The organism is Sediminibacillus albus, assembly GCF_900101125.1.
Classification (GTDB): Bacteria; Bacillota; Bacilli; order Bacillales; family Amphibacillaceae; genus Sediminibacillus; species Sediminibacillus albus.
The window spans coordinates 57,672-115,342 of sequence record NZ_FNFL01000004.1 but is presented as its reverse complement, the minus strand read 5'-3'; the positions used below and the strand labels follow the sequence as shown (position 1 = coordinate 115,342).

The 57,671-nt window shown below is 41.7% G+C and carries 60 protein-coding genes (2 of these 60 cut by a window edge); 22 read left to right on the top strand and 38 right to left on the bottom strand.

Going from position 1 to position 57,671, the window contains the following annotated elements; genetic code table 11:
* Positions 1-1,132: the 5' portion of a zinc-dependent alcohol dehydrogenase gene (locus BLR93_RS12245; protein WP_093214973.1), read on the bottom strand. 2 nt of this gene lie to the left of the window's left edge; only the first 1,132 of its 1,134 coding nucleotides appear in the window; the start codon lies at positions 1,130-1,132; its stop codon straddles the left edge of the window (only 1 of its three bases is visible, at position 1).
* Between the two features lie 190 nt (positions 1,133-1,322).
* On the opposite strand from BLR93_RS12245, the gene BLR93_RS12240 reads away from it, so the two are divergent.
* On the top strand, positions 1,323-2,123 hold the full coding sequence (locus BLR93_RS12240; protein WP_093214971.1) for an SDR family NAD(P)-dependent oxidoreductase: 801 nt from the start codon (positions 1,323-1,325) through the stop codon (positions 2,121-2,123).
* A gap of 212 nt (positions 2,124-2,335) precedes the next feature.
* On the opposite strand, the gene BLR93_RS12235 is transcribed toward BLR93_RS12240, so the two are convergent.
* From BLR93_RS12235 to BLR93_RS12215, 5 genes are all read right to left on the bottom strand, one after another.
* Complete coding sequence (locus BLR93_RS12235; RefSeq protein ID WP_093214969.1) at positions 2,336-2,620, bottom strand: DUF3784 domain-containing protein; 285 nt, start codon at positions 2,618-2,620, stop codon at positions 2,336-2,338.
* Between the two features lie 386 nt (positions 2,621-3,006).
* Positions 3,007-3,939: a nucleoside hydrolase gene (locus tag BLR93_RS12230; protein WP_093214967.1), complete on the bottom strand. Its 933-nt coding sequence runs from the start codon at positions 3,937-3,939 to the stop codon at positions 3,007-3,009.
* A gap of 377 nt (positions 3,940-4,316) precedes the next feature.
* Positions 4,317-5,009 carry a lysozyme family protein gene (locus tag BLR93_RS12225; protein WP_245690140.1) on the bottom strand — a complete coding sequence of 231 codons (693 nt, stop codon included), beginning with the start codon at positions 5,007-5,009 and terminating at the stop codon, positions 4,317-4,319.
* Positions 5,010-5,133: 124 nt separating this feature from the next.
* On the bottom strand, positions 5,134-5,394 hold the full coding sequence (locus BLR93_RS12220) for a hypothetical protein (protein WP_093214966.1): 261 nt from the start codon (positions 5,392-5,394) through the stop codon (positions 5,134-5,136).
* Between the two features lie 21 nt (positions 5,395-5,415).
* Positions 5,416-5,976: a hypothetical protein gene (locus tag BLR93_RS12215; protein WP_093214963.1), complete on the bottom strand. Its 561-nt coding sequence runs from the start codon at positions 5,974-5,976 to the stop codon at positions 5,416-5,418.
* Between the two features lie 226 nt (positions 5,977-6,202).
* Between BLR93_RS12215 and BLR93_RS12210 the strand changes: the two genes are divergently transcribed.
* Positions 6,203-6,616 carry a M67 family metallopeptidase gene (locus tag BLR93_RS12210; RefSeq protein ID WP_093214961.1) on the top strand — a complete coding sequence of 138 codons (414 nt, stop codon included), beginning with the start codon at positions 6,203-6,205 and terminating at the stop codon, positions 6,614-6,616.
* Between the two features lie 45 nt (positions 6,617-6,661).
* A complete protein-coding gene (locus BLR93_RS18080; protein WP_175559345.1) occupies positions 6,662-6,808 on the top strand; it encodes a hypothetical protein in 147 nt (48 codons plus the stop codon).
* 404 nt (positions 6,809-7,212) lie between these two features.
* Here BLR93_RS18080 and BLR93_RS12205 read toward each other — a convergent pair whose 3' ends face one another.
* The 4 genes from BLR93_RS12205 to BLR93_RS12190 all read right to left on the bottom strand — a co-directional run bounded on the left by BLR93_RS12205 (position 7,213) and on the right by BLR93_RS12190 (position 9,476).
* Positions 7,213-7,575, bottom strand: coding sequence for a DUF1360 domain-containing protein (locus BLR93_RS12205; protein ID WP_093214958.1), 363 nt, complete (start codon positions 7,573-7,575; stop codon positions 7,213-7,215).
* A 153-nt stretch (positions 7,576-7,728) separates the two neighbouring features.
* Positions 7,729-7,938 carry a hypothetical protein gene (locus BLR93_RS12200; RefSeq protein ID WP_139184422.1) on the bottom strand — a complete coding sequence of 70 codons (210 nt, stop codon included), beginning with the start codon at positions 7,936-7,938 and terminating at the stop codon, positions 7,729-7,731.
* Between the two features lie 51 nt (positions 7,939-7,989).
* Positions 7,990-8,463, bottom strand: coding sequence for a GNAT family N-acetyltransferase (locus BLR93_RS12195; RefSeq protein WP_093214950.1), 474 nt, complete (start codon positions 8,461-8,463; stop codon positions 7,990-7,992).
* Between the two features lie 32 nt (positions 8,464-8,495).
* The gene (locus tag BLR93_RS12190) at positions 8,496-9,476 is read right to left on the bottom strand and encodes a sodium:calcium antiporter (RefSeq protein WP_093214948.1); all 981 of its coding nucleotides are present in this window, start codon (positions 9,474-9,476) and stop codon (positions 8,496-8,498) included.
* A gap of 156 nt (positions 9,477-9,632) precedes the next feature.
* On the opposite strand from BLR93_RS12190, the gene BLR93_RS12185 reads away from it, so the two are divergent.
* From BLR93_RS12185 to BLR93_RS12175, 3 genes are all read left to right on the top strand, one after another.
* Entirely contained in the window at positions 9,633-9,977 is a 345-nt protein-coding gene (locus tag BLR93_RS12185; RefSeq protein ID WP_093214947.1) for a hypothetical protein, read from the top strand.
* Positions 9,978-10,573: 596 nt separating this feature from the next.
* On the top strand, positions 10,574-12,031 hold the full coding sequence (gene katA / locus BLR93_RS12180) for a catalase KatA (protein ID WP_093214944.1): 1,458 nt from the start codon (positions 10,574-10,576) through the stop codon (positions 12,029-12,031).
* 168 nt (positions 12,032-12,199) lie between these two features.
* On the top strand, positions 12,200-12,808 hold the full coding sequence (locus tag BLR93_RS12175) for a DNA-3-methyladenine glycosylase (protein ID WP_093214940.1): 609 nt from the start codon (positions 12,200-12,202) through the stop codon (positions 12,806-12,808).
* A 43-nt stretch (positions 12,809-12,851) separates the two neighbouring features.
* On the opposite strand, the gene BLR93_RS12170 is transcribed toward BLR93_RS12175, so the two are convergent.
* Complete coding sequence (locus BLR93_RS12170) at positions 12,852-13,304, bottom strand: DUF2188 domain-containing protein (protein WP_093214937.1); 453 nt, start codon at positions 13,302-13,304, stop codon at positions 12,852-12,854.
* A 439-nt stretch (positions 13,305-13,743) separates the two neighbouring features.
* On the opposite strand from BLR93_RS12170, the gene ectA reads away from it, so the two are divergent.
* From ectA to BLR93_RS12155, 3 genes are all read left to right on the top strand, one after another.
* A complete protein-coding gene (gene ectA / locus BLR93_RS12165) occupies positions 13,744-14,220 on the top strand; it encodes a diaminobutyrate acetyltransferase (RefSeq protein ID WP_425440946.1) in 477 nt (158 codons plus the stop codon).
* Positions 14,221-14,272: 52 nt separating this feature from the next.
* On the top strand, positions 14,273-15,541 hold the full coding sequence (gene ectB / locus BLR93_RS12160; RefSeq protein ID WP_093214932.1) for a diaminobutyrate--2-oxoglutarate transaminase: 1,269 nt from the start codon (positions 14,273-14,275) through the stop codon (positions 15,539-15,541).
* Positions 15,542-15,623: 82 nt separating this feature from the next.
* Entirely contained in the window at positions 15,624-16,010 is a 387-nt protein-coding gene (locus BLR93_RS12155) for an ectoine synthase (RefSeq protein ID WP_093214928.1), read from the top strand.
* Positions 16,011-16,094: 84 nt separating this feature from the next.
* Here BLR93_RS12155 and BLR93_RS12150 read toward each other — a convergent pair whose 3' ends face one another.
* On the bottom strand, positions 16,095-16,715 hold the full coding sequence (locus BLR93_RS12150; protein WP_093214926.1) for a flavodoxin family protein: 621 nt from the start codon (positions 16,713-16,715) through the stop codon (positions 16,095-16,097).
* A gap of 177 nt (positions 16,716-16,892) precedes the next feature.
* On the opposite strand from BLR93_RS12150, the gene BLR93_RS12145 reads away from it, so the two are divergent.
* From BLR93_RS12145 to BLR93_RS12140, 3 genes are all read left to right on the top strand, one after another.
* Complete coding sequence (locus tag BLR93_RS12145; RefSeq protein WP_093214924.1) at positions 16,893-17,303, top strand: CBS domain-containing protein; 411 nt, start codon at positions 16,893-16,895, stop codon at positions 17,301-17,303.
* Positions 17,304-17,332: 29 nt separating this feature from the next.
* Complete coding sequence (locus BLR93_RS18075) at positions 17,333-17,494, top strand: hypothetical protein (RefSeq protein WP_175559344.1); 162 nt, start codon at positions 17,333-17,335, stop codon at positions 17,492-17,494.
* 234 nt (positions 17,495-17,728) lie between these two features.
* Positions 17,729-17,878, top strand: a complete 150-nt coding sequence (locus BLR93_RS12140; RefSeq protein WP_245690139.1) for a YfhD family protein — start codon at positions 17,729-17,731, stop codon at positions 17,876-17,878.
* Positions 17,879-17,960: 82 nt separating this feature from the next.
* Here the strand turns inward: BLR93_RS12140 and mscL are convergent, their stop codons facing one another.
* Positions 17,961-18,458, bottom strand: a complete 498-nt coding sequence (gene mscL, locus BLR93_RS12135; RefSeq protein WP_093214919.1) for a large conductance mechanosensitive channel protein MscL — start codon at positions 18,456-18,458, stop codon at positions 17,961-17,963.
* 168 nt (positions 18,459-18,626) lie between these two features.
* On the opposite strand from mscL, the gene BLR93_RS12130 reads away from it, so the two are divergent.
* The gene (locus BLR93_RS12130; protein WP_093214916.1) at positions 18,627-19,088 is read left to right on the top strand and encodes a YueI family protein; all 462 of its coding nucleotides are present in this window, start codon (positions 18,627-18,629) and stop codon (positions 19,086-19,088) included.
* A 129-nt stretch (positions 19,089-19,217) separates the two neighbouring features.
* On the top strand, positions 19,218-19,400 hold the full coding sequence (locus tag BLR93_RS12125) for a YjzC family protein (protein WP_093214914.1): 183 nt from the start codon (positions 19,218-19,220) through the stop codon (positions 19,398-19,400).
* A 360-nt stretch (positions 19,401-19,760) separates the two neighbouring features.
* Here BLR93_RS12125 and BLR93_RS12120 read toward each other — a convergent pair whose 3' ends face one another.
* The 7 genes from BLR93_RS12120 to BLR93_RS12090 form a co-directional block, all read right to left on the bottom strand.
* Positions 19,761-20,648, bottom strand: a complete 888-nt coding sequence (locus BLR93_RS12120) for a TetR/AcrR family transcriptional regulator (protein WP_175559343.1) — start codon at positions 20,646-20,648, stop codon at positions 19,761-19,763.
* A 187-nt stretch (positions 20,649-20,835) separates the two neighbouring features.
* Positions 20,836-21,582: an amino acid ABC transporter ATP-binding protein gene (locus BLR93_RS12115; protein WP_093214908.1), complete on the bottom strand. Its 747-nt coding sequence runs from the start codon at positions 21,580-21,582 to the stop codon at positions 20,836-20,838.
* A 12-nt stretch (positions 21,583-21,594) separates the two neighbouring features.
* On the bottom strand, positions 21,595-22,299 hold the full coding sequence (locus BLR93_RS12110) for an amino acid ABC transporter permease (protein WP_093214906.1): 705 nt from the start codon (positions 22,297-22,299) through the stop codon (positions 21,595-21,597).
* Positions 22,283-23,119 (bottom strand): amino acid ABC transporter substrate-binding protein, encoded by an 837-nt coding sequence (locus tag BLR93_RS12105; protein WP_093214904.1) that lies wholly within the window; start codon positions 23,117-23,119, stop codon positions 22,283-22,285. Before BLR93_RS12105 ends, BLR93_RS12110 begins: the two co-directional genes overlap by 17 nt.
* Positions 23,120-23,529: 410 nt before the next feature.
* Positions 23,530-24,141, bottom strand: coding sequence for a sigma-70 family RNA polymerase sigma factor (locus BLR93_RS12100; RefSeq protein ID WP_175559342.1), 612 nt, complete (start codon positions 24,139-24,141; stop codon positions 23,530-23,532).
* Between the two features lie 35 nt (positions 24,142-24,176).
* A complete protein-coding gene (locus tag BLR93_RS12095) occupies positions 24,177-24,338 on the bottom strand; it encodes a YvrJ family protein (protein WP_093214900.1) in 162 nt (53 codons plus the stop codon).
* A 29-nt stretch (positions 24,339-24,367) separates the two neighbouring features.
* Entirely contained in the window at positions 24,368-24,613 is a 246-nt protein-coding gene (locus BLR93_RS12090; protein WP_093214897.1) for a helix-turn-helix domain-containing protein, read from the bottom strand.
* 353 nt (positions 24,614-24,966) lie between these two features.
* On the opposite strand from BLR93_RS12090, the gene BLR93_RS12085 reads away from it, so the two are divergent.
* On the top strand, positions 24,967-26,079 hold the full coding sequence (locus BLR93_RS12085) for an NAD(P)/FAD-dependent oxidoreductase (RefSeq protein WP_093214895.1): 1,113 nt from the start codon (positions 24,967-24,969) through the stop codon (positions 26,077-26,079).
* A 54-nt stretch (positions 26,080-26,133) separates the two neighbouring features.
* On the opposite strand, the gene BLR93_RS12080 is transcribed toward BLR93_RS12085, so the two are convergent.
* From BLR93_RS12080 to BLR93_RS12070, 3 genes are all read right to left on the bottom strand, one after another.
* Complete coding sequence (locus tag BLR93_RS12080) at positions 26,134-29,559, bottom strand: hypothetical protein (RefSeq protein WP_093214892.1); 3,426 nt, start codon at positions 29,557-29,559, stop codon at positions 26,134-26,136.
* A gap of 132 nt (positions 29,560-29,691) precedes the next feature.
* The gene (locus tag BLR93_RS12075; protein ID WP_093214890.1) at positions 29,692-30,870 is read right to left on the bottom strand and encodes an aminotransferase; all 1,179 of its coding nucleotides are present in this window, start codon (positions 30,868-30,870) and stop codon (positions 29,692-29,694) included.
* On the bottom strand, positions 30,867-31,361 hold the full coding sequence (locus BLR93_RS12070) for an Lrp/AsnC family transcriptional regulator (RefSeq protein ID WP_093214887.1): 495 nt from the start codon (positions 31,359-31,361) through the stop codon (positions 30,867-30,869). The genes BLR93_RS12075 and BLR93_RS12070 overlap by 4 nt, the downstream gene beginning before the upstream one ends.
* Before the next feature lie 327 nt (positions 31,362-31,688).
* Here BLR93_RS12070 and BLR93_RS12065 point away from each other — a divergent pair, with 327 nt between their 5' ends.
* Positions 31,689-33,290 (top strand): amidohydrolase, encoded by a 1,602-nt coding sequence (locus tag BLR93_RS12065; protein ID WP_093214883.1) that lies wholly within the window; start codon positions 31,689-31,691, stop codon positions 33,288-33,290.
* 53 nt (positions 33,291-33,343) lie between these two features.
* On the opposite strand, the gene BLR93_RS12060 is transcribed toward BLR93_RS12065, so the two are convergent.
* From BLR93_RS12060 to ilvD, 4 genes are all read right to left on the bottom strand, one after another.
* A complete protein-coding gene (locus tag BLR93_RS12060; protein ID WP_093214880.1) occupies positions 33,344-33,913 on the bottom strand; it encodes a GNAT family N-acetyltransferase in 570 nt (189 codons plus the stop codon).
* A gap of 197 nt (positions 33,914-34,110) precedes the next feature.
* Positions 34,111-34,950, bottom strand: a complete 840-nt coding sequence (locus BLR93_RS12055) for an ABC transporter permease (RefSeq protein ID WP_093214877.1) — start codon at positions 34,948-34,950, stop codon at positions 34,111-34,113.
* Positions 34,947-35,948 (bottom strand): ATP-binding cassette domain-containing protein, encoded by a 1,002-nt coding sequence (locus BLR93_RS12050; protein WP_175559341.1) that lies wholly within the window; start codon positions 35,946-35,948, stop codon positions 34,947-34,949. The genes BLR93_RS12055 and BLR93_RS12050 overlap by 4 nt, the downstream gene beginning before the upstream one ends.
* 264 nt (positions 35,949-36,212) lie before the next feature.
* Positions 36,213-37,895: a dihydroxy-acid dehydratase gene (ilvD, locus tag BLR93_RS12045; protein WP_093214875.1), complete on the bottom strand. Its 1,683-nt coding sequence runs from the start codon at positions 37,893-37,895 to the stop codon at positions 36,213-36,215.
* Between the two features lie 847 nt (positions 37,896-38,742).
* On the opposite strand from ilvD, the gene BLR93_RS18530 reads away from it, so the two are divergent.
* Complete coding sequence (locus BLR93_RS18530) at positions 38,743-38,880, top strand: PspC domain-containing protein (RefSeq protein WP_245690137.1); 138 nt, start codon at positions 38,743-38,745, stop codon at positions 38,878-38,880.
* Between the two features lie 488 nt (positions 38,881-39,368).
* Here BLR93_RS18530 and BLR93_RS12040 read toward each other — a convergent pair whose 3' ends face one another.
* Positions 39,369-40,145, bottom strand: coding sequence for a glucose 1-dehydrogenase (locus BLR93_RS12040; protein WP_093214871.1), 777 nt, complete (start codon positions 40,143-40,145; stop codon positions 39,369-39,371).
* 307 nt (positions 40,146-40,452) lie between these two features.
* On the opposite strand from BLR93_RS12040, the gene BLR93_RS12035 reads away from it, so the two are divergent.
* Positions 40,453-40,929, top strand: coding sequence for a M15 family metallopeptidase (locus tag BLR93_RS12035; RefSeq protein WP_281241712.1), 477 nt, complete (start codon positions 40,453-40,455; stop codon positions 40,927-40,929).
* A gap of 501 nt (positions 40,930-41,430) precedes the next feature.
* Here BLR93_RS12035 and BLR93_RS12030 read toward each other — a convergent pair.
* Genes BLR93_RS12030 through BLR93_RS12015 form a run of 4 tightly spaced genes read right to left on the bottom strand, consistent with a single transcriptional unit; the run spans position 41,431 to position 45,512 of the window.
* Positions 41,431-42,435 carry an NAD(P)/FAD-dependent oxidoreductase gene (locus BLR93_RS12030; protein WP_093214866.1) on the bottom strand — a complete coding sequence of 335 codons (1,005 nt, stop codon included), beginning with the start codon at positions 42,433-42,435 and terminating at the stop codon, positions 41,431-41,433.
* A 36-nt stretch (positions 42,436-42,471) separates the two neighbouring features.
* On the bottom strand, positions 42,472-43,434 hold the full coding sequence (locus BLR93_RS12025; protein WP_093214864.1) for an ABC transporter substrate-binding protein: 963 nt from the start codon (positions 43,432-43,434) through the stop codon (positions 42,472-42,474).
* Between the two features lie 12 nt (positions 43,435-43,446).
* Positions 43,447-44,463: a FecCD family ABC transporter permease gene (locus BLR93_RS12020; protein WP_245690136.1), complete on the bottom strand. Its 1,017-nt coding sequence runs from the start codon at positions 44,461-44,463 to the stop codon at positions 43,447-43,449.
* Complete coding sequence (locus BLR93_RS12015; protein ID WP_093214862.1) at positions 44,460-45,512, bottom strand: FecCD family ABC transporter permease; 1,053 nt, start codon at positions 45,510-45,512, stop codon at positions 44,460-44,462. Before BLR93_RS12015 ends, BLR93_RS12020 begins: the two co-directional genes overlap by 4 nt.
* Positions 45,513-45,833: 321 nt before the next feature.
* Between BLR93_RS12015 and BLR93_RS12010 the strand changes: the two genes are divergently transcribed.
* Positions 45,834-46,523 (top strand): type 1 glutamine amidotransferase domain-containing protein, encoded by a 690-nt coding sequence (locus tag BLR93_RS12010; protein ID WP_093214860.1) that lies wholly within the window; start codon positions 45,834-45,836, stop codon positions 46,521-46,523.
* A 631-nt stretch (positions 46,524-47,154) separates the two neighbouring features.
* On the opposite strand, the gene BLR93_RS12005 is transcribed toward BLR93_RS12010, so the two are convergent.
* Positions 47,155-48,636, bottom strand: coding sequence for a flavin monoamine oxidase family protein (locus tag BLR93_RS12005; protein WP_093215292.1), 1,482 nt, complete (start codon positions 48,634-48,636; stop codon positions 47,155-47,157).
* 220 nt (positions 48,637-48,856) lie between these two features.
* Between BLR93_RS12005 and mnmH the strand changes: the two genes are divergently transcribed.
* Positions 48,857-49,900 (top strand): tRNA 2-selenouridine(34) synthase MnmH, encoded by a 1,044-nt coding sequence (gene mnmH / locus BLR93_RS12000; RefSeq protein ID WP_093214857.1) that lies wholly within the window; start codon positions 48,857-48,859, stop codon positions 49,898-49,900.
* Positions 49,901-49,935: 35 nt separating this feature from the next.
* On the opposite strand, the gene BLR93_RS11995 is transcribed toward mnmH, so the two are convergent.
* Positions 49,936-51,492 carry a glycosyl hydrolase family 28-related protein gene (locus BLR93_RS11995; RefSeq protein WP_245690135.1) on the bottom strand — a complete coding sequence of 519 codons (1,557 nt, stop codon included), beginning with the start codon at positions 51,490-51,492 and terminating at the stop codon, positions 49,936-49,938.
* A 150-nt stretch (positions 51,493-51,642) separates the two neighbouring features.
* On the opposite strand from BLR93_RS11995, the gene BLR93_RS11990 reads away from it, so the two are divergent.
* Together BLR93_RS11990 and BLR93_RS11985 are read left to right on the top strand one after the other, a co-directional pair.
* Positions 51,643-52,686, top strand: a complete 1,044-nt coding sequence (locus BLR93_RS11990; RefSeq protein ID WP_093214852.1) for an ArsR/SmtB family transcription factor — start codon at positions 51,643-51,645, stop codon at positions 52,684-52,686.
* A 19-nt stretch (positions 52,687-52,705) separates the two neighbouring features.
* Complete coding sequence (locus BLR93_RS11985; RefSeq protein WP_093214849.1) at positions 52,706-53,944, top strand: MFS transporter; 1,239 nt, start codon at positions 52,706-52,708, stop codon at positions 53,942-53,944.
* Between the two features lie 17 nt (positions 53,945-53,961).
* Here the strand turns inward: BLR93_RS11985 and BLR93_RS11980 are convergent, their stop codons facing one another.
* The 4 genes from BLR93_RS11980 to BLR93_RS11965 form a co-directional block, all read right to left on the bottom strand.
* Positions 53,962-54,435, bottom strand: a complete 474-nt coding sequence (locus tag BLR93_RS11980) for a metal-dependent hydrolase (protein WP_093214846.1) — start codon at positions 54,433-54,435, stop codon at positions 53,962-53,964.
* 78 nt (positions 54,436-54,513) lie between these two features.
* Positions 54,514-55,359, bottom strand: coding sequence for a sulfurtransferase (locus BLR93_RS11975; RefSeq protein WP_093214843.1), 846 nt, complete (start codon positions 55,357-55,359; stop codon positions 54,514-54,516).
* Between the two features lie 41 nt (positions 55,360-55,400).
* Positions 55,401-56,633 (bottom strand): peptidase T, encoded by a 1,233-nt coding sequence (gene pepT, locus BLR93_RS11970; protein ID WP_093214841.1) that lies wholly within the window; start codon positions 56,631-56,633, stop codon positions 55,401-55,403.
* Between the two features lie 109 nt (positions 56,634-56,742).
* On the bottom strand, positions 56,743-57,671 hold the end of the coding sequence (locus tag BLR93_RS11965) for a DUF5689 domain-containing protein (protein WP_093214839.1). The gene runs 1,996 nt beyond the window's last position; only the last 929 of its 2,925 coding nucleotides appear in the window; the start codon falls outside the window, past its right edge — the gene reads right to left on this strand; it ends in the stop codon at positions 56,743-56,745.

Sequence of the window (57,671 nt, the reverse complement as noted above, 5' to 3'; positions counted from 1 at the left end):
ATGGTTTTAAGATTGCTTTGATATTACCGTCAGATTTTTCATCAAAAATCCGGTAGGCATCTGACGCCTCACTTAGATCCATCCGGTGGGTAATGATATCAGTAGGGTCGATATAGCCGTTCTCTACCATATTGTATAACTCTGGCATCAAGTGAATGACAGGCGCTTGTCCCATTTTCAACGAGACATTACGCGAGAAAAAATCTCCTAGAGGGAAATTGTTGGCATCTGTCCCATATACTCCGGTCAATTGTACTGTACCAAACTTCCTCACTGCTTGTGAGGCAGTAATGATTGGGCGGATAGTGCCAATTTGGTTGTCATGTTCAGAACCGAAAGTCTCTCCTTCCGGCACAGTACCATCCATCCCCACACAATCTATAACAACATCAGCACCGCCTCGTGTTTTTTCATTAATTAGTGCACCAAGCTCACTATTATTACTGAAGTCATACGTTTCAACATTATTTGTACGTTTAGCATGTTCTAGCCGATGTGGTACTTGGTCTACTGCGATTACCCGGTCAGCACCTTTCAACTTGGCAAATTTTTGGGTCATCAATCCGATAGGGCCGCAGCCTAAAACCACAACCGTATCCCCTGACTTCACCCCGCTATGCTCTACGCTCCAGTAAGAAGTTGGGATAACGTCTGATAGAAACAAGACGCTTTCGTCATCTAGCTCACTGTTATCCGGCACTTTAAATGAAGTGAAATCAGCATAAGGCACTCTTAAGTATTCCGCCTGTCCACCCGGATAATCTCCGAATTGCTTAGAATAGCCAAATAAGGCTCCAGCATCGCTATGTGGATTCGAGTTATCGCACTGGCTTTCCATCTGGTTCTTACAATAAAAGCACTCACCACAGCCAATATTGAAAGGGATGACCACTCGATCCCCTTTTTTCAAGTTCTTTACGTCAGCTCCTACTTCTTCCACAATGCCCATTGGTTCATGGCCGATAACATAATCATCTTCTAAGGGGATACCACCCTTCATCAGGTGTATATCTGAACCACAAATCCCTGTGGCAGTTATCCTAACAATAATATCTGTTTTTTCTTCGATTGTCGGATCTTCCACATTTTTTACTTGAATATTATCTTTTCCCTGGAAGGTTACTGCTTGCATCTCTTTGAACACTCCCTTTCCATATTTATACTTCTAATTGCCTGGCAGGAGTTGCTCTAAACCTTTAATTGTTTATTTCTCTCTTAGAACCTCTACCCACAAAAGATGACTTGGTTTCTGGAGCAGATGGATTAACCCTTTTCCTGGGAGGGTATAAACGACTAGCAGCAAAAAGGAAAGGATGGATGGTATGGGTGTATTTTCAGCAGAAACGTTAAAAGGGGAACACGCATTGATTACCGGGGCAACTGGAGGAATTGGCCATGAAACTGCTTTAACCCTCGCAGAAATGGGGGCGGATATAACAATCACCGGTAGAAATGAACAAAAGCTGGAAAAACTTAAGGAAACTATTTCCTCCCGCTGCCCGGATGTCAAAGTGTTGGCTCAGCGTGCGGATATTGGCAATAGCCAGGAGCGCACAAGTCTAGTGGAATCAGCTGAAAGAGAGAATGGCTTTATTTCACTGCTAGTTAATTCAGCCGGAATCAGTGGCGGAGGGCCCGTGGAACACTTAGAGCAGGAGGAAATGGAAAAAATCATGCATATTAATTATACTGTACCTGTGTTGTTATCCCAGCTTATATATAGGCAAATGAAGGAAAACCGAAAAGGAGCAATTGTTAATGTGTCTTCCCTTTCCGGCTTACGGGGTACCCATGGAAATACCGCTTATTCTGCTTCCAAATTTGCTTTAATTGGATTTACCCACTCCTTCTCTGTAGAGGCTATCGAATATGGAATTCGGGTGAATGCAGTATGTCCTGGCTATGTGGATACAACTATGGGAAGGAACGCAATCAAACGGAAAGGGGAAAAACAGAACCGCTCTTTCGAAGAGCAGCTAAAGATTGCCGAAGAAGGCCTTCCCTCCGGCCGCATCACCAAACCGGAAGAAGTTGCCAACACTATATGCTTTCTGCTGACGGATGCGGCACAAAATATTATTGGTGAATCAGTTAAAATTTCCGCCGGCAGTGTCAAGCGATGATGCTTACGGCAAAAAACGCTCCTGTCTGGTAAGTAGTCTTATACTGTGGAGAAATTGTTAAATAAACGTTTAATTTTGATCCTTAATCGAAGTAATTTTAATAGCACCACACAACAATAAAAACAATATACAAATACGCTTGGATTTGAAATCCAAGCGTTCTGTTTTTTATTATCTTGTGAAACTAAAACTACCCGTTAGTTCAGTTATTGTTAGTCAAGTAATTTTCGATTGATAAACAAGTACACACTTACCAATAAAATTAACATGATAATTACAAGAACGGTTTTTTGATAGGAATATTCAATTAAACTACTTATAACTACTACCAAGCCTAACGGGAGGAAAAAAAATCCACCCACTACTTTACCTAATAACTCCTTATTTTTAATCATTTTTTCATTGAATCCGGCTAATAACCACGTTTGTTTTTTCACTGCTACTAAATATGAAACCAGTAAAAGAGCTACACCAATAAACAATAAACCGTAATCCATCTTCACACCTCCCACACCGGTATTTATTTCCAATACTACATTTACGATTCTGTATTAAAAAGGTTTCTTTTATTTAACAATCCTCCCAGTTACTTTAAGAACAATCCTTCAAAAAACTTATATCAATTAACATTAATTAACAATCACCTCTTACATTTATCAAGTTAACTTAGCAGCCAGCCCTCTATTCACTTAGTAACCGGCATGTGGTCAAGGGTCTCCCCCACGTACTTAGCAGCAAAATTCTATACGAATCCATTCATCAAAATCCGAAATTTTAGACAAAGAGAGTACTAAAAACAGACCAAATCGTATACGATTTGGTCTGTTAACATTCGTAAGCTATTTCTTATGTTACTCCGCTAACAAGAATCTACTTTTTCTGCTCACTTTTTAGCCAGCTCGGCAATATAAGTAAAAAATTGTTCAGCCGCCACATCATAAACCAATCGGACTGAACGGCCTTGCTCATCTTCCGACGTTCTTCCTTGTTTAGGAAACTCTGTATGTACTTTACTATTAACGGTTTTTGCTTTGACAAGCCCTGGATTACCGACCGAAGCTGTTGTCAGAACGTCCCACAAATAGTAAGTTGAATTTGTTTCCGTATGAACCAGAGGGGGAACAGCTGCATAAGCTTGTCCAAGAAAATCAACACCTTCATATTTTCGCATTGAAGCCCAGTTATTTTTAACTTCAGGAGTTAACGGAACTTGCTTTGTACTCTCTAAGGCAACCATTTCAATCTGCAGTCCACTTTCCCATACTCTGGCTACTGCATCTGGATCCCAAAAAGCATTCCATTCAGCAGTACCATCATGTTCAGGGTCTTCTACATTGCCGGTAGCTTGGAAGGTCCCTCCCATCCAGACCAGCTTTTCAATTTTATCTTCAATATCCGGTGCTTCGTCCAGCGCTCTTGCCAAATCAGTCAATGGACCTGTGAACAGTAAGGTTGTCCTGCCTTCATTTGACCGGATTTTTTCTATCATATGCTGATGGGCAGGCATGTAACTGACAGGAGCCTTCATAACTCCGCCTTCATTTAGTATCGGAAGAGAATCTACATGAAATGTATGCAAACGCCATTCCTTAGGAAAAGGATTTACTCCCCGGGAGTTAGATTTAGCCACCTGGATGAAATCTTTTCCAAACCTGTCAATGATTTTTCTGCTGGCGCTGACGCCTGCCTCTAAATATCCATCCGCAGGAATAACTGATACACCAAGTAATTCGACTTCCTCCATTTTTAGCAGTAAGAATAAAGAAACAAGATCATCCACACCTGCATCATGATTAAAATATACTTTTTCAGCCATTATAAAACCCCTTCCTGTTACTAATTGTCAGCTATAGTCTTACTTAATATTGAGCGACTACATCCCTCCTATTCATTTTCAGGAGAAGGTTGCCTTTTTTCGAGACCCTCGCTTGGTAGAAAGTATACATTCCCATTACTGCCAGCGCAATGAATGCACATAAAATATAAAGCTTTTGGAACCCCATGTAAGTAACTAGTATGCCCAGCAAACACTGATAAAACTTCTAGTCCAAATCGGCTGTCGTAAATCTTTCAACCTTTCTCACTCACTCTCTAAAACCAAGAATTTATAATTCCCTTATTAGCATTTCTTCTAATTTCGAGCACAAAATAATAAAGCCACCCGTATGGATGGCATCCTTTTAATCATCATATTTAGCTTTCATTCATCGCAATCAGCACCTTGTCTCCATCTGTTACTGTCTTGGCATCTTCATAATAAGCAAGCACTGCGTCAACATACTTAATATCGCCATAACAAGCGTTTAATTCCTTTGATTCTTCACGGATACAGCGAAATTCAATCGACGATTTTAACTTCTCATACATTTTTGCAGAATAATCAACCGCCAGTTCTTCTGTGTACTTGCCGCCCCGTTCATTCACATAACGAATAAAGCCCGGGCCAAAGTTATAGGACTGTAGCGCAAGCCTCACATCACCATCCGCTTGTCCCAAGACGTGAGCGAAATGAGCAACCCCTTGCTTAACCGACAACTCGGGGTCATCGATACAGCCAATTGCCCCGCAATAACTTTCTGAAGATTGCATAGGGTCTGTTCCCCTGCCGCCTGATTCCTGCATCATAAGAGCTAATAATATACCTGTATAATCCTCTAATCCGTGTTTTTTTAAATATTTTTGAAGAAGGGGTTGATAATCCAGCACCTGTTGTGACAATTGCTTATCTCCTGTTCGATCCCTGTTATCGCTGACTTGATACTGATAAGCGGTAAACAAAACAACAAAGCAGGTGATTACCCCAATGATTACAGCCAGGGTTTTCATTCCACTTTTCACGATCCGGTGTCTCATTGAAGACTTGGGAAACATTTTATATTTAGGCATTTCATCGCACCTTATTATTTAATTAATCTACTATCTATTATATCAAAGTTTTATCATTCAGGAAGTATTCTGATTATCGGGTGCGCTTCATTAGAATTTCCAGCCTTGCTTTTCTTACAGGTTACTAACTTAATAGATCGATAGTCCTTGTAAAGTCGCTTTTACTTTTGCTAATTGCCTGGTCTATGTCTTCCATTAATGCAGAGCAGGTCTCTTCGCCAACCGTAAACTGCTCTTCCGACAATCGATTACTCTTCAAGGCAATAAGCAGTTGGAGAATAGAAAGATTAATGACTTCCTCATCCTGTAAATTATTCTCTGCACTTGCTATATACCGGCTAATCACATTACCTAAAGCCGACCATAGCTCTTCGTTATTCGACATTTACACTGCCCCTCCTATAAGTTAAATTTCCCCACTGACATTAATCTGGTTTAAGGATGGTATTCCGTCTTTCTCAAGACTGCAATAGACAAACCCTTCAATAGAAATAGCATAATTATCGTCTGCTCTCCATTTCAGCTGAAAATTCGGAAAAGCTATCGTGTCTGCCGGCTCCAATATTCCATCGTCTATCTTTTTAAACCAGTAATCTTCTTCGCTTTCCTGCTCCACCCTTTCCCATACACTCGGAAAAGAATTCTTATTAAGGTTGGAATTTTTCAAGTGGTATTTACCGGAAAAATCGAAGCGAGTAGTTGCTTGGATGCGTAAACATATATTTAAATCACGGACTGCTTCCATTCCATTATTTTTGATGTAAAAGTCGCCTAACAAAACATTTTCCTGTTTTTTATGGTGAACAGCATGCATGGAAGAAGTGAAATAGCCGGTTAGCCGGGATGACGTCTGATATTGGGTTTCTTCTTGTTTTTTATTTATTAATTGTTCAATTTGCGCCAAGTAATCGCTGGTTTGTTTATTCCATTGATCAAGCTTTCTTTTTAACTCATGATAGGAAGACATTCTTATACACCTCCAGCAAGAAATTCCGATTCTGTTCATCCTATGCTGTTAAAACGCAATTTATTAGTAAAGATCGCTTAGGAGCTAAGAGCGGAATTTATGTGGAAATACGTTATATGCCCGTGCAAATAACCGTTTACTTACATATAAAAGAATGAGGTATTAACCATTTATTAAAGGAGCTTGGCAATAATGATATTCATCTTATACAAGGAAGTTCCCCTCGATGGGGAGAAAAACTGACGCGATTTATCTTCCTAAATATATAGAAGAGAAGATGATTTTACACACTCGCGAGGCTCTTCCTTTTGATACTTGCGGATTATTAAGCGGTACAAATAATGTAGTGGATTCGATTTGGGAGTTAGAAAGTGAAATACAGCATCGATTCAGATATTTCGTAGACAAAAAAACGGTAGAAAAAACAGTAGCCGCTATTAGTGCCAAAAATGAAGAAGTCTTGATTATATATCTTTCTCACCCAACAGCAGCTCCTGCGCCCTCCCGTACCGATGTTCTCTATCATCCAGACTCGCACGTCCCCATGCTGATTGTCTCACTGAAAGACGCTATTCCTGCATGGAAATGCTATAGCCTGGAGAACAATAATTATTTTTCTCATCAAGTGGTTGTCCTTTAAGGACTTATCCCATCTTCGAAATAACTTATAAAAGGAGTAATCGAAATGAAGATTAAATATTTGAATACCAAAAAAGTCCCTTCTGTAAAAGCTGTACCAGCTGAACAAATTGCCTCAGGCAATTATGTCGCTAAAAAGACAGGTGGATGTGGGTGTAACCAGTATTCAGGGAAGAAAAAGTATTACCGTTAATCCAACAAAAAAACGTAAAACCGTGATGTCTGCCCTCTCCTCACACTTTTACCATGCATATACAATAGGTAAGCCTTTCTTTTTTATCCAAATAGTAATTTGTAAACACCTGGCTTACTTAGATTTTCCTAGCAGATATAACTTTTCTTTTAATTTAGCGAAGGAGTGATGGAATTGGATGGAAATACAAATTCAGAGCAAAAAGTAGCTACCAAAAGGACGCCAAGAGCGAAAAGAATAAGGGCAGGCAGAAAGAAATGCGGATGCGGCCGAAATGTCAGAAAGTCTTTAAACCAATAACTGATTCTTATAATTCAGATAAATAATTTTCCAAGTGATAACCCTGGCTTTTAAACCGAAGCCAGGGTTTATTTTAGTAATATAAGCTTGAGCAAAGCCGCTCGCTAACTCTCCGTTCTGTGTATCAGAAAACTAACAATCACTTCAATGATGGAGGCAAAAGCTGCTATTGCTAATATAGCAATAATTGGAAGGAAAATCCAAGGCCACAATAAGTAACCGATATACAGGCAAGACGCTGACCAGATTCCTGTACACCACTGACAGCTCAACAACTCTCCGATGAACCTTCTAATCCCTTTCCCTTTAATATAAAGCACTACTTCTACCGTACCGTCTTCTACTATTTCCTCTTTCTCCTCGTGAAATGGGGCTCTAATAAACCGAAAAATATCGTCATAGACGAACAAACGAGTTAATCGGAACGCAGCTAATCCAAGCAGTACCAGGGTTAACCAAGTGTACATATTTGTCACCTCTGTTTGTTGTTCTCCTTTATCCTATTCAACAACCAGAAGCCAATATACTTCTTTTGCAGGGAAGAGCATAAAAAGGGCTTTTATCCTTGGCTGTAGCCCCCCTTTTCAAAATCTAACCGGTCGTTTCCGCTTTTGATTCGGCTAGCTCCTACTCCCAGCGACTCGCGAACTTCCTCCGCCTTCGTACGATAAGTCAACATCGTCACGTTGTTCCGTGTTTCCTTTATCTCCTCCGTCGGACTCCACTTCTTTCGTCGCTAACCGGTCGTTTCCGCTTTTGATTCGGCTAGCTCCTACTCCCAGCGACTCGCGAACTTCCTCCGCCTTCGTACGATAAGTCAACATCGTCACACTGTTCCGTGTTTCCTTTATCTCCTCCGTCGGACTCCACTTCTTTCGTCGCTAACCGGTCGTTTCCGCTTTTGATTTATGATATTCAAATTGGGTGAGCTGGATTCCTGGGGGGACTGTTATTTGCTTTTTTTCTTTAAACCCCCATTTCTGGTAAAGCTGCTTTGCGGGCAAATTAGCGGTACCTGTAGTTACTTTCACACGCACTTCTCCACTGATGCCGTCAAGTAAGGAATTGAGCAATGTCCCAGCTATTCCCTGCCGAAAATGACTGGGAACGACAAATAAACGGGATACTGTAATATCAGCTTTATTATTTTCATACGCAAGTACACCGATTAGTTCATCTTCTTGCATGTATCCCAAAAAAATTTCTTTACTATTCATAATAGTTTCCACGGTATCCTTCAGCGGCGGTATAACTTCAGCATCTATTAATTTTGCTTCCTCTTGATAAGCAGGTAACTGTGTAGCTAATATTTTTTCAGCTGTGTCTCGTTTATAGTGCTGTAAATTAATGATCATATTTTCCTGCTGTCCTCCTATGCCTTTTTCTTTTAATAAATAATAATTAATATAAAAGTAATATAGCAGAATATCGCCGCCAGGGAAGGAAGAATGTATGTGAATGAATTTCTCGTTCGATCCCTTTTTAACAGCAGCATGACGCCAAGCGTCAGCAATAAGCCGCATAAAGCTGTCCAAATGTTCCTTTCACCTGCATCCGCCCAAACGCTCCCGTTCCGATAAAAAATGTCCGCAATAGTTACTACAAATATGTTAAAAAGATTGCTTCCTAAAATCGCTCCGATCGCTAAATTGATATTAGCAACCCTTAATGCTATAAACACACCTACTGCATCAGGAAGGGACGTGGCCGCAGCGATCAGCAAACTTCCTACCGCTGTTGCTGATATACCTGTAGCATCCACCATCCAATCCCCAGAAACGCTCATTAGACTTCCGGAAACAAAGATAATGAAAGCGAAAACGATAAATGAAATGGCTATTTTGGTTATTCGCTCCCCAGCCTGGCTGTTTGAAACCGGATTCTCCTCTGCCTGCTTTTCCTTGTTTTGTTTTATCGAAATCAGCCAGATACCGACAAAATACACGCCAGCAATCACCATACTCGTAAAACCTACTCCTAAGAAAGTAATCGAAGGCTGGTAATACAGTGATCCTGCTGCAATACAGCATAAGATCAGTGCTAGTAAACCAGTATGGAAGTGATTATCTGATACTAATAAGAACAGTCGCCTTTTTCTGAAGAAGATATCCAATATAAATAAAACCAAAAAGTTAAAAATAATACTTCCTAATCCATTGCCTACTGCAATATCTGCATTACCGATGACAGCAGCAGATCCAGTGGCAGTCAATTCTGGAAGAGAAGTGGCAACCGCCAACAGTAATGTACCTGCCAGCATGCCGCCCAACTTTGTTTGTTTACTAATGATATCTGCATATGTTGACAGTTTTATTGCTGCATAGACGGAAATAGCCGCCGAAAGTAAAAATACCAAAATAGATAACAAACCTAATGCTCCTTTGTCGTGTTACTGAATTTACTTGTTTCCCTCTCCCCGCACGCCGCAAACAATGGAATATTATGGCGAAAGGTTTTGATTTACAATTTGGCAGCCTTGTTATAATATTTGAATTTACAAAGTCTTAGATAAGGAGGTTGGAAAATGCTGAAAAGAATCCAATACTTGTCTTGCTTCATTATTCTTTTTTCGACGTTCTCCTTATCCCTTGCTTCTCATCATACAATCCACCCTTCCAAAGGCTTCATTGAGGAAACAACTCCTGTCTTCATCCAAATTACTGCCACTCCAGACAATGAAAAAAAATTAAAGGATAGCATCAACACTTCCTTTCTAGAGTCAACCTGTATTTCTATTGGTTTTGCAGCGTTGGCCTGTTTCCTGGCCAATTTTTTCCAGTCAATCAGGCAATGGTATCGTCATTTAGTTACCGTTTTTTATCAATCGTCCTACTTCCGTTTTGTCCGTTTTAACCTCAAACCATTTTAACAAGGGAGGTTGGACAATAATGTTTACAATAGTCCGGTTGATATTAATTGGCGTTTTTTCTTTTTCCGCGATTTGCTTGTTTGCCTATCAGGGGATAGAGATCTTTCACTCTATTCGCGCTCACTTTATAAATAAAGGATAGCGGAGTTTACAAGAAAAAAAGCAAAATAATTAAATTAATAGTTGATAATGATTGTCATTATCATTTATAATTTATTTGTAGTACACTTTCCTATATCAAGTTATACGCTTAACGGCATCGCTCTTTTTTAACATGATTTTTGTTGTTACCCCCCATACTGATAACATATCCATATGGTGCCTTAAGCGATTGTCAGGACTGCTCAGTTGCAGTCCTTTTTTTTGTGGACTTCCCTTTTTTTTCTAACCGAACCTATATGAAACAATTTCCATTTATCAATTCTACAGAGAAGCTATTTTCATTTCCTTAACTAAATCTGCATAAAATAAAGCTTTTCATCGTATCAATAATTAACGATTCGTACTTTATTTAAAATAATTATAATTAAATATTGATTTTTAGCAGATTTATATTATAATTATAAATGTAATAAGTTAAGGAGAGGTGTTATCATATGACAAATGAAAAAAGGTACTTAACAAACAGTTCTGGCGCCCCTGTTGGGGATAATCAGAACTCAATGACTGCTGGACACCGCGGTCCAACATTAATCCAAGATGTACACCTGCTAGAAAAACTGGCTCATTTCAACAGAGAAAGAGTTCCGGAACGCGTAGTGCATGCCAAAGGTGCCGGAGCACATGGCTACTTTGAAGTGACTAACGATTTATCGAAATATACAAAAGCGGATTTTCTATCGGAAACAGGAAAGAAAACGCCATTATTTATCCGTTTTTCAACAGTTGCCGGGGAATTAGGTTCAGCTGATACCGTTCGTGACCCACGCGGTTTTGCTGTGAAGTTTTATACAGAGGAAGGAAACTATGACTTAGTAGGAAATAACACTCCTGTCTTTTTCATTCGCGATGCCATCAAATTCCCTGACTTCATTCATACACAAAAAAGAAATCCGGCTACTCATTTAAAAGATCCGAATGCCGTCTGGGACTTCTGGTCCTTGTCTCCTGAATCTTTGCATCAGGTAACCATCCTTCATTCTGATCGGGGTATACCAGCTACTTACCGCCACATGGATGGGTTTGGCAGCCATACTTTTAAATGGACGAATGCTGCTGGGGAATCTGTATGGGTAAAATACCATTTCAAAACAAACCAAGGCATCAAAAACCTTGATCCAGAACTCGCTGCGAAATTGGCGGGAGAAAATCCCGACTACCATATCCAGGATTTGTATAATTCTATCGATAATGGGGAATATCCAGAGTGGACCGTCTATGTACAAATTATGCCTATAGAAGATGCTAACACTTATCGATTTGACCCATTTGATGTTACAAAAGTATGGTCTCACAAAGACTATCCGCTTATCGAGCTTGGAAAAATGGTTCTGAATAAAAATCCTGAAAATTACTTTGCTGAAGTCGAGCAAGCAACATTCTCTCCAGGAACCCTAGTGCCTGGTATTGAGCCTTCTCCAGATAAGATGCTGCAAGGCCGCTTATTTGCTTACTCTGATGCCCATCGTTACCGTGTAGGGGCCAATCACCAAGCATTGCCGATCAACCGTTCACACGCTGAGGTCAATAATTATCAACGCGACGGGCAAATGCGCTTTGATGAAAATGGCGGTGGTTCAGTGAACTACGAGCCAAATAGCTTTGGCGGACCTGGAGAGGTACCAGAAAGTAAAACAGCGGCTTATGAGGTTTCTGGATTTGCTGACAGCGTTGGTTATGACCACCATGATCATTATACTCAAGCTGGAGACCTTTACCGGTTGATGAGCGAAGAAGAACGGACTCGCCTGGTAAACAATATCGTAGAAGGGATGAAGCCCGTAGAGAAAGATGAGATAAAAATGCGGCAAATCGAACACTTCTACAAAGCTGACCCTGAATACGGCACACGGGTAGCTGAAGGACTCGGTTTACCAGTTCCTGTAAAAGCATAATATAAATTATAAATCTAATCCATTCCACTATATACGGAACTGCTCCAACCCAGAGCAGTTCCTTTTTTATATCATTTTTGTTTTAATAAGGAAGTCAATGGGGGTATTATCTTTAATAGTAGTTCATTATAATGAAGGATATTAATGAATAGAACAGGAGGCGAAGCTATGAAATCTGATAACTCCTTTACCCCGTTGCCGTTGGACTTCTATGAGCGGCCAACCTTGGAGTTGGCTCCTGCTCTATTAGGGTGTTTATTAGTAAAAGAAACACCAGAGGGACAGGCATCAGGTATGATCGTGGAGACGGAAGCATATAAGGGGCCACTAGATCAGGCTGCCCATAGTTATAAAAACCGCAGGACTAAAAGAACCGAGATAATGTTCGGCCCCTCCGGCTACGCATATACATATGTCATGCATACCCACTGCTTATTTAATGTTGTTAGCAGCGTCGAAGATGTTCCCGAGGCTATTTTGGTTAGAGCAGTAGAGCCCTATACAGGAAAAGATTTAATGAGGAAAAGAAGGCCAAAAATCAAAAGCGAACCACAGCTTACCAATGGACCAGGCAAGCTTTGCAAAGCACTCGGTATCCATATGGGGGATTACGGCCACCGTCTGGATCAACCCCCGCTTTATATAGCAGCCGGGCCTGCGCACCAAGAGTTTTCCATAAAGCAAGGGGCGCGCATCGGGATTGACAACTCAGGGGAAGCTAGATTTTTCCCTTGGCGCTATTGGGTTAGCAATAACAATTTTCTTTCCAGAAAGTAAAAACAAAAGCTATAGAAAACATTCTATAGCTTTAATCTCTTGATTAAGAATAGGAGTATCTCTTTTCAATATCTCCATTTTCCTTATGGACAACCGCCTCTGTTCCTTTATTTTCGGCAATTTCTTTGGCACGCTCGACTGCATCACTTTTATTGTCGAATACCTTGGATGGTTTCTTGGCATCTTTTGCTTGCACGGCCCATCCTTCGTCATGGGATACGACATGTTCCCCTTTATCCATTAGTTCTGGGCGGTTATCATATTCCTTCCCTTCTTCCGATCGACTTTGCGGGTCGCCTTCCGCTTGATATTCTTCTATCTCTTTTTTGGAAGCATTGTCATACCATTCTTTGGCCTGATCCGTAGCAATAGGGATAGCTCTTCCCTCATCATAGCCTTCATCAAGCATTGCATTGGCTATGTCGATTGCCTTTTTTCGGATAACTGGCTTAAAGTTTTTTAAAGATGCTGGGTAATCATCCATTGTCCAAGCCATTTCTCCACTCCTTTCCTATAATAATTAGTAGAACTTTATTTTATAGTTCCCGCTTCCCTTTTGATTAAACCTTGCAATGGCGCCCATCAAGGCTTCGAGTAGCCTGAATGGCGCTGGATATTTTTAAATAAATTTCCTTATCGCCATAACCCCTTCTATGAAAGGATTTAAGAAGAGGAAAAAATTAAAATTGTTAGAAAAATTAACAATACCAGAGCATTTTTTAGCTTTTGACTATCTGTTTGCCTTTAAACAAGACTAAGCATTGCTAATGCTTGTTAATCAAGCTCAATCTCGTTTGTGTAAAATTACCATCTTTCCTATGATTAATAATGTACTTTGAATACACACGGAAAAAATTAAAATAAACATTGTCAAAAAGGAGGCACTTGCTATTAATAGTTCAAGCGTAACTGCGACTGCAGATACAGCTGACAAGTTGGTGTTCGATAAACCAGCTGTTGAGGATGGCGCAGCAATGTGGGAATTGGTGAACAATTCGACGCTCGACCAAAACTCTGTATACAAATATATAATGATGAGTGAGTTTTTCTCAGAAACGTGCGTAATAGCCAAAGAGAATAATAAATTAGTTGGCTTCGTCACTGCATTTATCCCTCCTGAGCGTCAAGATGTGGTATTTGTGTGGCAAATCGGGGTTGCTTCTGATCAGAGAGGAAAAGGAATAGCTTCCAAACTTTTAGAAGAGCTTATCGACCGAGATGCCTGCCGTGATGTTCGCTTTGTTGAAGCGACCGTTACCCCTTCCAATGACGCATCTCAAACTTTATTCCGGCGCCTGGCAAGGAAATACGAAACAGAATGCGAAGTTACGGAATTCTTTTCAGAAGACTTATTTCCTATGGATGACCATGAAGGGGAGCTCAGCTTCCGTATTGGTCCTATTAACAAATAGCAGCATAGGCAAGGTAAATAATCGATGGAACAATTACAAGGAGGAAATGCAAATGAGCCAAACAGATTTAACTATTTTTGATAAGTTGGAATCCGAAGTAAGGAGTTATGTACGAAGCTTTCCTGCCGTATTTAATAAGGCCAAAGGAGAGAAAATCTGGGACGAGGATGGAAACGAATACTTAGATTTCTTCTCGGGAGCAGGAGCGCTTAATTATGGTCATAATGACGATAAAATGAAAGCCAAGCTTATCGAATACATTATGGATGACGGAATCACCCATTCACTTGATAAAGCATCCACAGCAAAAGCTGGGTTTTTAACGAAGTTTAACGAAGTGATTTTAAAACCTCGCCAACTGGATTATAAAGTAATGTTTCCTGGGCCGACTGGTACAAACACTGTAGAAAGTGCCCTTAAACTAGCAAGAAAGGTTACCGGCCGGACTGATGTAATCAGCTTTACAAATGGTTTTCACGGGATGACTATTGGTTCTCTCTCTGTTACAGGAAATTCCTTTAAACGGAAAGGTGCAGGTGTACCACTTCAAAATGTAGTCACCATGCCTTACGATAATTTCGTCAACGACGATTTAGATTACTTAGAGAGGTTCCTGGAAGAGGCTGGAAGCGGCGTTGCTATTCCTGCAGCTATGATCCTGGAAACCGTCCAAGGTGAAGGCGGAATTAACACCGCACGCTTTGAATGGTTAAAACGTGTGGAAGATATTTGTAAGCGCTGGGACATCCTGCTTATTATCGATGATGTTCAGGCAGGCGTTGGCAGAACGGGAACCTTTTTCAGCTTTGAACCTGCTGGCATTAAACCTGATATCGTATGTCTATCCAAATCGCTAAGCGGTTACGGCCTTCCATTCGCGATCACACTCATTCGCCCTGAACTGGACATTTGGGAGCCTGGTGAACACAATGGTACTTTCCGGGGCAACAACCATGCGTTCATCACTGCGACAGCAGCTTTAGAATATTGGGAGGACCCAGACTTCGAGAAGAATATCCAGGTTAAATCGGAAATGGTTCATAACTTCCTTGAGAAAATGGTGAAAACTTATCCAGAGATGAAAGGCGAAGTACGTGGCCGCGGCTTAATGGCTGGCATAGCCTCTGATGTAGATGGCTTCTCTAATAAAGTAGCAGCCAAAGCCTTCGAAAATGGAATGATTATGGAAACTTCTGGTCCAAAAGACGAAGTGTTCAAGTTGTTTCCACCTCTAAATATTAAAGAAAAAAACTTGGAAAAAGGCTTTGAAATCATCGAAGAAAGCATCAAGAGCCTTGTCAAAGAGCCCGTTACCAATTAATTCAGATTCTTAATTGTATGCTGGGTTTGAAAGATTACGCAGCTGATTGACTGTACACTAAACTCTAGGAGGATATTTGATTATGAAAGTTATAGCATTAGACGATGTACTCGGCAGTGAACACGAGGTTGACGGAGGTAATTGGGTCAGCAGGCGCTTAATTATGAAAAAAGATGGCATGGGCTACTCAGTAAATGACACAATTATCAAGGCTGGTACAGAAACGCATATTTGGTATCAAAACCACCTTGAGGCCGTTTACTGTATCGAAGGTGAAGGGGAAGTAGTAACTTTGAAAGACAATAAAGTTTGGCCGATTAAAAAAGATATGCTCTATGCACTTGATGAGCATGATGAGCATTTACTACGCGCTAGAACCGACATGCGGATGGTTTGCGTCTTTAATCCAGCACTTTCCGGTAAAGAAGTTCATGATGAGAACGGCGTTTATCCAGTAGATGATGAATAAAATAATTAGAAGCAGGGATTTTTCTTCCCTGCTTCTTTTTTATTGAAAGAGTTTCTTTTCTGTTCCGTATAACCTTTTAAAAGATTAGGATGCATTACCCTCTGTCGGGATAGGATGCTGTTTAAATATTCTTGCCAGATGGACTAAATTATGCCCAGCCATTTGCACATTTGATTGAGTAAATTCATTATCTGCTCCTGCTTCAATGTAAGAAGGACCAGGACCTGCTTCTCCTACCCAGTAGGCAATTGGGTTTGGAGGAATCGCATAACCTATTTGGGAAAGACCAAAGATTAGATCACCAGCTGCATTTTTTGCTCCATCTTCATTACCTGTTACCACTGCACCGGCAACTTTGTTATAGAATACCGGCTGTCCCTTTTCATTCTTGACAGTAGAAGATCCATTAAACCGTTCCAGAACCTTTTTCGATATACTACTTTTCTCTCCTAGCCATACTGGCGTTCCCATGACTAAAATATCCGCCTCTTTGATTTTTTCAAATAGCTCTGGCCATTCATCACCCTCACCCATATCTTCCGCTATTCCATATGCAACATTATAATCAATAACGCGAAGTACTTCTGATTCTACTTGATTCCCATCAAAAATTTTAACAAACTCGTTTAACAAAGCGTCAGTATTTGAAGTTTCGTTTGATTTTTTTAACGAACAATTTAGAAGTAAAGCTTTCAACTTTTGCAAGTTTACATCCTCCTTAACATTGAATCTACTACCCCTATTCCCGGATTAAAATAAATTACTCACAATAATCCATATCTTTTACCTCTTATCAAGCCAAGAAGTAAAATGTTTTGTCATCCATAATAATGGTTATGCAATAAATATAAGCCAGTTTCATCAATAAAGGAGGATTAGCTTATGACAACCGTTCAAGAAGTAATGACAGACAATGTAACAGAAGCTAAGCCTAGTGATAGTTTAGAATCGTTAGCCCGTGAAATGGATGAACATGATGTAGGCTTTTTACCAATAGCAGAGGAAGACAAGCTTGTTGGAGTAGTGACGGATAGAGATATTGTGCGCAGAGGACTGGCTAAGGATTTCAAATCCAATGGTGTTGCGGCAGAACAAATAATGACAGAAAAGGTAATTACTGCACTGCCGGATATGAAAGTGGAAGAAGCCTCCCGGTTAATGCAGGACCATCAAATCAAGCGACTGCTTGTTGCTGAAGACAGAAAAATAAAAGGTGTCGTATCACTTGGCGATTTAGCTATTTCCAATAATGAACAATCTGCTGAAAATGCTTTAGGAGAAATTAAAAAATAAAAAGTACAAATTTAGAAGAGGTGAAGGTTATGGCTGAGAATAAGGAAGAACTATTTAGCAACAAAGGTAATAATTCGCCAGAACAAGAACAAAAACGAAAGGATCCCAATAAAGACCCCGATCCTCAACGTGAAGTTGACAGTAATGAGAAGGAAAATGCAGAGAAAAATCCGGATGATTTTGAAAAATAAGGATATAGAAGAGACTGGAGAATGCCAAGTCTCTAGGGCTGTCGAGACTTTCTCGCCAGTCCTGTTTTTTGTTCAGTTTTCCAAATTACGTGTTTTTCGTTTGAAATGATTTGTTTATCTAAAAGCTTAGAGACAGTAATATCGGTCTCTTTTTCTTTCCAATGAATACTTCTCCTATGGTTATTCCATATTAACTATGGAAGAAGGATACATTGTGCAGAAAGGATGCTTATTATGGATAAAAAACCGGAGAAAGCCTTAGAAAACATAGAGAAAACGGAAGAAGTAGAATTTTCTTATGAACTCGCTGATTCAGAAGACATGGAAGCAATGGAACGGATGAAAAAAGCCAATAAACGCCAACAGGGCAATAACAAGAAGTAGTGATTAGACGAGTGCCGGCTCACCTGGGCACTCGTCTTTGTCATGACTTAAACATCCCATCGGCAGAGGAGTCACCCTATACTTATTTAACCTTCACTATAATCCTTTGTCTTTCATCTCGGCTTCCTGCTTCTTTGTGCCCCTCAACCAAATCTGAACTGCAATGCGGACATCTTATTGCCTGGCAAGGAATCGACATTCTGCAATAATCACACTCTTTTTTTGCCATTGACATCACCGGGTGCTGATCCGGTTTTTTCCATCGATTCATTTGCCTAATAATCAGGAAAATGGCAAAGAATATAATTAAAAAGCGAACAAGTGACGTAATAAACAAACCATAGTTAATCGTCGCCGCGCCCGCTTCCTGTGCTTCAGCCAATGAAGTATAACCCCTGCTTCCCAGAACAATATACAAATTGGAAAAATTCATTTCTGACATTAGCAATCCGATCGGCGGGAGCAGGACATCAGTTACTAAGGAATCGATAATACTGCTGAAAGCCGTTCCCAGAACCATTCCTATCCCCATATCTGCCGCACTTCCTTTAAGGATAAACTGACGAAATTCTTTAACAATTGCCGTCTTCCTCGCCCCCTTTTCTGCTTTATTAAATTTATGCCGCAGTCAGACAGGCTATGATGGCTTATAGGAAGAATAGAATCAAAATACTTTGATGGCAGTTTAAATGAAAATATAATAGTGACAGAAAATAATTCGCATCTATATATGCAAAGGAGCGTACCGATGAGCAAACGGAAACTTGATGATTATATCGAAGAGGGTATATACGGTGCCAAGCAAACTAATCCGGCGGAGCGCAAGCATTATTTAGGGACCCTGAGAGAAAGAGTGATCATTGCCCTAAAAAAGTCTCAAGTTATGCAGCAACAGGGCCTTGCTGAATTAGAAGCAGAAATGAAAAACCACTCTGAGGCCAAACTTTTATTTAATGGAAATATTAGCTCCCGCTTTCTTAAAAAATATAAGAAACTATCTGCTAAATACCGGATACAATACACATCTGTAACCAATAAAGAAGCAGAAACTGATATAGGGGCAATCTTAACTAGTAACGATGCAATCGAACGAGAAGCAATATTTATTGAATCTAATAACGAAGAAAAAACAGTGGATGAATCAGAGGAAAAAACTAAAGGTTTTAAACATGCAATAAAGAAAATATTCGGTCTAACTTCCTCCAAATAAACCAGCACTTTGATTATACTTTCTTAACAATGAGCATTACACAGTTTATCTTGTCTATAACGGTGAAATAGAATAGTGAAGCGAAAAGTAAACTACTACTTTTCAATATTACTTCTGGAGGTGTAGTGAATGGCTGAAAATCGCTTGAAGACTGGTGAAAATGTACCAGAGACAGGAACGTATAAAGTGGATGGATTTGTGAATGAAGAAGACTCATCACAACAGGATGATACGGAAATAAAAGTAGAAAAAGGCGAACAGTTTCCACCTTCACCTACAAGCCACAAAGCAGTATATTGGAAAAAGTCCTAAGAAAAGCGTAAGCTCCCGATTTGCAACGTACTGGATGGACGGCTCCGCCGGAGATAAAGGAAACACACTGAGCGAAGCGAAGGGATGTTGACTTATCGGACAAAGGAGCAGGAAGCCAGCTAGTTGCTGGGAGTTGTAGCTGGACAAAGAAAAGCGTAAGCTCCCGGTTTGCAACGTACTGGATGGACGGCTCCGCCGGAGATAAAGGAAACACACTGAGCGAAGCGAAGGGATGTTGACTTATCGGACAAAGGAGCAGGAAGCCAGCTAGTTGCTGGGAGTTGTAGCTGGACAAAGAAAAGCGTAAGCTCCCGGTTTGCAACGTACTGGATGGACTCGTATCTCCATCCAGTCTTTTTTTTATATTAATGGAATATCGAGTAGCCCAGCAATGTCTTCCCGCTGTTTCTCCAGCGAACTGATATCCTTGAAGTTAGCGAGCAGTCCCTGGATTAAAAATTTTCTAGGCTCTGCTTTTTTTATCTCAGCTAGCAATAAGTCAATAGCGCCATGGAGTTCGCGAGACTGCTCCGTTCCCAATCGCAAACCACCGATCTCTCCCTGCATTTCCAGCAGCTTTTTTTCAGCTTTTTGTTTTACTGTGTTGCAGGGCGCGTTCTGTTTCTCCATGATTGGGCGCAGCTCATCTTTGGATATCAGCGGTTCTTCTTGCCCAGAGAGTAGTCCTTCCGCTATATCGTCCATTCTCCTTATTACAAAAACAGCCAACTTATGCAAATCAATATCAGCATTATATTTAACAATCATTTGCAAGTAAGTAGTCAGCATTCCTTCGGCAACTAAGCTTAAGTCTACTATATAATCCGCCGCTTTATCCCCATAAATAGCAAGAAGGTTGGATTCATACCATTGCTTCATTTCCATATCTTTATTTTTAATAAATTCAAACAGCTCCTGGTTTAAGGAAATTGTCTGTTCACGGAACTGCGTGATAATAAAGTCTTTATGCTTTATTATTTCCTCTAATTGAACTTCCAGTTGTTTTATAAAGCTTTCACGCGGAGTTAAGTTTTCTCTCCTCACTCCCGCAATTTTTCCATTCATCAACTCGTAGTAATACTCAAAAATACGCAGCATTAATTCATCTTTTGACCGAAAGTGAAGGTAAAATGATCCCTTTGACAGATCGCTTTTATCCACAATTTCCTGGATGGATGTAGAGTAAAATCCTTTTTCGGCAAAGAGGGAAATGGAAGTTTCGATTATTTTTTTCTTTTTCTCGTTCACATCCATCACTTCCTTCAAACGTAGTATCGCTGGTTCTCTGTATTTCTTCATTTTGGGCTGTATTAGTAAAACAGTCAAGAGACACAGCCCTGCTTTGCTCCTTGCCATCTTGACTGTATTTGTCAGTTAAAATGCTGAAAAATGAAAAATCCAGTCTCCCTAGCTGTTTTAGGAAGACTGGACGATTTTAAGGATTGAGTATCCGCTGCAAAAATTGCTGTGTGCGTTTTTCCTGAGGGGACTTAAGCACTTTTTCTGGTACTCCCTTTTCGACAATATAACCGCCGTCCATAAATACCACTTCATCAGACACTTGTTCAGCAAAGTGAAGCTCATGGGTGACAATTACCATGGTCCATCCTTCATTGGCCAAGTCTTTAATTACTCCCAAAACCTCGCCAATCAATTCCGGGTCGAGCGCTGAAGTCGGTTCATCAAACAGCATTAATTCCGGTTCAATCGCCAATGCCCTGGCAATTCCAACTCGCTGCTGCTGTCCCCCCGAAAGCTGATGGGGATATAAGTGCATCTTATCCTTTAAGCCCACCTTATCTAACAGCCGTTCAGCCATCTCCTGAACTTCGGTTTTATCCCGCTTTTGTACAATAATCGGCCCTTCCGTTACATTCTCCAACGCAGTTTTGTGCGGAAATAAATTATAAGACTGAAACACCATGCCCGACTTTCTTCTTAAACGCAGCCAATCCTGTTTACTAATCTTCTTTTCGAAATCGAGTACTAATCCATCCTCAAAAGAAAAAACCCCTCTGCTTGGCTGCTCCAATGCGTTTAAACAACGCAAAAGCGTAGTTTTGCCTGAGCCGGAGGGACCAATGATTGATAATACCTTCCCTTTTTCAAGGCTTACATCGATATCCTTTAATACTTCCAATTCGCCAAAGGCTTTTGCCAGCCCTTTTATAGACAAAAACATTTATCCATCCTCCTACCTTGCCGTGTAGCGTGCAAGACGCCTTTCAATCGCTTCTTGTGCAAGTGATAATAAGAAACAAATCACCCAGTATAAAATTGCTGCCTCTACATAAATCAGCATAAAGTCATACGTTCGTGCTGCAATTTCCTGTGCCCTCCGAAATAATTCTGTTACTAGTATCAAGGAAGCCAGGGATGTATCTTTTACAAGGCTGATAAACGTGTTGGACAGCGGCGGAATCGATACCCTTGCTGCTTGTGGAAGAATAATCCGCCTTAAAGCCGTATTATGAGTCATGCCTACTGTATAGCCTGCTTCCCACTGCCCTTTCGGAATCGATAAAATAGACGCTCTTATAATTTCAGATGCATAAGCCCCTACATTAAGGGAGAAAGCAATAATGGCACTCGGAAATGGATCGATTGTTACATTAAGGCTCGGCAGCCCATAAAAGACAATAAATAACTGCACAAGCATCGGTGTACCCCTGATAGCTGATACATAGGCGATTGCCGGCGCTCTTACTAACCGCGAGCCGGAAAGCCGCATAACTGCTGTAAGCAATGCTAAAATCAGGCCTGCTGTAAAGGCAATAAGTGTAAGAGGAATCGTATATTTGATTCCTCCTGTAATCATAGGAAGAAGGGAGTTTTTAAATAACTCCCATCCTCCCATATCTGCAGTTATAGTCATTAACAAGTTATTGAGAAGATACATCTTCACCAAACCATTCTTTGGAAATTTCCTCTAGAGTTCCATCTTCTCTCATCGCTTCCAGTTGTTTATTGACGGCTTCTACTAATTCTTCATTTCCTTTATTGAAAGTAAAAGCAGACTTAGAAGAATCCTCTTCTTCAGCGGCAATTTTAATGCTCTCATCCCCCTGTTGATTGATATAGTCAAGGACGGCAAGCTTATCGTTTACTGTCACATCAGCACGGCCTTGTTTAATTAACTCAATCGACTGTGCAAGTCCCTCCACGCTAACAAGTTCAGCGCCATTCTCTTCCGCAATAGCACCGAAATTACTTGTTAACGACTGTGCTGATTGTTTCCCTTCCAAGTCCTCGAAGGAGGTGATGTCATTGTTTTCCGCAGGTACGACAACTACTGCAGAAGAATAAGTGTAAGGATTAGAAAAATCGTAGTTTTCCTGGCGATCTTCATCAATCCCGACTTGGTTAGCTATTACATCAAAACGCTCTGCATTCAGTCCGGCAAACATGGAATCCCATTGAGTCTCCTCAAATTCCGCTTCTACTCCCATACGGTCGGCTACTTCGCGAATAACCTCGACATCATAGCCCGTCAGTTTTCCTTCATCATTATGGAAAGTAAACGGAGCATAAGTACCCTCAGTTCCTACTGTAATAACTCCTTCTTCCATAATTTGATCATAAAGAGATGTAGACTCTTCAGAACCACTACTGGCGTTGTTGTTATCCTCTGAACCTGAATCTCCCTCTTCATTTGAACCACAAGCTGCCAATACAGCTGCTAAACTGATCAAAACTAGCCACACACTCAATTTTTTCATATTTTAAAACCCCCAGTGATTTTATCGGAATTATAGTCCAGACGTGATTATACCCCAGTTTTGATTAATTTGTAAAACAATTGAACCTTATGTGGGAGGGTACTAGTAAAGTATTCCCTCTCTGCCAGGAATATATAAGAAGTCATAAAAAAGGAGTAAAAGAAGGTTTCTCCCCTTACTCTTGTCCAAAGTTTGGCTGATAGGACAACCAGCCGCCCAGCTATTTACCGTTTTATAAAGATAACCCTCTCCATTTAGTTTAGCTGCTGCATCCTCCCTTAATGATAACGGTTAAACAGTTACCGTTCAAAAGGATAAATACACCACGTTGGAGAGGAGTTAACTATATCTATACACTATAGTGATATACAAAATGGCAGCTGCACTTCCTTTACACTTTATTTTGATTTCTATTGTTTATCCAATGAATTTTTTAATTGCTCTAAAGCTTTCTTATGGCTCTTAGAAACAGCCTGCTGAGACTTATCTAACACTTTGGCAATCTCTGTATCTGTAAGTTCATGGACATAGGCCAAATTTAAAATTTGTTTTTGGTTGTCTGTAAGAGACTGGATTGCTTCATATAATTTTTCATCGACTACTAAATTTTCAATCGAATAATCCTTTCCTTCCAGCAATTCTTCATCTAGCTTATAATCCTGTTGTTTATCTTCAATTAGATCTTTCAGAGTATATTCGGAATCGTCGCTCAGCGGGGAATCGAGTATGAGCTGATTGCGCATTTTAAAGTTTTTGTATTTTTTATCGTAATTGATGGCATTAAAATGCAGGGTGTTTGAGAGAAATGTGGTAAGCCTTATCTTAAAATAATAAGCGCGGAATTTTTCATCTAATTTTTTGACATTAAGGTGGGTTGGGTAGCAGATGGTCTGAACAAACAAATGATAATTTTCCTTTTCCTTTAGAAAAGACGAGACTATATTGTTATTGATAAACTCCTGATGTTTTTCAATAAATTTCTTCACCTCGGACTCACAGGGATCCTCATGTTCTTTGACCAAATAAATCCCCCCTTTATAGAAAGCTTGGCAAGCACCTACTTCTTGGACCGCTTTAATGAGTGGGATAGCTCAGTGATGACTGCTTCTAAATTCTCTATTCTTTTCTCAAACCTAAAGAACAAATAGACAGTGATGGCGATGGGAAAGCCAAAGTTACCTAACAGGGTGATCCAAAGCGGGAATTCAAATGAATTCATCTCTTTCGCCTCCCTTCTTAGATTGACAACTAACTTATGTTGCTCTCTACCTGGGACTGAAAGTCAAAAAAACCTGGGACGGTTGTCGTGTCATAGTTAAGCACAGCTTCTACTACTTTCAATTGCAAATCCTGGTGAAGATCCTCCCTATTTCTCTCTTCTGTCTGATAAAGAGACCTCTTCACTTTTGGTTCAAACAAATCCAAAATTGTCATTAAGGCGGACGGGTTACTCTTTGACTGGTTCACTAATTGATATAATGACTGCTCCTCCATTCAATAACCCCCTAGACCATATTAGCTTGCTTATTATATAAAGAAGCCCTCATCTCCCATCTAACAACCTGTATTCCTAAAAAATTCTATTTTATCTTTATTTTACAAGAGGAACGAACGTTTGGGTATTGGGAATTCTCCCCAGCAAATCAAGCGGTTATCACCACATTTACATTCCCTCTTTCCTCTTTGTTCCATAAATGGTTATATAGTCCTCTAAAATATGATACAGAATGCTTACAAGGGAAGTTTTCAGGGCCTCATTTCCGTCTCGTCAGCTTTCCTTTGCTGCCTCTGTCTGATATATTCGTAGCACAACAACAAAGAAATTTAATCGTTAGGATGATAAGTTTATGAAATATATAGTATTAGGCGCTGGCATTTTAGGTGCATCGACCGCCTATCACCTTGCCAAAGCTGGAGCTGATGTAACCATTGTCGATAGAAAAGACACCGGACAAGCGACTGCCGCAGCTGCCGGGATTGTTTGTCCCTGGCTCTCACAGCGCCGGAATCAAGCGTGGTACCAGCTGGCAAAAGGAGGCGCCCGTTACTATCCATCATTGATTTCCGAGCTCGAGAAGGATGGGGAAACGGAAACTGGTTACGCACAAGTAGGTGCCATTAGCTTACATAATGATGAAAAGAAACTGGATGGGATGGAAGAACGTGCCTTTAAACGGCGGGAAACTGCGCCGGAAATCGGGGAAATTACCCGCTTGACTCCTGATCAAACAAAAGAAATGTTTACGCCCCTTTCCGATGGAATGGGAGCAGTTCATGTAAGCGGGGCTGCCCGTGTCGATGGGAGATTGCTTTTAGATGCTTTGTTAAGGGCCGCCCAGGTTCATGGAGCAACTATTATCCAAGGAAGTGGTGAACTACTCTTCGAGAAAAATCAAGTGAAGGGTGTCACTGTTGCAGGGGAAAGCCTGGCTGCAGATAAAGTAATTGTTACCGCAGGAGCGTGGGCCAAGGAATTGCTGGCTCCATTAGGGGTCCATTTCGCCTTGGAATTTCAAAAGGCCCAAATTGTCCATTTAGAGTTGCCTGACAATGATACAAGCAGCTGGCCGGTAGTCATTCCACCCAGTAATCATTACTTGCTCGCTTTTGACAACCACCGGGTAGTAGTAGGTGCAACACATGAAGATATCTCCCACTTTGATCACCGGGTAACTGCAGGTGGGATACAGGAAATCCTTTCGAAAGCCCTGGAAACAGCTCCTGGCTTGGCCAATAGCAGCTTAGCCGAAACTAGAGTTGGGTTCCGCCCCTTCACTCCAGGCTTTTTGCCCGTTATTGGTCCACTGCCGGGTTACCAGGGCATTTTAATAGCGAATGGCCTCGGTGCCTCCGGACTTACCATGGGTCCTTATCTAGGAGCAGAGCTGGCCAAATTGGCTCTCGGCGAGGAAGTCGAGATTGCTATCGAACGATATGACGTAGCAGGCGCACTAAAATAGCGGAAAACCAATTGATAAAACAGCCTGCAGGGAAGAAATATTCCCTGCAGGCTTTTAATTCCAATCTTTCAATGTGGAATAAATTTTCTTTAGCTTTTGCTCTAATTTCCCTTGTTTGCCTTCCTTCTTCCGTTGTTTCTGCCATTCATTATAGCTTGCAACGCTGATTAGGGTGAAGCCTGCAACAAGCAAGTACCCCCACCAAGGCATATTTCCCCAGTAAGGTTTCGTTTGATAAATCACATTAAAAAGCAATGTGCCAACCCCTACTAAAAAATAGGATTTCATCCGCAGCTGCATGCCGGCAAGCATCGATAACAAAGACAGGCTGCCGATTATTAACGCATCCCAAATGGTTCCGCTTTGGATGGCGTCAATAACTAAATAAGCAGTAACGAATAATAAAACGGCCAATTGGACTTGGTTCATTATATGCTTATAGCTGCGCCAAATCGTCAAACTTAAATAGATGGCTATCAATAAAAATGGAAATATCGTTATCTCACCGGAAATAATTTCTGGAATGGAATTTTCATAAGCATCCACTAGTAAATAATACGCCGGTAAAAGACTAATAAGAGATAAAGTGCGTACAATTCTTTGGGTAAGTATGCGAGTGAACCTTTTCTCCTGGGCAAATAACCAGCAAGCCAGCAGCAATACTGGAATAATTTTAATCCAAACGCTGTCATACCAGCTAATAAAAGTAGCAGCATATCCCAGGTATAACATTCCTAAGATGCTGTACCAGTCCACATAATATGGGTTCGCATCCAAGTGGTAGAAACGCTTGAAGAGCATTCTTCCCGCTGCAGACAATATAAGAAAACTGGCCAGTGACATAAGGAGCAATTGATAATCATCTAATAAATAGCGTTCCTGCTCCCACATTAAGAATGTCGCAGCTAATGGGATGACAACCCCCAGAGACCATTCTCTTCTGTGCCAAAAGAACAAGTTAAAAACAACATATAACAGGAATAAAACTATCTCGCTGACTGATTCTGTTCCCCGATTTGTCAGCAAGTAATAGAGTCCAATATTAGAAAAAGGAATGAGATACCATTCAAGGCGTGCTTTCCAGTCAGGACTGACCAGCAGCCAAATGAAACCGATGATGATACTCGAGACCGCCCAATGGTAAACATCAGGGATGGTTTCGAACCAGCCATAATACGAGCAAACAGTACTCAGAATAACCGGAATCATCGTCAGCGCACCATACAGAAATAGCTTTCTCTGCCATTCGGCAGGCTTCACCAGCATACTATATACATAGGTGCCTAATATTAGGAATAGAAGAACCGGGCTAACACTTGGCCGGTACATCTGATCTACCAACATCAAGCCTAATATACATAATTGGGAACTATGTGCCACCCAGAAAAAGTACGGCTTCAGCTCTTTAATTTTTTGACCAACCACATGATAGACCACTAAAAGTACAATCGGCCCAAATATCATATAAATAATTGCTGAGCCAAAGGTTTCAAAGGAGAGCGGGCTTAATAACGACATGTAAAACGCCAGAGCAGCAAGCGCAACAAGCAGCCAGATAGGTTTAAGAGACATACGTCGAGCCAGCCATACAAACACCGCAATACCGATAAACAAAATAGCAGGCCGGACAATATTAACATCAACGGTTATACTCATATCCAACAATAAAATTACTCCAAATAAATATGCGCCCTGACCCGCATAAAAGGTGGAACGGCCTAATCGTCCTTCGTAGAAGGTTTGCCAGCCAACACTAACCGCCAGCATTAACAGCCCAGCAGCAGCAAAGTGGAATGGCCGGTTAAAGAAATCACTATATGCCTGCAGCTCTCTGACCATTTGCGGGTATAAAACTAGTAAAGCAAGCAGCCAACTTCCTGCATGTGCCCCAACTGCCAGATTGATAATTTTCTTTGGCAAATCTGCTTTGCTCACTAATACAGCAACAATCCCAAGCATCGCCAGCAGGAATGCTGTTTTTAAAAATTCTTCAAATAAAAAGGGATAAGCGGTTGCTAAAATCATCGCAGTGATGCCTAGATAAAAACTACTTGCTTTTATTGGATGAAGGTAAATATTTTTATTATACAATCCGATCAGCAAAAATAGCAGCATACCATAGAAAAAAATGAATATCTCCGGGTTGCCCCATTGAAACGTCGTGTCAAATACTGACCAGGACTGGTAACCGGTAATCAGCAGAAAAAAGGGCGCCAGCCAGCGGAAGACCATATAATTCACCACATATGCCAAATAGGTATATGTAGCTGCTATCACTAAATAGGCAAGCAGTAAAACGAACGATGCTTCGCCATCCTTTAACAAGAGCCCCTGCCAGCTAATATAAATAAAAGCCAAAAATGAAATGAAACCACTAGTGTATTGAAATGCCTTTGAAATGAAATGATCGCTTTTCGCTGCGTAGGAAAAGCCGAGATAAACCGCTCCTGCTAACGCATAGATGAGCCAGTCGACAGTTTGCAGCGCTGAATGTTCAACCAACTGATAGATGCCATAAACAAAAAGTGCAGAAAATACAAATTGGTACTCCTTCTTCTTATATACAAATACCATAGACATATATAAGGAAGCTGTTACTAGCAGATTAAAACTGTAAAATAGCTCCTGATTAAACAGGAACATCATTAGTAATGTAGAAATAACAAGATTCAATTGGGTATAGGCAGGAAGTTCTTTTACAAAAATAGCGATTTTACTGTTTGCATGGAAATGATGATAAACCATTAGTAATACTCCATTAAATACCATCATCAAAAAATAAAACATATCTATAGAAAGCGGAAGCGCGGCCAATGCAAATCCAACCGCACAGGACAAAAACAGATAGGAAATCCATACAAACAAACGTGAATGATGCCTGGCAGCGTTTCTAATATATAAGGGAAGCGGTAAAACGGCTCCCAGCAACCCTAATAAATATCTTCCTTCTCCCGTCAAGGAAAGATAACTTCCCAAAAGTTCAAAATAGCCAATCGCTATCACTGCGATTGGAATCAGTAATCCACCAAGGACTAAAAAGGCAAACGCAGTCTTTTCAATCCTTAACAATCGGCTTGATATCCCGCTCAATGCCAGGAAAAAGACGGAGACAAAAAGGATTGAAAACACTTTCATAACTGCCCCCAGCTGATCCCAAGTACTAGTTGCTACTACAAGGCCGCCGATTAAAAGAAAAATAACCCCTAATATTAAAGACCATGTAATATTGCGCTCCCTGATTTGTTCTGCTGTCAATCGCTTTTTCTGCTTCGGTACTTTGTCCTTCGCAGGACGCTTTTGTTTCGGCGACTGGTTCGTACTTAACGAATCTGTTCGTTGCTCATTTCCATTATCCAGATACCCATTATACGCATCAAGAAAGACTTGGTAATGCTCAGCACTCATCCATCCCTCTTTTCTCATCTTCACCATTTCTTCTTTGACGATAGCTTCCCGCTGTTTACGTGACGGTCCTTCCACGCTTCCACCCCTCTCAGCCAGTAAACAAAACATTTAGTGTAATTTTACACTAAATGTTTTGTTTACTCAAACTCTTTTTTGCGCCAAATACAAAAAAGCCTTTACGTAAGACTTGCTGTAAAGGCCTTTTAACTATAATATTCTTTTTTGGACAAACCTTCCGATACGCTCAATTGCTATTTGCAAATTTTCCATGGAAGCTGCATAAGAACAGCGGATATGCCCTTCACCGCCTTCGCCAAACACCGCACCTGGGACAACGGCTACCTTCTCTTCTTTTAATAACTGTTCTGCAAATTGTTCAGAAGACAAACCGGTTTTGCGAATAGATGGAAAGGCATAGAAGGCTCCTCCTGGACGATGGCATGGAAGGCCAATTTGGTTACTGGCCTTAACAAAATAGTTTCTCCGCTGACGATAACTGGCCACCATTCTTTCTACATCCTCCCGGCCATTTACCAAAGCCTCCAGCGCCCCATGCTGTGCGATTGTCGGAGCACACATCATCGTATATTGGTGAATTTTCAACATCGCCTGCAAAAATTGTTCAGGCCCAGCTAAATAACCAAGACGCCAGCCCGTCATGGCAAATGCCTTGGAAAATCCGGAAATAATTATTGTTCTTTCCCTCATCTCTGGCAGCCTGGCAATACTATAATGAGGCCGGTCATAACTCAACTCTGCATATATCTCATCAGACAGCACTAACAAATCATGCCGGCAGATCACCCTTGCGAGCTGTTTGAGTTCCTCTTGTTCCAGAGTCGCTCCAGTTGGATTGTTAGGAAAACAAAGTAAAACAATTTTTGTTTTTTCGTTAATACGTTTTTCTAATTGGTCAGCCGTCAGTTTGAATTCATTCTCCGCAGTAGTTTCTATCGGAACAGGAACACCTCCTGCCAGCTGAACAATTGGTGCATAGGCAACAAATCCCGGCTCAGCAATTAACACTTCATCTCCAGGGTCTATCAACGCCCGGAATGCAATATCAATTGCCTGGCTTGCACCGGTTGTAACTATAATTTCTTTATCGGCTTGATAGTTGACATGGAACTGTGAATCTAAGTACTTAGAGATAGCCTGCCTTAACTCTAGTAAGCCTGCATTGGCTGAGTAAGCCGTGTACCCGCTTTCCATCGCTGCATATGCTGCCTCGCAAACATTCCAACTCGTTACAAAGTCAGGCTCTCCTACACCAAGTGAAATCACATCATCCATTTCGTTGGCGAGGTCAAAAAATTTTCGGATGCCGGAAGGTTTAATGTTTCTGGCTGTCTCGGAAAGATAACCTTTTTTGGAAAGCTGCTTCATGGTGATACCACAGCTCGTTTATCTTTTTGTTCTGGTTCAAATATCACTCCATCATGTTTATACTTTTTCAGTAAGAAATGAGTGGTAGTAGATAGGACAGAATCCAGAGTAGATAGCTTCTTGGATACAAAGAAGGCTACCTCTTTCATTGTCTTCCCTTCAATTTGTACTGACAGATCGTAGGCTCCGGACATAAGATAAACGGCTTTTACTTCCGGAAAACGGTATATCCGCTCTGCCACGCCGTCAAATCCAATTTCACGCTTTGGAGCGACTTTCACATCAATCATAGCAGTCACTCCATTATTAACGGGAGTATGATCCCAATTGATTACCGCCTGGTAATTGAGAATAATATTCTTATCTTCTAAGAATTTAATTATATCGCTTACTTCCTGTTCCTCCAGTTCCACCATATCAGCGATCGTTGAAATAGAAGCTCTTGCATTTTCCTCCAAAATCCCCAATATCTCCATTTCCTTTTCATTCATTGATGCTTTCCCCCAATTCTGTTATCCATGATGCCAAGCTGTAATACTTAAGGGCAAGGGCATCATTTACACGTTTTTCAAGTATAGTTTTCGTTACCCTATCTTTTTGTCCATTAAAAGTCAAACAGCTTATAAACTCTCTGTAAAATCAAATAATCCCTGTTTATATGCGAAATCTTTTGAAAATAAGTAAGCTAAATTATAACATAAACAGCTCGGAAATAGCTGTAATTTTAACAGACCTTCACAGCCTTTTTCTTTCTGGAAACTGTTAGCCGAGAAGAATGATGGGTATATATCTGAAAGAGTTTATTTAGGAGTGTTTTTATGAAAATAATTAATAATATTCGCTTGTATAGACCTGACAAGGATGACGGCCGAAACAGCTTACACCATATGGAAATAGAGGGTGAAACCATAAAAGCAATTCGTCCAGGATTATCTAAACAGAAAGGGAATCATATAATTGATGGTAAGCAAAAAGTTGCAGCTCCCTCTTTTGTTGATTCTCATTTACATCTTTTGCGTTACGGACTCATGGAAAAAGAGCTCGATCTTAGGGAAGTTACCTCCTGGGAACAAATGAAAAATCTCATTCACAACAACTTTTTGGAAAAAGAAATGGAAGAGAACGACTGGGTAATCGGAAGAGGGTTAATCGACAGCCAGCTCTCGGATTTGGACCACTTGCTGACAGCAGATGATTTGGATGAACTCGAATATAATAAATCAGTTTTTATCCTGCACGATGACGGTCATGAATGTATAGTTAACCATAAAGCCTTATCCATACTTCAGCAAGAAGACGACTTGATGAAAGGGCACGGGCAATTTATCGAAAAAGGCCCAGATGGGGAATGGACAGGCCGTTTCAAGGATTCTGCCGTTCACTTTATTAAATTCCATTTTCGCCAAAAGAGTGAACAAGAGATATACGAAGCAGTAAATGATGCTATGCCCCATCTCATAAAGAACGGAATTACTTCCGTTCATACTGATGACCTTAATTATGCAGGTGATTACCACCGCCTATGGAAGGCTTATACAAGCCTGGAAAAAGACAATCGCTTAAAAATTGATGTGCAGCTTCACCATTACGTTTACCAGCTTGCTGATATGAAAAGGTTCTTATCAGAGAATAAACTGCGGACTGGAGAAGGCACCGCCCAAGTAAAAATAGGCGCTTTCAAAATCTTTTTAGATGGGACCCAACGGCTCCATACTGCTGCATTGCGTCAGCCATATCATGATAAACAGGATACAAGCGGCAATCTCATTTATACACAGGATGAACTAAACAAAATGGTCGAAACCGCAGACATTAATGGGATGCAGGTGACCATGCATGCAATCGGCGACCGTGCAGTGGAACAGGCAATTACCGCGCTTGAAAAAACGGATACCAGCAGGCTTCGCCATCGAATAATTCATGCCCAGGTACTGGCACCTGACCTGTTAAAAAAATTGCAGAAGTTAAAGCCATTTTTGGAGACGCAGCCAGGATTCATAATGCAGGAATATGACCAGACAGGGAAATGGGTCGGAAGGGACCGCGAGAAATACTGTAACCCCTGGCATACGGTGGACAGCTTACTTATTCCGTTTACAGGCAGTTCTGACTCTCCGATAGGCCCGTTAGCTCCATTGATGAATATATTTGCCGCTATCAACCGGACAGATACGCAAGGAAACCCCGCCGGCGGTTGGATTCCGCAAGAAAAATTAGCTTTAGATCGTATCTACCGTGCTTACAGCGAAGTCCCTGCCCGATTGGAATTTAATGAAAAAAGCAAAGGAAAATTGGAGGCAGGCTATCAAGCTAATTTTGTCCTGCTTTCGGAGCATCCTGCTCTAGTGGATCCAAAAGATATAAAGGACCTTACAGTAGAAGCGACGTGGAGTAGAGGTGCATGCGTTTTTCAAACGTAATGCTGTATGTATCCTGTTAGATATAAAAAAAGTAGAAACTATTTATGCAGTTTCTACTTTTTTGTATTTGCATGCTCAACAATATTGAATCTTGCCATCAAAATAGTATGATAGTAATTTCCATCAGATAAAACTTTGTCTCTTTTTAAGACCCCTTCTTCTTCAAACCCATGTTTTTTATAAAGCATAATAGCTTTCTCATTTGTTTCCAAAACCTTTAATGTAATCTTTTTAATACCATTGGAGTCTGCCCAATCTATAGATTCCCTTAAAAGGTTTTTCCCTATTTTATAACCCCAATATTCCTTTAATACACAGAGGCCAAAATCTACTCTGTGAGAACTCCTTTTTAATTTGTTTCCCTGACACCTAGAGAATCCTACAATTGTTTGGTTAACTTCTGCCACTAACAATAAATTGTTCATACTTACTGTATCATCTTTAATAATCTGTTTAAAGCCTGATTCACTTATATATGCCTCGCCTTTTTCTCTATCTAAGTTTTCTGTTTCGCCATCTGCTTGCAACCTTACAACAGACAAGCTTTTCGCATCTTCTTCTATTGCAGGTCTTATAATATGACACAAATTAGCATAATGGTATTCCTTTGAATTACCTATCATTGTGCTTCCCACCTTCTGCTCCTTTTTCACCATCTGCACGAATTTTAGCCCATTAAAGCGAAGCGCAATTCCAAATCAAGGAATTGCGCTTGTTTACTAGTCATTAAGATACCACCCTGTAATATGCATGTTAGGTCCGCCAATGTCCAAGAAATACATCAGCAATGCCGGCTTAGCACCAGCAATACACATATCCTCTATTTTTTGTTGCGGTATAAATACATCGTCATAGGTGCAAATATAACAATAAAAATAAGCGAGGCTAACAGTACCCAGCCAACCTGTGCACCTGTAACTCCTCCATGCATCAAGCCTCTAACTGCCGCTACCAGCAGAGAGATAGGGTTAATATCAACGAAACCCTGAAGCCATGACGGTAAGGTCTCTGGATCAACAAAAACATTACTGACGAACGTGAGGGGAAACAGGACTGTCATGCTCACCATCATCAATGATTTCTCCGAACGCATAATCAATCCGAGCGTCGTCCAGACCCAAGATAAACTAAAGCAGAAAATCAGCAGCAAAGCTACCGATCCCAAAATACCGATAAAACCCCCGTCCGGACGAAACCCGAGAATAAGCCCGAGGATAATCATGATGGATGAGGCCATGGTGTATCGGACAGCGTCGACAAGCAATGAGCCGATCAGTGCAGAGGGCAGCCATATCGGCAAGGTGCGGAAACGGTCAAATATACCTTTTCTAATATCATTGTTTAAGTCTATTCCCGTGTACATGGTGATTTGAGCGACGGTCATGACGAGTATTCCCGGAAGTAAAAACTGTAAATAATCACTCGTCGAGCCAGCAATTGCTCCACCAAATAAATAAGTAAACATGAGCAAGAAAATAATAGGAAAGACGGTCACATCGAATAACTGCTCTGGAATATGCTTAATGCGCAGCAAGGCGCGCGAAGCAAAAGTAACTGATGAATTGAACGCATTAGGCGGGCTAGGTCGCTTACTTGATGCGACCGCATCAAGCAGCTGATCATTCCTGCCTTGCTTGCGCATCTCTGCTGATTGTGTCATGGTTTCACCTCTTCCTCTTCTTTTTCATCCATCGGCTGTCCTGTCAGTGTCAGAAACACTTCATCGAGACTAGGCTGGCCGAGAGAGAAAGTACTTACATCTATATTCTCTTTTGCTAATTCCCCAAGAGCCTCCGCCCCAAGAGAGGGATCAGCAACTTGCGCAGTAAGTGAAGCAGGATCGGAAGCAGGGTGAATACTAACGGCCAGCTTACTGGCCAGAACATCAATGGCTTTTTCGCGTTCTTGAGGGTCCACAAGCGTGACATTCAGCGTACCAGTGCCGACGGAGGATTTTAACTCGCTGCTGGTACCCTCCGCAATGATCTTACCCTGGTTAATGACGGCAATCCGGTCAGCAAGTTGATCTGCTTCTTCTAAATACTGTGTCGTAAGTAAAACCGTTGTACCAGCACTTACCAGGGTCCGTATAATATCCCACACTTGATTGCGGCTGCGCGGGTCCAATCCTGTTGTCGGTTCATCAAGAAATAGGAGGTCAGGAGTTACCACGATGCTGGCAGCAATATCAATCCGGCGGCGCATACCACCTGAATAATTTTTCACCTGTCGTTTTGACGCGTCTTCCAGGTTAAAGGCGCTTAGTAATTCATACGCCCTGTTTTTTGCCTGTCTTCGCGGGTAGCCCATCAGTCTGGCAATCAGGACGAGATTTTCTATACCAGTTAAGTCTTCATCAATGGATGCATATTGCCCCGTCAAACTAATCCGGCTTTTGATTTCTTCCGTTTCGGAGTTTAAATCATGACCAAATATTAGGGCCTCTCCAGCGTCTGGCTGAAGCAATGTAGCGAGCATCCGAATGGTCGTTGTTTTTCCAGCCCCGTTTGGCCCTAAAAAACCATAGACAGTGCCTTGGGGGATAGATAAATCAACTCCATCGACGGCACGGTGTTTCCCGAATACTTTGACAAGTCCTTTCGCTTCGATTGCCATCGTTGTTTGTCGTATCTGATTCTTATCACTCACAATTCTCATCCTTTACTGGTTATTGGTTACAGGCAGGTGCCATTGTATAACTCAATGATTTATAATCGATTCCAGGCATGATTGAATATTACCTGCAATCACTTTTCCGGAAAAGCTATACACTAACTATATGCCGGTAAACCTTCTCCAAAAACCTTTTCATTCATCCGTAAGGGAATTCTATTTTTTCGCCTGTTATTCCTGCTTTTTTTCCGATTCATATTATTTATTAAAAAAATAACGCTGGCTATTTAACATGCCAGCGTTTTTGGGTTATTCAAAATGGTCTGTAACAGCTCCTTTGGAAGAACAGGATACATTGTGGGCATACTTGCCCAATACTCCTTTCCTGTAGAGCGGCGGAGCTGTCCATTCTTTACGTCGCTGCTCTATTTCCGCTTCGGACACTTCCATGATGATTTCCTGCTTATCCGAATCTATCGTAACAGTATCGCCCTCTTTCAAAAATGCTATCGGACCGCCAACTTGTGCTTCTGGTGCGATATGGCCCACCACCAAACCGTGAGTGCCGCCGGAAAAACGGCCATCGGTCAGTAAAGCAACTTTTTCTCCTAACCCCTTACCGACTAAAATGGCTGATATTGACAGCATTTCCGGCATACCAGGTCCGCCCTTGGGGCCTTCATAGCGAATCACCAGCACATCGCCTTCATTTATTTCATTATTTATGACAGCCTCTGTCGCTTCCTCTTCCGTATTGAATACTCGAGCTGGGCCAGTATGGCGTTTTACTTTCACACCTGAAACTTTTGCAACGGCGCCGCTTGGAGCCAGATTTCCTTTTAAGATAACCAAGGGGCCATTTTCCCTGTATGGCTTTTCAAACGAAAGGATAATCTCCTGCCCCTCCGCGAGTGACGGAGCTTTTGCTGCATTTTCGGCGACTGTTTCTCCGGTGATGGTGATGCAATCGCCATGTAGATAACCTGCTTCAAATAGCAGCTTCATCACTGCCGGCACACCGCCGACCCGGTGCAAATCCTCCATGACATATTTGCCGCTTGGCCTCAAATCAGCAATATGAGGCACTTTTTTCTGTATCCTATTAAAGTCATCGATGGTTACATCAACATCGATTGCATGAGCGATGGCGAGCAGATGGAGCACTGCATTGGTCGAACCTCCCAAAGCCATCACAACAGTTATCGCATTTTCAAAAGCTTCTTTTGTCATTATGTCTTTTGGATAAATCCCTTGTTCTAACAGGCGGTAGGCTGCTTTCCCAGCAGCTGTACAATCCTGCAGCTTATGTTTGGACTCGGCCGGGTTGGAAGAGCTTCCCGGAAGACTCATGCCCAATGCTTCCACAGCTGTTGCCATCGTATTAGCCGTATACATCCCTCCGCAGGAACCTGCACCCGGACAGGCATGGCACTCAATCCCGTGCAGCTGTTCATCATTGATATCTCCGTTATTATGCTGGCCAACACCTTCAAATACAGAAACAATATCCAGCTTTTGTCCGTTATGGTACCCGGGGGAGATCGTACCACCGTACACAAACACTGCCGGTACCTCTGAGCGGGCAATCGCAATCATACAGCCGGGAATGTTTTTATCACAGCCGCCGATAGCCACATAAGCATCCAGGTTTTCTGCCCCAACCACGGTTTCAATCGAATCAGCGATAACGTCTCTGCTCGGAAGTGAATAACGCATCCCTTGTGTACCCATAGAAATGCCATCAGATACAGTGATCGTATTAAAGACCAAGGGAACACCGCCAGCTTCCCTGGCCCCCTCCTTGGCCTTGACAGCTAAATCATGAAGGTGAATATTGCAAGGCGTTACTTCACTCCATGTACTGGCAACACCAATCATCGGCTTTTTAAAGTCCTCATCCGTTACGCCCACAGCACGCAGCATCGCCCGGTTTGGCGCACGTTTAGGATCGTCACTGAATACTTTACTTTTAATCCGCAAATCTTTGTCCATTATGTAATCCTCCCTCTTTCTTTCTAACAACTATAATAGCTTTTACAAAAGAGTTCAATCTATTTATTCTATTCTGAAAAATTAATTAATAATGTTTTGTGTTTCTGCCAAACAAGCTAGTCCCGTTGGAAGTAGTCTGGATCTGGCAAGCCATTCCTGCCAAATCTCCAGAGATAATATGAGTTTATAAGCAACCTGAATTAGAGTAACCTATCTTAGTGAACGGTGGTCGTTCCACCAAAATCAATTTTTCTCGTAATGTTTAATTACAATCAAGTTAATGAAAACATAAAAAACATTTAAATTTTGGAGGCGACGTAAAAATTCCTTTTTAATCTAAAGGGGCTGTCAAAGTTTGCTGTTGATTCCACGAATCGGTTAGCGGTGGATGCTTGCCGCGGGCATGCCTCAGCTAACTTGGTCAAGAAGATCACTTGGCCAAGTGGATCTTCGGCTCGTGCTGTTCCCGCAGGCGTCACCACCGATTGACCATCGCGGAATCAACAGAGCCTAATTTAAAGAGAGTGAGGGATTCGATGCTCGACCGTCAATTATCCATGAATGTAAGTCACGCTGTAGCTGATATGGGCCAAATTCACGGTCGTGATAATTTAGTTTTGAGGATTACAACTAAATCATATCGAGAGTCTCTGCCTTCTCACACTCGTTATTACAGCAAACAATCTTATAGTCTCGCTTATCATGCTAACGGTGTGACTAAATATCTTTACTTTTAATTGATAAAAAGCCATCCGTTTCATTACTCTGGATGGTTTTTTATCATTTAGAAAATATGAAAATGAAAAGCCATGGAATTTCGTGTTAACCTTATTGGGGAGGGGTTAAATTGAAGAAAAAAATAAGAAAATCATCAACAGATGCGGTAATATTTGGAGTTTGCGAGGGTATAGCCGAGCATGCATTACGGTATATCTTCTACCACAGTAAGACTCATATCCTCCTGCTAATGTATTTGCTTATTTAATTCTTGGCACCATTATGCTTGATAGTCCGCCTTCATTGTAGTCTTTATGTATCTAAGAAGAAGGGCATGCGTTCAGAAAAAATAATAATAGAGCGCGTGTTTATTCCAGGCCAGATTACACTATATATCGGGACTTGATTAAATATCAGGGAAAACAGGACGTTTCTTTAGTGACTGCTGCGATGGTACTTCGGCAAAATAAGAGAGAGATCGAAGTGTATCAGCGACACGAAAGTGTGCAACCATCGCTTACACACAAAAACTCCCCTGTGACATGGAAAATCCTCTGCCACAAGGGGTTTTTTTACAGTTAAACTTTATTATAGTAAGGAAATAATAAAACTAATTACCACAATTGCTCCAATAATCATTAGTATTGTTCTTAACACGTTGTTCACCCTCTCTTCAAACCTGCTTAATTACATTATTCCCTTGGATGACTGTCAGGCAAACGCCTTTATGTCATCCGGAATTTATTTCCTCGCTTATTACGCAAGCTGTGAAGGATACAGCGTCATCCCACCATCGACGAAAAGCGTCGTTCCTGTTACATATTCTGCTTCATTTGAGACTAACCATGCAGCAGCAGCAGCAATTTGGTCAGGTTTCCCAATTTTGTTCATTGGGATTTTTCCGAGGGTAGCGTCTTTCTCTCGTCCTTCCTTCTCCTCTGCTGGGTTTGCTGGAGTTTCGATTGTTCCAGGAGCAATGGCATTGATTCGAATTCCCCTGCCTGCATACTCTAATGCAAGCGTCTCGGTCATCATCTTTAAACCGCCCTTTGTGGTTGAATAATGCACATTGTGTACTTTCGGTATTTGCTGATGGACACTTGAAATATTAATGACACTACCCCGCACATCATGGTCCAGCATATACTTAATGGCTTCTCTCGAACCCAGGAAGGCACCTGTAAGGTTAACTTCCAGCACTCTGCGCCAGTCATTCAAACTTAGTTCATGAGAAGGACAGCCACTGCTGAATCCCGCATTATTGACCATTACATCGATCGTTCCATACCTCTGTATCGCTGCATCAATTAACTGCCGCATACCTTCTTCTCTTGAAATATCTGCTTCGACAGCTAAAGCATCACCGCCTAGTTCTTTTATCATGTTGACTGTTTTTTCTGCTCCCTCGGGATCACTGTGATAATCTACAATCACATTCATATTTTCTTTTCCGAACCGAATAGCAATTCCTTGCCCGATTCCTTTGGAAGATCCAGTTACAATCGCCGTCTTGCCAGATAAATCCGGATACATACAATCGCTCCTTATTAATAGGTTGATATAGAACTAAATACCCAATTAAACATGGTTGGAAACCAAATTAGCCTGGTCAATCTATTACTCACTGTTACACATTATCTAGCTTGTTTTATTGTGGACTGTCATTAAATTATGGTAATCTCAATTTGTATATCTATGATTTTTGATTTATATCTTTCGACAAGAATTCAGAGACACGAAGGGAATAAGATGTGTGAAGGTTAATATATTTATTTGGTTCATTATTCTCTCGGCCTGTATCCTGTTCGTCGTCCTTTATCTGGAAAAAGAAGGTTCAAACATAAACCAGAACGAGGGGAACATAGAAAGAAATGCAGAAATGCCTGAGGAATTACACCCTATCGTAGAACGGAAAAAGAATAAATTAGTGGATCAGGCAGAAAAGCAGGGAATAGACGTGGTTATTACAGAAGGAATAAGGACAATTGAAAGACAAAATGAATTGTATGAACAGGGACGATCTGCAGAAGGGAATATCGTCACCTATGCGAAGGGCGGTGAGTCTTACCACAACTATGGGCTTGCTATCGACTTTGCGCTGCAAAATCAGGATGGCAACGTTATATGGGATACCTCCTATGACGGCAATGAGAATGGAAAGTCTGATTGGATGGAGGTAGTGGATATTGCCAAAGACTTAGGATTTGATTGGGGTGGCGACTGGACTAGATTTAAAGATTTCCCCCATCTGCAAATGGACTTCGGTTTAAGCATTTATGAACTGAAACAGGGAAAACGACCAGATGACCCTAGATAAGGTTATCAAATAAACGAAAAGAGATTGGGACAAAAGGTTAGTGCCCAAAGCAAAAATCGAACGATGATTCGAAAGCCTCAACATTCGAACTCGTTCGATTTTTGCTGTTCCGATGTTTAAGATAACCCGCGGGCATGGCTTAAGCCTCCTTGAAAATAAAGGAGGCTTAAGCCGTGAGATGATGGGCTGTGGTTGAAAACAGTACACAGACTTTCAGCGGAGGAAATCCACGGAGACTCCTGCGGGAGGAAAAGGCCTCGGTGAGACCCCGCAGAGCGCTAGCTCGAGGAGGCTCACCAGCCGCCCGCGGAAAGCGTAGTGTATTTCCGTAGCGCCGTACTAAATTTATCCGATCCAATTAAGAGATTACTTATTGTACATTGCCATATATATTCCATTTCGTCATCAATCGAATGGTTGAAGATGGCCTTTTAAAACTTCCTCTTTTTGAAATTGGATGTATGTTATGTCCCAACCTCTTTAATGTGAGAAAACTAGTTATTATTCATTTTTATATACTACTGTGCTGTAAACTTGGGCGCTCGCCTTGGGGTTGATGTATGATTTGGCGCTGTTGACGGCTGTACTTGCCTCCGTATAACCAGAAGCAATTAACATCGACTTATTCGAATAATGAACGGCATCTCCTGCTGCAAAAATTCCTTCTATATTGGCTGACATGCCAGCATCAACGGTTATTTTATTTTTTTCGGTACGTAAGTCCCAATGTTGGAATGGAGCAGGTTTGAAGCTAATTCCTTGATACACCAGCAACTGGTCAACAGAAATTACTTCTTCCTCCCCGGTGCTTTGGTCAACTATTTTTGCTGCTTCAAGCTGTTGGCCGCTGCCGATCAATTCTGCAACTTGAGAAAACATTTTAACCTCTACGGAGGATTCATTTAACCGTTCCTCATCACCATCGCCCATATGCTGAAATGCTCCATTGCCGTTTACTACAATAACTCTTTGAGCAACAGACTCCAAAGCTAATGCCCAATCTACCCCGACACGATTCGGCGATACTACCATCACAGTCTTGCCAGAAAATTTTTCCATATTATTTATTGTATAGTTGATTTGGCTGTCTTCATAAATGGAGGCATTGGCAGAAGAAAGACGCTCCGCTTCATAGATGCCGAACCCGGTAGCAATAATTACTGTCTTAGCATAATGCTTCTCTTCTGTATTGGTTGTTAAAGTAAAGGTACCATCCTCTTGCTTGACAATATTTTCGACATATTGGCCGTAAACAATAGCAGGGTCGTGTTTGGAGGCCTGCTTTATCATCTGTCCGACCAGCTCTTCCCCAGATATTTTCGGAATTCCGCCGATATCGTATAGGTATTTTTCCGGATAAAACTGCGCCACTTTACCACCCAGCCGGCTGTTCGACTCAATCACCTTGGTTTTCATGTCCCGCATGCCACTGTAAAAGGCTGCAAACAAACCTGTCGGACCCCCGCCGATAATGATTACATCATATAATTCATTCTCGTTTGCCATGTAAAAAACCCCTTCTTATATCAAACAACCTTGCTGTTATTTCCTGCTGTTTAGCATCAAATCTAATTGAATCTCCAATTGTTCCTCTAAAGCAATCGGATCAAAATAAAAAAATTCATCTAAATTAATTTCGTACACTTGGTCATTTTTGACTGCATCAAGTGACTGCCATACATTGCTGTTTTTGATTTCTTCAGCCCGTTTGTCGCCTCCATCATCTCCGTACACGGATAAGAAGATATGATCTCCTGCGACATCCGGCAGCGATTCCAGAGAAATCTCCAGATAAGGCTGGTCATCAATTAATTCTTCTTGAACCATCTCTGGCGGATTCAAGTCTAACACATTATATAAATTGTATCCGCCTCTCCCCCACTTGTTCCCATATACATATATATGGTTTGCCCAGATTTCAACAATAGAAACTGTTTCATCTTCGCCAATAACGCCTTCCAGCTTCTCTTTGGCTTTTTCTCCTTTCTCCTCAAATTGAGCAATCCAGTCCTCTGCTTCCTGTTCTTTCCCTAAAATGCCGCCAAGCATTTCCATTTCTTCTTTTACATGGTGTTTGCCATATTCAATCAATACAGTTGGCGCCACCTTCTGCAGTTGCTCATACGATTCCTGATCTGCAGCAATAATAAGGTCTGGATCTAATTCAATAACCTTTTCGACCGAAACAGGATTTCCGATATCTTCAATGTCACTGACTTGGTCCTGAATAAACGGGTTATCCAATTCTGTAGGAATCGCCCCGATTGGCTTTTCATCTAATGAAAGCAAGTGTCCTACATAATAAGAGGTGACAACCTTTTCCGGATTGACAGGCACTTCTGTTTCTCCTGCATCATGCGCCGCTGTCCTTGTATCTGTTGTCTCTTCACCCTTTTCCTCGCTTGTATTCCCATTTTCTGCAGAATCTTCCCCATTGCCTCCACAACCGACTAAAGCAATGGCTATCAATAAACTCAATAATGAATAGATTAGTGACGTCTTCATGATCGTCCTCCTTTAATTTGTTTTTAAAAGTAAGTAAATAAAATATGGAGCTCCCAAAGCTGAAACTACAATACCAACTGGGATTTCTGAAGGTGCCAGCAGGTTTTTCCCTACTGTATCGGCTATCAGCAGCAGTAAAGCTCCCATCAAAGCAGAGGCTGGCAGCAGATACTGGTGTTTAGGGCCTATTATTCTTCGAACAAGATGCGGGGCCACTAATCCGAGAAAAGCAATGTTGCCGGCAACAGAGACACATGCTCCGGCAAGCGCAACAGCAACCAGCAGCATGATTGCCCGTTCTTTTTCCACATGAATACCGAGCCCTGCTGCAACTTCATCCCCCATATGTATGATGTCTAGAGAGGATGCTTTTAGAAATGCCAGCGGAATCAACACAAATATCCAAGGTAATATCGCCAGTACATAACTCCAATCACTTCCCCAGATGCTGCCAGATAACCAGGTAATCGCCTGCGAGAAGTCCTGCGGATCCATTTTCAATTGAATGATAATCAGTATCGCGTTAAATCCTGAATTTACGCCAATTCCTACCAATATCAGCCTAACAGGCGCTATTCCCTGCTTCCAGGCAAAAATATAAATCAGGATAGCAGCGGATAGAGCCCCTGCTAAAGCTGCCGCAGGCAAAAAATACGTCGATATTCCCCCAAGCTCTGCAATGGACCCTTGGAAAAAAAATATAAACAGAACTACTGCCAAGCCTGCTCCAGCATTGATTCCGACAATCCCTGGTTCTGCAATATCATTTTTAGTAATTGACTGAAGAATTGCTCCTGAAACTGCCAAACCTGCTCCAACCAATATAGCGATCACTATTCTTGGCAGCCTAAACTCGAACAAAATCAATGCATTCTTTTCTCCGCCGTTTCCTATGAATGTTTGGAAAACTTGTCCAGGTGTAATGGTGGCTGCTCCAGTATTGAGACAAACCAGAATTGCAAGTACCAGGAAGAGAAAAAGTGTACCCATAAATAAAAACGGATGGTTCTTCATGAAGTTATTTGTCATTTGCTTTCCCCTCCTTTACTTCGCGCCAAATAAAGGAAAAAGGGAACTCCAATTGCTGCCGTAAGGGCTCCGACTGGGGTTTCAAAAGGCGGATTGACCATGCGCGCCCCAATATCTGCAAGCACTAATAACAAAGCGCCAATGATTGCTGCACAAGGTATGATCCAGCGGTAATTGACACCGACCAAAAACCGGGTAATATGCGGTACTACTAGACCAAGAAATCCAACAGCTCCCGCTACAGACACTGCCGCACCAGTTAGCATCATAACTGCTAACACTCCTGCGCATTTCGTCCAAAAGGTCCGCTGGCCAAGTCCTCTGGCTACTTCTTCTCCCAGATTCAACACAGTAATTGAACCAGCAATCAGCAAAGCGATTGCCATACCAACCGCCCCAATCGGTACTAATAGCTGAACACTAATCCACTTAGCCCCAGCAAGGCCGCCGGCATACCAAAAACTCATGTTTTGAGCAACATCGTTATATATGGAAATTCCGGAAGAAAGGGAACGCAGCAAAGCACCGACAGCGATACCTGCCAGCGCTAGTTTAACAGGCGTCAGTCCGCTCTTTGATAACGATCCTATGCCAAATACGAGTACAGTTCCTAAGCCTGCACCCATAAATGACCAAAACATTAATCCAGAGTAGGCCATTCCCGGAAAGAAAGAAAAAATAATTGCCAGTGCGAATGCTGCACCGTCCGTTATTCCCATGATTGATGGAGCTGCTAAAGGGTTTCTGGTAATACCTTGAAGTATCGCACCTGATACAGCTAGAAATGCACCGACAAGAGCACCTGTGACAGCTCTTGGCAAACGAACTTCCCTTATAATCTGATGGGAAGTCAACTCAGGATTAAAATCAAAAATGGCAGCCCATACAGTTTTCCATTCGATATCTGAAGCTCCAAGAGCAATGGAAGCAATCATGACCAGTATGAGCATAAATGCCCCTGCAAACATAATAATGGCAGCAAGGATTGGTCGGGACCCACGCCTGCTCGTTGTCTCTGCTGCTCGTATTCTTTCTTTTCTGTCTGCCATCGAATCCAACCCTTTACTTAATTAGAGAAATAAGTTGATTACTCCTATAAATAAAGGGAGTCATTATCTGGAGTAAGGATATAATACTAACTTTCCCTAAAAAGCGTTTAATTTATATTTTTCTTTATTCCTTATATAAATGAGAATCATTATCATTATAAAGGATTCTCTTAATAAATCAAGTGTTTCTATGCCTAATAGGAGGCTTCCTTATCTCATTTCAACGTAAAATTTCAGTTATCGCAATGGATTCGACTTGTTGATTAGGAAGGACAAACACGTGGAATAATGTTGATATGTGCAAAACAGGAGGGAGAACAAATGAAAAAAATACTAATGGTGGTAACCAGCCATAAAACTTTAGGAGATCCGACCCGGGAAACGGGGCTGTGGCTTAGTGAGTTTACGAAATTTTACCATAAGGTGAAAGACCGTTTCTCAGTAGATGTAGTCAGTCCATCTGGCAAGGAAGTACCTATTGATCCCCGCAGTTTGTCAGAATTGCTGCTTAGTAAAAATTTACGAAACTATTATAATGATGATACATTTATGGATTGGCTGAGAAACCCTTTCGCACCTGATCAAGTAGAAGCAGATCATTATGAGGCTGTATATTTCGCCGGCGGTCATGGCACAATGTGGGACTTTCCTAGTAATGCGGAATTACAGGAGATAACCCGCACCATTTACGAAAAGGGCGGTATTGTTTCAGCTGTCTGCCATGGTCCCAGTGCGTTATGCAACCTAAAGCTTTCTAATGGAAGCTATCTGGTAGAAGGCAAATCGGTAACAGGTTATTCCAATCGAGAAGAAACAGCAATTATGCTATATAAATATCTTCCATTTTCCTTGGAGGATAAACTAAAAGACCGAGGGGCGATGTATGAGCAATCTCGGATACCATTTAGATCATTTGTACAAAAGGACGGCAGACTAGTCACCGGCCAAAATCCAGCCTCAGTAGAAGCAGTCGCCAAAAAGGTGATTGCATTGTTAAGACAATCGGACTGAATAATAAAACCAAAGAGGGTGGGACATAACATACATCCACTTGCAAAAAACGAACGATGACTGCTTATGAAGTTTTAAAAGGCCATCTTCAAGCATTCAATTGATGACGAAATAGAATATATGGCGATGTAACAGTAGGCGTTTCTTCATTTAGTTGATAAGCTCTAGTGCACCGCGTGCTCAAGTAAATCATAAGTATTTGTGTACTGCTGAAAACAGTACGCAGGCTTTCAGCGGAGGAAATCCACGGAGACTTCTGCGGGAGGGAAGGCCTCGGTGAGACCCCGCCGAGGAGGCTCACCAGCCGCCCGCGGAAAGCGTAGTGTATTTCCGCATCGGTCATCGTGCAAGGTAGTAAGAACAGCCCATCAGCGTAGACAATGGGATCAGCACGAGTCTGGCGACCTCCGGATGAAGCCGTGCCCAAGGAAAGCGAAGCACTCTGCCGGGACCCAACCTTGTTTGAAGGAAGAAATGGAGTTGTCACTTTGGCGGCAGGTTATATGTAACATTCGAAAAGAAAAATCGAACGGGCTCGAATCCTAAGGATTTCGAATCATCGTTCGATTTTTGCTTTAGCCACTACTCTTTTGTCCCAACCTCTTTTGTTTGTCCTGCTAATTAAATGAACCTACCTTTCGTTAACTTCGATTGCTGCACGTACGCCGGATTCTATCGCTCCTTCTATCCAGCCATGATGGGAAGAAGTATGCTCACCGGCAAAGTGGATTCTTCCTTCTGGTTGTTTAATCACCTCGGAAAATTCTGTTAATTGGTTAGGTTTAAATAGCGAGAAACAGCCTGCTGAAAAAGGATTTAAATTCCAGCTGAACGCAAACCCAGTCATGTACTCTTTATACACTTGGCTGCCAAACAGTTTGGCAAGACCTTTCAAAGACTGATTGATTTTCTCTTGCTTAGGCAATGAATCCCAGAGAAGGGCATTATCTTCCCAGCTATAGCTGACCAGCAACAATCCAGTACCTGACTTCCCAATATTATGGCTTGGTGTATAGGTGAACCGATTCGTTAAATCGGTGATGATATTTGACCCGCCCAATCCGTCCCTCTCCCAAAATCTCGTCTTGAATTGAATTCCTATCTTAGTAGAGGCCACGTTTCGCAGTTCACGGATGGCTCTCCGCTTTTCGAATTTTACGGAGTGAAAAGGCAGGACATCAATAAACTGAAAGACAGTAAAAGGGATTGTGTTAATAATAAAATCGCCTTCATAGAACTCAAAATTCCCCGTGCGGGTATCGTTTACATGTACAGCTGCCCCGTGGTAATCCTGCACAATTCGTGTAACCTTTTTCCTGTAAAATAACTCATTGGGTAATAATGGCACAAGCGAGGCAGGCAGTTGGTCATTTCCACCGCTGATTTCGATAAACTCCAAATCCTTGTTAAAGACTGTTGAGACTATATCGGTTAAAATACTAAGGAATGAAAACTCCGGAAAACCTTCAATGCCCAGCAAAACTTTTATTTTATTAATTGCATTTGCTGAAAGAGATCTGCCAATAGGATTATATCTTAAAAAGTTTTCCATGCTGTAACGGTCGTACTCTTTTAGAAGCTGACGTTGCTGTTCAGAAGACGAAGCGGAATAAAGCTCAAGAAAAGGGTTAACAGCAGATAGGAACAGCTCTGTAGCCGTTTTGCCTTTTTCATGCGAAGGCAGCGGATAATTAAAAACATCAGGGTTTTGCTCGTACTCCTGTCTTGAAACGGTCACATTATTGGTGTGCAAATAATCCTTTGGAGTGGAATTAATAAATTTATGGTATGGAAGTCGAAACCTTTTAAGGTATTCCATGGTCAGCAAATGTGTCTTGGGGATGCGCATTGCCCCGACATCGAGATACCCGCCTTCCATGAATGGTTCTCTGACAGTATAAACCCTTCCGCCTGCCCGGTTATTCCCCTCCAAGACAGTAACCCGGTGTCCAGCTTCCTTCAACAGCGTTGCTGCTACCAGGCCTGCCATTCCTGCTCCAAGAATAACAATATTCTTCGAGCGTTTTGCCGCTTCCAACCCTTCAATTACTGTTGGCAGGTACTGGTACGAACTATTTAGATCTTCTAACAATTCATTGCTTGGTTGTCTCATCAATTCAAATCCCTTTTTATTTTCCATAAATATGTAATAAATTGGGAGTGTATTCCACCATTACAGAAGTTGATATGTTTTTTCTATTAATAGACAATAACATGTAGAAAAACGACGGTTTTTTACAAATCAAGGAATTTTACTTAAAATAGAATAGGAATACTTATTATCCAAGTACTTATTAGAATAGAAGTTTCATCAACAGAGAGGTATGAGGCGAATGTTTCAAGATATACGGTGGGAGGAACTCGTTTCCCTGCAAGCTGCTGACAAGCATACATTAATTGACGTCCGATCCCCGTCAGAATATAACGAAGCAACGATACCTGGCAGTGTCAATATTCCATTATTTAACGACAAGGAAAGAGCAGAAATAGGAACGCTATATAAACAAACTAGTCCGCAAGCCGCCAAACAACGGGGAGTGGAAATCGTATCCGCCAAGCTGCCGGAACTTATCAAGGAGTTTGAGAAAATTGACTCAGATAAAACTGTGTTTTGCTGGAGGGGTGGCATGCGTAGTAAAACTGCCGCAACGATGGTGGATTTGATGGGTATCAAGGTTAACCGGCTTCAGGGAGGGATCCGTGCCTATCGCCATTGGGTAGTTGCAGCCTTGGAAGACTTTGATTTCAAACCGCAAGCGATTGTGCTAAACGGCTATACTGGATCAGGAAAGACAATTATTCTTAATGAGTTGGAAAAGCAAGGGTACCCTGTGCTTAATTTCGAAAGAATGGCCAATCATCGGGGCTCCATTTTCGGACAAATTGGGCTCACTCCAAATAATCAAAAAAAATTTGATTCCTTGCTAGTTCAGCAATTACTGGAAGTGCAGGATTCACCGTACACATTGATGGAGGCTGAAAGCAAACGGATAGGAAAAGTAACATTGCCGGAATTCATGGTAAATAAAAAGGAACATGGGGCTCATTTATTCATTGAGATACCAATGGCTGAACGGGTTAAAAATATTTTGGAAGATTACCGGCCATGGGAGCATCACGAAGAATCAATCCAAGCATTTCAAAGAATTAAACGGCGCATCCACACCCCGATTGCTGCTGAAATTGACAAAAGCCTGCAATCCGGCAACTATTCGACTGCCACAAAACTTTTATTGGAATACTATTATGACCCACTATACAGCTATTCGGCTGACAAGCATCATGATAGCCGAAGTATGATAATTAAAGCAGCCAATATCGAAGAATCCATTCCATTGGTAAAAGATTACCTCGCTTACCAAATCGTCAATAAGTGACTGATCATTAAAGCTTGACGCCAAGAGAAATGACGTCAAGTTTTCTTTCCATGCCAGTCACTGTAGACGAGCTCCACTTCTTTTCCCGCTCTAACTATTGGCCCGTTCCTTGCTGTGCCTGTCACATGGCCGATCGTTACATGTGATGCCCGATTTTTGCCGCCAAACACTTCAATATCTGCTCCCGCTTTGTTGAATTGCTGTACATATATATTGTCCAGCCACACATGGCTTGCCCTGTACTGGATGGCAATAACTGGCTGTCTATGATAGTCGTATCCCGGATCTCCGATAGCCGAAAAATTATTGATTCCTACCTTTTTATAGGAGGAAATCACCATCGCCCTTGGCGTTGACTTTTTATAAAGAGGAGTATAAATTGGCCGATAAGCCACTAGTTTTACCGCTTGAATTCCTACAGCTGTTTTCGAGGCGGGCTCCTCTTTATGGTGGTGTCCGATATGCCGGAAATTGAAGGAGCGATTATCGTTTACTGACAAATGGCCGATAATCGTTGTATGCATTGCCGCCGATGAATTGGCATGCGCCTTCAACTCCACACCGCCGAAGCACCTGGCTGATGAATTATTGGCAAGCCATACATACTGGGAACCATCATCAACCTCAAAGCCATTAGAATTGGAAAAGCCGCTTTGATGTGCTCTCCCGCTTGGGTCACACATATGCGAATTAGAAATAATTATATTACTGCTGTGGTGGGTCGTAATCCCATCATCGCCGAAGCCGTACCCCTTCAACTGATCAAGCCAGACAAAGCTGCTGCTTCCTTTTCCACGAAGCCCGTCACCAGCATAATTGTAATAAGTCGATGTAATATCGAAGCAGTGTAAACCAGGATTAATCGCCTCGACTTTTCTCACCCATCCGTACGATACATTGGCAAAAGTTAAGCAGCTGGAAAAATTGTTGCCGCTGCTTGTCTTTTTGAATGGAGACAGCCGGTCCACATTCCAATCTAAGGTAAAGCCTTCCACATAAATATGGCTGTTGCCTTTTATGTGATTGGCATTACTAATTAACCTGGTCCGCTTCGGTGACTTGTCTATAAGTTTCAGGATGGTCTCCCCTTGTCCTTCTCCAGAAAAATGGGTGTATGAAGGCAATCGGATGCCACGGACCAGGAATGTTCCCGAGGGTACTTTCACCTTTACTTTCCCACTGCCCATCGCCTGTTGAAAAGCTCTGGTACAGTCGGTCTTTCCATCACCGACAGCACCAAAATCCGCTACATTTACCGTTTTCTCCGTTTTTTTCAATAAACAAGCATACGCCTGATCCAGTTGCTTTTTCCACCTTGGAAAGATGTCGCCATTTTGGACCATTAATTCTTCCCGGTAATTTGTATTCACAACCGCTTTTTTAGAGTATAACCGTTTAAAGCCATGCATGATCTTGTGAAAAAGCGACCGCTGAAGACCTTGTTTTTTATTTGCATCATTAGCCAATTTTTCCCTCTTATATAATTGGTTCATTTTTTCCACTGTTGTTTCCGCATCCCATTTATTTTCTAAATATTTCTCAATCAATTCAGCATTTTGGGAAGGATTATGCTGCTTACTTAAAAACTGCAAACACATCACCTTTTTTTCTACTTTTTTCTAACTATTCCCTAATAATGAAACAGCAATCTTTATTTATTTGAATTATTATACGAAATATATTGTATTTTTTATTCAATAAATATAGTATACAACTAATAACTAAAATAGAGGTGTTTTGAAGTGGAATTTGTCCAGACTAGTTCTAGAAAAAGGGAAACCTACCAAATCCTAATCAAATACTCCCTGCTTTGGGAGTGTGCCTTAGGAATTGCCGCTGTTACAAACACTCCGCTGCTTAGCAGTTTAGAGAGGACCGAAAATGATTGGCGAAAACTTAAGCAGTCCCTCTCTGGTAAGATGCTTGACCATTTAGCAGAAGTAGAAAAAAACAATACATGGAATGCCTTGCTTCAGCTTTTACATCATAAAGATTTTCAAAGTCTCTCTTCATTTTTACAATATATTAAAGACCTTGCGCCGGAAGAGCTTAAATCCATCTGCCTTCCTTTTTTAGGGGATGACCTACAGGACAGAGTCGAGGCAGCAACAAAAGGAGAAGTATATGCAATTGGTGAACTGAAAGCAATCGTCAAAGATCACTCTTTCTTCCCTTCCTACATTGAATTTATTTGTATGGCAGAATCCGATTATATAAAAAATCATCTGGTTGAGGTAATGTCGGGATGGTACGAAACAGTGATAGAGCCTGACGCCGACAAACTGGAAACCATCCTTTCTACCGACTACGTATCGAAGACCAAAATGGCTAAAAAAATGCACCCCGAAGAATTTGTTACATGGGCAACCGGAGGAATAAATTATCTGCCTGAACCAAGTATTCATCAGGTTCTGCTAATTCCTCACTTTACTTACCGCCCCTGGAATGTGGAAGCAGATTTAAAAGGGACAAAAGTTTTCTATTACCCCGTGGCGAATCAAAGCTTAGATCCTACAGATAAAGATATGCCAGATAACTCTTTAATTTTAAAATACAAGGCATTGGGCGATGAATTGAGGCTCCGCATGATTAAAATGCTGGCAGAAGGCGGCCTGTCTTTACAAGAAATTACCGAACGTCTGGATATGGGGAAATCCACCGTTCACCATCATCTAAAGATTCTTAAATCTGCACGGTTGATCAGTAACAAAGGAACAAAGTATGTATTAAATGGGGCTATCTTGGAATCCCTTCCTATCGAATTAAGCAGCTATCTAAATAAATAATAATTTTCAGGAGGCTAGTATGGATAATTCTGCAATTTCATTAAAGCGTGACTCTTTGCCCCCGTTAAGCAAAAATTACTCTGTCTTCCGTTTTATCGGCGGGAATTTAATTTCCTTTATTGGCGATCAAATTTATCTGATCGCGCTTCCTTTAATGGTACTGGCTATAACAGGATCGCCCGTCAGCATGGGTATTGTTACGGCGCTTGAAAGACTCCCCGTTCTGTTACAGCCCGCGACGGGCATTCTTTCTGATCGGTTTAACAGAAAAAAAATATTGCTTGCATGTGACGCAGGAAGATGCCTGCTTACAGGATGGATTGCCGTCTTATTTATGATTGATAGTCTGCAAGCATGGGAGTTGTATATGGCCGCCTTTTTCATCGGACTGTCGAGCCAAATCTATCATACGTCACAATTTGCTTCTGTTCCGAACCTGGTCCGTAATGAGGACTTGCAAGCGGTGAATTCTGTGAACACAGGGTTATTCCAAACCGCCGTGCTGGCTGGACCCAGTCTTGGCGGATTAATTATCAGCCTTTTTAACCCTGGTTATGCGTTACTCATCAATAGTTTCAGTTTTCTTATCGCCTTTTCAGCGGTTGCAACCATCACTTTTCGACCAGGGCATGCACCAGTCAAACAAAAAACCGTATTTCAGGACATCAAGGAAGGCTTCCATTTTGTCATCAAGGTGAAGCCAATATTTTTCACAAACCTGGCAATGTTTTTTTCAACTTTCGGTACTACCTTATTTTTAACTTTATTGGTTTTCCATTTGAAGGACGTTATCCAACTGTCCGCTAACCAAATTGGCTGGCTGCTCTCCGCAGGGGGGATAGGCGCCATTGGCGGAGCCCTTTCCACCAACTTGCTGAGTAAATATTTTTCTTATCGCAGCATATTGTTTACAGCCTCTTTTATAGGAGGACTGTCCATCCTTTTATTCAGTTATGCCCAATCCTATGTACTGCTTATGATTGCCAATGCAATCGGAACTTTCGCAGCCTCCATCATGAGTCCCTGCATTGTAACCATTCGGCAAGTCCTGACTCCAAGCCGCATGTTAGGCCGTGTTCAGGCTACCTCGAGATTTATGACATGGACATTAATGCCGGCTGCAGCACTTCTCGCCGGTATTCTTGCCAATATTACCAGCACCGCAGCAACAATTCAGATTGGCGGAATCATTTCGACACTGGCATCTTTTATCTATCTGCATCATTCATTAAAAAACAAGAGAAGTGGCTTGACTTAGTCAGCACTTCTCTTGTTTTATAGCTGGATTATTCCCCTGCCGAAGTAAACGATACACACCACTAATACAGCCAATATACCACTTTCGGCTGATCCTCCTGTTCTGACGGTGACCGGAAAGCGAACCGTAAGATTAATTGGGTAAAAAAGTTTTATCCCATTTTTAGTAGCTGCGTCCAAAATGAGATGGCTGCCGATTCCAACAAGTATTCCCTCGCTTATCTCGGCAGGCCAGTGAACGAATGAAAAGGCTGCCCTGATCAGCAATAGGAATAATAGGCTGTGTGTAAATGTTCGATGGCCAAATACCCCGTTGATTAACCTGGATAATGCCGGTACCTTTCTGCCTAATTTACTGCCCCCATGACAAATATCCGGCAGCAGAGCCCCAAAGACACCTGCTGCCAGCAAGAGTACTGGTTCATGATCGGTAACCTGTGAAACAGCCATACAAGCGGCAATTCCACCGATCACATGTGTTTTTCCTGTCATCTAAGCTGTTCCCTCCAAGCTGTCATATATAGCTTTTTTTTATATTATCCAGGTGGATATACTCATTGCCAACAGTAATTATTCTTCACCGGTTGCGACTTGATTGTCCGGATACGAAATCCAGTCACTGAAACTCCCAGGGTATAACTTGACATTACTATATCCTGCTGCTTGTAAAGCCAAAATGTTAGGACAGGCGGAAACGCCAGAACCACAAGAGACAATGATTTCCTTTTGCTTCGGTAAATCTGAAAAATGTTCCTTTAACTCTTTTATGCTTTTCCAGTGTCCGTCTTCTGTCAATACATCTTTCCAAAAATAATTTTTTGCTCCTGGAATGTGGCCTGCTTTTGCATAAAGCGGTTCTGTTTCTCCTATATAGCGCTCATATGAACGCGAATCGATCAAGATGGATTCTTCCTTGCGCATTTTTTGTTTTAGCTGCTTCATGTCGACTACTTCCTTATCACGCGGTCTTGGTACAAACGTTTTTGGTATTGGAGCAGGTATATCCCGGCTCAACTGGTATCCCTGGTTTATCCATGCGTTTAATCCTCCATCCAAAATAAACACATTGCTATGGCCGAAATACTGAAGCAGCCAGCAACAACGGGCAGCAAACATATCATTTTCCTGATCATAAACAATAACCATCGTTTGCTCGTCGATTCCAGACCGACCCAATATGTTAACGAAGGCTTCCTGATCAGGCAGCGGATGACTGCCGCCATGGTCCCCCAATTCACCTGATAAATGCTGGTTAAGATCAAGATAGACGGCATTAGGAATATGGCCTTCGAGATAGGCCTTTTTCCCTGCCGATGGATCTGCTAAGTGAAACCGGACATCCACTACAGCAATGTTTTCAGTAGCAGCTCCTAATAATCGTTGGTATAGCTCATCGGCGGTAATAAGAAAAGACATACAAAATCCTCCTCTTAGGTAAAATTACAACAAGCAGTACTCTATGCTTTTGCTTCTGTTAATCTAGCTATTTCAACAATCGTTCTTACTGCCTTCTCCATGCTCTCTACGGAGATAAACTCATATTTCCCATGGAAATTTTCTCCGCCCGTGAAAATATTCGGCGTCGGTAAACCCATAAAGGAGAGTTGAGACCCATCCGTTCCACCGCGAATTGGTTTGACAATTGGTTCTATACCGATATTTTCCATTGCTTCATGCGCAATATCAACGATTTCCTTTACCGGTTCTATTTTCTCTTTCATATTATAGTATTGATCTTTCATCTCGAGTACAACTTTATCATCGCCGTATTTTTCTTTCAGCATAGCAGCAACCGCTTCTATTTTTGCCTTTTTAGCGGTAAACTTTTCCCGGTCATGGTCTCTGATGATATAATATAATTTCGTTTTTTCGACATCACCCTCGAAAGAAATAAGATGGTAAAAACCTTCATAGTCTTCGGTGAATTCTGGTGCTTCAGCTTCTGGAAGGGCGTTGTGAAACTCGATGGCAATCTTTGCTGAATTTACCATTTTATTTTTTGAAGAGCCCGGGTGGACGCTTTTCCCGAGAAAAGTTAATCGGGCTGCCGCTGCATTAAAGCTCTCAAATTCCAATTCACCCAGCGGGCCACCATCAACTGTGTAAGCATAAGCTGCATTAAACTTATCCACGTCAAAACGGTGGGGGCCGCGTCCAATTTCCTCATCAGGAGTGAAAGCAACCCTGACATCTCCATGCTTTATTTCCGGATGCCTGATTAAATAGGCCATTGCTGTCATAATCTCAGCTACTCCTGCTTTATTGTCGGCACCCAGAAGTGTTGTTCCATCCGTTGTAATCAATGTTTGGCCTAGATAATTAGCCAAGTTAGGGAAGTCATCGGGCGACAAGGTAACAGTGCCCGTGTTATTTAGAGGAATATCCTTCCCATCATAATTCTCAACCAGTTGAGGATTCACATTTGTTCCCGTAAAATCTGTGGCAGTATCAACATGGGCAAGAAAACCGATAGCAGGCACTTCCTTATTGGTATTAGCCGGGAGAGTAGCCATCACATAACCGTTTTTATCTATGGTGACATCTTCCATCCCTATTCCTTTTAACTCTTCAACTAACATGTTGGCCAATGTTAACTGGCCGGGGGTTGTTGGACAGCTTTCTACACTTTCATCTGACTGCGTATCCACTTTTACATATGTAGTGAAACGATCTATAATTTCCTTTTTCATTTCTTCAGCTCCATTCACTTGGAATAATTTCATCTTATCATAAGTGTGTTTTTACTGGCTTTCTAATGCTATGAAAAAGACTCTGCACGAAAGTACAGAGTCTGGCATGCTATTGGATAACCTTTATCATGTGAATAAGCTCCGCTTTTAACTCGCTGCCAATATGCTTATCCGGCTGGTTTTCAATAAAATGGATCAGTTTGTTATAATGCTTGTTTTTGTTTTCGGCATTCTTTAATTTAGCAAGAATTGCCTGCTTTATTCCTCGTGGGTGGATTTCGCTTTGCTTCACAAGCTGTTCCAATGTACTGCTATCCACTTTGGACAAGTCATCTATATTTCTGGGCTTAAGCTGATACGTATCGTTAAACACGCTGGCAATCCCTTTTATAGAAACAGTATCACCGTCTTGATAAGGAAAGGAATCATAATCAGTGCCGGTTCTGTTATCCAATCGAACGACTACTGACTCACCGGCGGAATTGACCGCAGTAAACTCCGTTGTTCCATAATTATCCGCTTCGTGCAATTCGGTAATCTCTATCATATTCACTTTCACCAGCATGCCCTGGTATTCCTTGAGGGCATCCGGCGCCACGATTACAGGATCAGGAAGACTGTCCGTACCAAGGATTTCAAAAGAAGAGATATCCACAAGTTCCAACTCACCATTGTAGATGGCCGTAGTCCCTGACAGTTGGACTAGATCGCCTTGTTTCACATCCTTCTCGGTTTGATAAACATAGAGGCCGCCTGTCTGATCCTGGATATAAAATGCTTGGGCTCCCCATAGACCAGCAGCAGTCGTGACAGTTCCTTGTACAGTCACCTGCTGATTGCTTCCCAGCTCACGTACTTCTGCAAGCTTATGCACATAGTTCAAATCGCCGAAGCTGCGCGGCTTTAATTGAAAGTTTCCTTGCCAAATAGCCGAAATGCCTGTAAGGTCTGTCGTATCCCCTTCTGCATAAGGGAACTTATCCAGTGTAATACCTGTGCGGCCATCTACCCTTACCGTTGTCGTCCCAAGCTCCGTTA

Coding starts and splice junctions, on each gene's coding strand:
- BLR93_RS12005 (WP_093215292.1), bottom strand. CDS start 48,636: ATGAGACAACCAAGCAATGAATTGTTAGAAGATCTAAATAGTTCGTAC.
- BLR93_RS12020 (WP_245690136.1), bottom strand. CDS start 44,463: ATGACAAATAACTTCATGAAGAACCATCCGTTTTTATTTATGGGTACA.
- BLR93_RS12105 (WP_093214904.1), bottom strand. CDS start 23,119: ATGAAAAAATTGAGTGTGTGGCTAGTTTTGATCAGTTTAGCAGCTGTA.
- BLR93_RS12215 (WP_093214963.1), bottom strand. CDS start 5,976: ATGTCTTCCTATCATGAGTTAAAAAGAAAGCTTGATCAATGGAATAAA.
- BLR93_RS12145 (WP_093214924.1), top strand. CDS start 16,893: ATGACAACCGTTCAAGAAGTAATGACAGACAATGTAACAGAAGCTAAG.
- BLR93_RS12065 (WP_093214883.1), top strand. CDS start 31,689: ATGAAAATAATTAATAATATTCGCTTGTATAGACCTGACAAGGATGAC.
- BLR93_RS12195 (WP_093214950.1), bottom strand. CDS start 8,463: ATGATCATTAATTTACAGCACTATAAACGAGACACAGCTGAAAAAATA.
- BLR93_RS12125 (WP_093214914.1), top strand. CDS start 19,218: ATGGCTGAAAATCGCTTGAAGACTGGTGAAAATGTACCAGAGACAGGA.
- BLR93_RS12040 (WP_093214871.1), bottom strand. CDS start 40,145: ATGTATCCGGATTTATCTGGCAAGACGGCGATTGTAACTGGATCTTCC.
- BLR93_RS12210 (WP_093214961.1), top strand. CDS start 6,203: ATGGGGAGAAAAACTGACGCGATTTATCTTCCTAAATATATAGAAGAG.
- BLR93_RS12140 (WP_245690139.1), top strand. CDS start 17,729: ATGGATAAAAAACCGGAGAAAGCCTTAGAAAACATAGAGAAAACGGAA.
- BLR93_RS12225 (WP_245690140.1), bottom strand. CDS start 5,009: ATGCCTAAATATAAAATGTTTCCCAAGTCTTCAATGAGACACCGGATC.
- BLR93_RS12030 (WP_093214866.1), bottom strand. CDS start 42,435: ATGGCAAACGAGAATGAATTATATGATGTAATCATTATCGGCGGGGGT.
- ectB (WP_093214932.1), top strand. CDS start 14,273: ATGAGCCAAACAGATTTAACTATTTTTGATAAGTTGGAATCCGAAGTA.
- BLR93_RS12010 (WP_093214860.1), top strand. CDS start 45,834: ATGAAAAAAATACTAATGGTGGTAACCAGCCATAAAACTTTAGGAGAT.
- BLR93_RS12115 (WP_093214908.1), bottom strand. CDS start 21,582: ATGTTTTTGTCTATAAAAGGGCTGGCAAAAGCCTTTGGCGAATTGGAA.
- BLR93_RS18080 (WP_175559345.1), top strand. CDS start 6,662: ATGAAGATTAAATATTTGAATACCAAAAAAGTCCCTTCTGTAAAAGCT.
- BLR93_RS12055 (WP_093214877.1), bottom strand. CDS start 34,950: ATGACACAATCAGCAGAGATGCGCAAGCAAGGCAGGAATGATCAGCTG.
- BLR93_RS12185 (WP_093214947.1), top strand. CDS start 9,633: ATGCTGAAAAGAATCCAATACTTGTCTTGCTTCATTATTCTTTTTTCG.
- BLR93_RS12085 (WP_093214895.1), top strand. CDS start 24,967: ATGAAATATATAGTATTAGGCGCTGGCATTTTAGGTGCATCGACCGCC.
- katA (WP_093214944.1), top strand. CDS start 10,574: ATGACAAATGAAAAAAGGTACTTAACAAACAGTTCTGGCGCCCCTGTT.
- BLR93_RS12015 (WP_093214862.1), bottom strand. CDS start 45,512: ATGGCAGACAGAAAAGAAAGAATACGAGCAGCAGAGACAACGAGCAGG.
- BLR93_RS12070 (WP_093214887.1), bottom strand. CDS start 31,361: ATGAATGAAAAGGAAATGGAGATATTGGGGATTTTGGAGGAAAATGCA.
- ilvD (WP_093214875.1), bottom strand. CDS start 37,895: ATGGACAAAGATTTGCGGATTAAAAGTAAAGTATTCAGTGACGATCCT.
- BLR93_RS12240 (WP_093214971.1), top strand. CDS start 1,323: ATGGGTGTATTTTCAGCAGAAACGTTAAAAGGGGAACACGCATTGATT.
- BLR93_RS12170 (WP_093214937.1), bottom strand. CDS start 13,304: ATGGCTTGGACAATGGATGATTACCCAGCATCTTTAAAAAACTTTAAG.
- BLR93_RS11975 (WP_093214843.1), bottom strand. CDS start 55,359: ATGTCTTTTCTTATTACCGCCGATGAGCTATACCAACGATTATTAGGA.
- BLR93_RS12175 (WP_093214940.1), top strand. CDS start 12,200: ATGAAATCTGATAACTCCTTTACCCCGTTGCCGTTGGACTTCTATGAG.
- BLR93_RS11980 (WP_093214846.1), bottom strand. CDS start 54,435: ATGACAGGAAAAACACATGTGATCGGTGGAATTGCCGCTTGTATGGCT.
- BLR93_RS12130 (WP_093214916.1), top strand. CDS start 18,627: ATGAGCAAACGGAAACTTGATGATTATATCGAAGAGGGTATATACGGT.
- BLR93_RS12095 (WP_093214900.1), bottom strand. CDS start 24,338: ATGAATTCATTTGAATTCCCGCTTTGGATCACCCTGTTAGGTAACTTT.
- BLR93_RS18075 (WP_175559344.1), top strand. CDS start 17,333: ATGGCTGAGAATAAGGAAGAACTATTTAGCAACAAAGGTAATAATTCG.
- BLR93_RS12110 (WP_093214906.1), bottom strand. CDS start 22,299: ATGTATCTTCTCAATAACTTGTTAATGACTATAACTGCAGATATGGGA.
- BLR93_RS12230 (WP_093214967.1), bottom strand. CDS start 3,939: ATGGCTGAAAAAGTATATTTTAATCATGATGCAGGTGTGGATGATCTT.
- BLR93_RS12205 (WP_093214958.1), bottom strand. CDS start 7,575: ATGTACACTTGGTTAACCCTGGTACTGCTTGGATTAGCTGCGTTCCGA.
- BLR93_RS12220 (WP_093214966.1), bottom strand. CDS start 5,394: ATGTCGAATAACGAAGAGCTATGGTCGGCTTTAGGTAATGTGATTAGC.
- pepT (WP_093214841.1), bottom strand. CDS start 56,633: ATGAAAAAGGAAATTATAGATCGTTTCACTACATATGTAAAAGTGGAT.
- BLR93_RS12060 (WP_093214880.1), bottom strand. CDS start 33,913: ATGATAGGTAATTCAAAGGAATACCATTATGCTAATTTGTGTCATATT.
- mnmH (WP_093214857.1), top strand. CDS start 48,857: ATGTTTCAAGATATACGGTGGGAGGAACTCGTTTCCCTGCAAGCTGCT.
- BLR93_RS12025 (WP_093214864.1), bottom strand. CDS start 43,434: ATGAAGACGTCACTAATCTATTCATTATTGAGTTTATTGATAGCCATT.
- BLR93_RS12050 (WP_175559341.1), bottom strand. CDS start 35,948: ATGAGAATTGTGAGTGATAAGAATCAGATACGACAAACAACGATGGCA.
- BLR93_RS12155 (WP_093214928.1), top strand. CDS start 15,624: ATGAAAGTTATAGCATTAGACGATGTACTCGGCAGTGAACACGAGGTT.
- BLR93_RS11985 (WP_093214849.1), top strand. CDS start 52,706: ATGGATAATTCTGCAATTTCATTAAAGCGTGACTCTTTGCCCCCGTTA.
- BLR93_RS12090 (WP_093214897.1), bottom strand. CDS start 24,613: ATGGAGGAGCAGTCATTATATCAATTAGTGAACCAGTCAAAGAGTAAC.
- BLR93_RS12235 (WP_093214969.1), bottom strand. CDS start 2,620: ATGGATTACGGTTTATTGTTTATTGGTGTAGCTCTTTTACTGGTTTCA.
- BLR93_RS12075 (WP_093214890.1), bottom strand. CDS start 30,870: ATGAAGCAGCTTTCCAAAAAAGGTTATCTTTCCGAGACAGCCAGAAAC.